Raw genomic sequence first — 41705 nt, forward strand, 5'->3', positions numbered from 1 at the left:
CCGCTTGAACTCGTCCGTGAACCGACGCTTCGTCGTACTCGCCATCATACACCTCCTGACTCCGCAAAGCCTATCATCGGTGTCCGCCAAACCGAGGGAAGATCACATGATATGCGGGGGGTCGAACGACGGTCGGAAAATGCTGATCACCAAAATAGCGCCGCCTGCGCGTCTGTATAGTTTACTCAGGCTACCAAAGCTCAAAATGGATACCGAAAGGCGTTAATCTGGCAATTTATTCAGTTCAGGCAGAAAGGTCGGATGGTGCCGCCTTCCGTCCGACCTCGCGCGACAAGAAGATGATCGACAGGATCGCAGTGAACGACAATCCAGCCACCCCTAGAAAGGCAAGACTGTAAGGGGCAAGGGGCGATGCCGCTGTGCCAACGACTGGCCCAGCCACGCGCAGGAGAACGGCGGCGAGGCATATGCCAACTGACAGGCTGAGCTGCTGAAACGTGGCGTAGAAGCTGGTGGCGGCATTCATCCGAGATCGCTTGATGTCGATGAAAGCGAGCGCGTTGTAGCCGGTGAACAGCAGCGACATGAACAGCCCGGACACCATCAAGATCGCAAACATTGTCGGCACTGTCCAATCGGGGCGGAACGCCGCGCATGAGGCATAGCCAAGGCTGGCGATCGCCACGGCGACCAGCATAGGGTCGCGATAGCCGAAGCGGCGGATCAAACCCGGCGCAATCGGCTTGACCAGCAGCGCGCCAAGCGCGCTGGCCAGCGTAATCGTGCCGGTCTTCGCCGCCGACATGCCGAAGCCGAGCTGAAACATCAACGGCAACAGGAACGGTTGCGCGCCCTGCGTGATCCGGGTGAGTGACCCGGCGACGACAGAGATGCGAAAGCTGGGAACCGCTAACAGCCGCAAGTCGAGGATCGCATCGGGCCTACGCCGCGCGTGGCGGAGGTAGAGGAGTGCCAGAACCGTGCCCGTCCCGAGCAGTACCGCCGTCACCGCCTCTGCGCCCGGCCGCGTGGTAAGCTCAAACCCGAACACCAACGCCGCCAGAGCAATCCCGGCAAGCGCAAAGCCGCACCAGTCGAACGCCGCACGGGCGCCGCCCTCCCGCACGTCGGGGATCAGGATCAGAGCCAGCACCACGCCGGCGATGCCGATCGGCACATTAAGATAGAAGATCCATTGCCAGCTTGAATAGGTGACGATCAGCCCGCCGATCGGCGGTCCTAGAATTGGGCCGATCAGCGCTGGCATGACTAGCCATGACAGCGCTGCGACCAGATCGTCGCGGGACACGCTGAGCAGAAGAACAAGTCGCCCGACCGGCATCATCATCGCGCCGCCCGTCCCCTGCAAGAAGCGTGCGCCGACAAGCGAGGTGACGCTCCACGCCTGTGCGCAGGCGATCGACCCCAGTACGAAGGTTGCGATTGCGGTGCAGAAGACCGTGCGCGGACCCCACCGGTCGGCAAGATAGCCGCTCGCCGGGATGAACATCGCCAAGGCGACGAGATACGAGGTCAGCGCCAGGCTAAGTTCGGCTGGAGCGACGCCCAGATCACGCGCCATTGCCGGCAGCGCGATCGTCAGCACCGTCGCATCAAGCTGTTGCATAAAGAGCGCGCATGCCACGACCAACGCGATCGTTCGATAACCGCGCGCCCTGATCGGGGGCGGTGCACCGGCCAGGCCGGTACCTACGGACAGTGCGTCGCCATCGTCGGCGCCGGCTTTGGCGAGCTGCTGGGGGGCAGTCGATGATGTCATGCCGGCCACCTAGCGTGAAGCCACGGATCAGTGAAACGAGAATGGTACCGTCGAATCAGTCACGATAGGTTTGGTCAGAAATGTGTCGGTCGCTCTCGGCTAGGCGCGTTAGCGCCTAACAGACGCTGTTCAAGCCGTTCGGCCACCGAGCGGCGGATCGCACTGCCGCTCTGCACCTTGCGCCAAGTGTTGTAGCTGATGCCGTAGCACGGCATCAGCGCCGCGGTCGTCTGCCCGGCCAGCCCGGCGCGCATTGCTTCGACAATATCCTGGGATACCACCTTCATTGGTTCAGAGTCAGGCTGTTTCATTGCGATCCTTCCTGAAGGGGGTCAGGGAGCGGGCCATCCGTCGCGCCCCCTGTGGTGATCAGAACGACATTCGCACGCCCGCGGTAACGTAACGGCCGATCGGGTCGTAAGCGCTGCTGGCCGCGGTGGTGAAGGTGGTCACGGGTGGTGGTGACAGTGGCGGTGCTCGGTTGAACAGGTTGGCGACCGAGACATAGATTTGCTGCTTCCCGCCGCCCAGCGCCAGGTTATAGGTCCCGGTCAGGTTGGTGTAGAACACCGCGGGGGTTGAATTGTCATTGATGTCGATTCCCTCGATCCTGGTCGCATCCAGCTTCGCCGCGCTAATGAAGCGTTCCTGCACGAACAGCGAAAACGCATCGACCGAATAGGTCGCCTGCAACACGCCGCTCCATTTTGGGGTGATCGTCTCTCCTAGCCCCTCGCGTACGGGCGATCCCGGCGTCTCGGAATCGTTGCGGGTGGCGTGGTTGCCGATCAGCCTCACATTGAAGTCACCACCTGCCAGTTGAGTCTTGTAGCTCAATTCGAAATCGATGCCCGCGACGGTTTGATTGGCGAGGTTTAGGTTGGGACGCAGGATGCTGAGCGCGCCCGATGTCAAAACGGTGATGTTCGCGCACTGTATCTGATTGCCCGCCGCGCATTCATCGACCACGCGCTGTTCGGCCAGCGTGGTGATCGCATCACGCAGCTTGATCCGGTAATAGTCTATGGAGGCTTGGAAACCCGGCATCCAGGACGGCTGATAGACCTCACCGAAGGTCAGCGTGTTTGCCTTTTCAGGTTGCAGATTCGGGTTGCCGGTTGCGAAGTTTACCTGCGGGGTAGTGACGCCGCGATACACGACGTTGCCGTTGAGCTGCGTTGCCGGATTGTAAAGTTCGAGCAGGTTGGGCGCGCGGATGTCGCGCGACACGGTGCCGCGCAGGCGCAACTCGTCGACCAGCTGCCAGCTTGCGCCCAGCTTCCATGTCACGACGCTGCCCGATGTGCTGTAATTGGCGTGGCGGACTGCGCCGTTCAGGTCGAGGTTCCGTGCGATCGCGCTATCTTTCAGCACTGGCACGGCGACTTCGAGATATTGCTCGAAGATATCATATTTGCCCGAAAATGGCAGCGGATTGAAGAAACGATAGGGTCCCTGTCGACCGTTGAGCGCGGACGGCCCGCCGCGGATGCCTGTGAAGTCGATGCGGGTCGGCGATAGCGCATCGGTCATCTGCCGCGCGCTTTCTTTGCGGAATTCCAGGCCTGCAGCGACCGCGATCGGGCCTGCGAGTTGAATTGCATCACCCAAGTCGCCACGAATATTGGCGGCGGCGACTTGCTGACGCAGACGCAGGTTCAAGACGTTGTCGCCGGTGACGTAATCGGTGATGGCTTGGTTGGCGGCTTGTGGCCCGAACAGGTTGCGCGGAGTGCAGCCCGGATCGAGTCCAGCAAGCGTTGAGCGGCAGACGATCTGGCCGGTCGCGGGATTTACTACGGCATCTGCCGCGGCATACAGGTTGCGCGCGATGGTCAGGTTGTTGGAGCGTAGTTCCTGATCTGATTGGCCGTAATTGTACGACGCGTCGTATTTCCACGTACCCCCCAGATCGCCGCGCAGGCCAAGTGAGGCATGGTACACGTCTATCGTCGATTCGTTTTCCGCCAGCGGTAATTCGCCTTCGAACCGGCCAAGTTGGGACGACTGGATACCAGCCTGGATCATCCGGTTGCGGACGTCAGTGGGTAGATAGGCGTTATCACGGTAGATGGTGTAGGCTGCTGCGCTACCGACATTTTGGCTGGCAAACGCACCCTGATTTGTATGGCTGCGTGCGTAAAGCCCCTCGACGAAGACAGTTGCGGCGGGAGAAGCCTCAAACTCGCTGCGGACAAAGCCGTTATAGCGCTCTTGCGTCGGCTGCAGGCCGATATTGGCCCGCGCACCATCGCCACCGCTCTGAAAAGCGGTGCCAGTAATCGTGCCATAGTTGAAGGCGCTCGTCGCGCCACCCGTCAGAAACTGCGTACCGCGCAAGGGGCCCGCACTGATGAGCCCGCCATAGGTGCCGAGCGAGCTGCGGATCGACGGGATGATGAGGTTGCGCGGCAGTGCACCACTGACCGGATTGACGATCTGGCCGGCATTATCGTCGAACCAGTCGCGCCCTGTGCGCTCGTCGGCACGGAGCCCCTTCTGATAGAAATAGTCCGCGCCGGCGACGATCCGGAGTCGGTCGTCCATCGCCGAGGTGCCATAGGCGAGCGAGCCGCCCGCTGACGGCAGATCGCCATGAGTGGAGATGCCACCCAGCGCCTCGGCCTTGAAACCCTTTAGCTTGGTGTCGAGCACGAAGTTGACGACTCCAGCGACCGCGTCAGACCCATAGGCAGCGGAGGCACCGCCTGTGACCACGTCGACGCGGCTGACGAGGCCCTGCGGCAGGATATTGATGTCGACCGATCCGCCGCTGTTCGTGGCGGGCAAACGACGACCGTCGAGCAATACTAGCGTGCGCTGCGCGCCCAGGCCACGCAGGTTGAGCAGGTTCTGGCCACTGCTGCCGCCGCGGCTGTTGGTGGTCGACGGGCTCGACGTCTTGGTGCTGCCGCTGAAGACGGGCAGCTGGTTCAGCCCGTCGGCTAGGTTGGTCGGCGCCGTCTCACGCAACTGTTCCGAACTTGCCATCGTCACCGGCGTCGGCGTGCGGAAACCGTTGGCGACGCGGCTGCCTGTGACGACGATATCGCCGCCGCCATCGGCCTGATCCGCCGGCGCGTTGCTCTCGGCGGACTTCAGCGCGTCGGTTGGCGCGTCTGGATCTGCAGGCACTTTGGTCGACGGTGCATTAGGCATTCCCGACGCGTCCTGTGCGCCGGGGGTTGGAGCGTCGTTCTGCGCGGCAGTGGCGGTTGCCTGCGTCTCGGCGTTGATCGCGGGGCTTTGCTGCGCCGTGGCAGCGGTGGTCAGCGCGAGCGACAGCGCCGTGATGGCACCCCCGCATGCAAGCGTCGTCTTCAGGCTGATGCGAGCCATGTTCCCTCTCCTGTTTTATTGTTATTTTATGGTGATCGTCAATCTATCGGGCCGTGCCCGGGTGGTCCGTCAGGCTACAGTCGCCCGCCGCTTCTGCGCCCGAGTGCCGATCAGCAGCGCCAGCAACGATAGCAAGGCGGCGGCGGCGCACCACGCGCCAGGAATAGCCTTATCGCCGGTAGCGCCGATCAGTGCAGTGGCGATCGCCGGCGTAAATCCGCCGAAAACTGCGGTCGCGGTGCTGTAGGCCAGGCTGAAGCCTACCGTGCGGACATGCGCCGGAATGATCTCGGTCAAATAGACAATGAAGGCACCATTGTAGGTCGCGTAGATTGCAGCGAGCAGCAGCTCGACGGTTAGCAATTTGCCGAAGCTTGGCGCGGCGACCAGCCAGCTCATCAGCGGATAGGCAAGCGTCGCGCCGAGGACGGTGGCGGTGATGAGCAAGGGGCGGCGGCCGATGCGGTCCGACAAGGCACCCATTACCGGCAGCAGCACAAAGTTGGTGACGCCCACACAGGCGGTCACGAACAGGCTCTCGCCCGCGCCGAGGTTCAGCACCTTGCTGCCGAAGGTCGGGGTATAGGCGGTGATCATGTAGAAAAAGACGGTCGTCATGACGGCCATTAGCGTACCCTGGAGCACGAGCCCCCAATTTGCGCCAATGATCCGCATGATTTGCCCGACCTTGGGATGCTCCTTGCGATTGAGGAACGCCTCGGTTTCTTCGACATGGCTGCGGATGATGAACAGGAATGGGATCATGATGCAGCCGATGATGAACGGCACACGCCAGCCCCAGGACTGCATCGTGTCGGGATCAAGGTTCGTCGAAACGATGAGGCCGATCAGCGCGGCGAAGACGACCGCGGCTTGTTGGCTCGCCGACTGCCACGAGGTGAAAAAGCCCTTGCGGTGCGGCGGTGCGATCTCGTTCAGATAGACCGACACACCGCCGACCTCGACCCCTGCCGACAGGCCCTGCACCAACCGACCGGCCAAAATGATGAGTGGCGCAGCTATGCCGATCTGCTCATAGGTTGGGGTGATCGCGATCGCGAGGGTGCCGACCGCCATCAGTCCCAGCACCAGCAACAGTCCCTTGCGACGGCCATGCCGATCAACATAGGCTCCCAGTACCAGCGCGCCGAGCGGCCGCATCAGGAAACCGGCGCCGAAGGTCATCAGCGTCAGGAGCAGTGACCCGAATTCGCTGCCGGTGGGAAAAAAGGCTTTGGCGATGTAGGTCGCGTAATAGCCAAACACCATGAAATCGAACATTTCGAGGAAATTGCCGCTCGCGACGATGAAGATCGACTTGAAGGCGGAGGATTTCCGGGCAGCGATGGTGTCGGCGGTGCCGTGGGCCGGGATGGCCGTGTCTGCGATCATCGGGATGCCTTTCGAGGTGCCGGCTCGAGCCCGCTTGCACGGATCGCGGCATCGGCCTTTGGTGAAGAAAGATAGGTGAGAAGTGCGCGCGCTTCCGCCTGATGCGGTGAATATGCAACGATGCCGCCTGAGAAAGCGGTGACCTTCTGCAGCGAATCGGGGAGCAACCCGACGATGCGGATTCCCTTAACTGGCTTCAGTTCGCTTAGCTGCTGAAACCCGATATCCGCCTCGCCGCGGGCGACAATCTCGCCGACTGGGGTCGCTGGAATCATGCGGCCCTTGGGTCGGACCCGGTCGGCGATGCCAAGCCGGTCGAGCATCGTCGACTGGATGTAGACGCCGCTGGCGCTGTCTGACCAAGCAATCGATTTAGCGTTCAGCAGCGTGGCGCGAAGCGCATCAGGGGTTGCGATGTTTGGTATGGGCGCGCCCGCCCGCACCGCGACGGCGATCCGAGACAAGCCGAGATCGATCGCGGTATTGGGGGTCACCGTGCCGTTGGCGATTAGCCGGTCTAAGCCGGAGCGCGCGAGGATCACGATGTCGGCGGCCTCGCGCCGAGCCAGCCGGGCCGGGATGGCGTTCGGCGTCTCACCCATCGAGGGCCCGTGCGCGACGATGATTGGCGTGCCGGTGGTGCGACGGTACGATGCCGCCAAGCTATCAAACGCCGCGTTGAACCCACCCGACGTGAAGACCGTCAGGGCCGGGCGGGCCGACGGTGGCGTTAATGACGGCGGGGCGATCGTCTGGCAGCCGACCAGTAACGGGGCAAGCATTATGCCGATCGCGCCCATCAGGCGACGGCGTGGCAAGCCGTGTGAACCGTCACGTCTGAATGGAATCGCCTGCGTCATCATCGTCCTGCTCCGTGCCGCCCCAGGGGCGATCCTGCGGCGTGGCAATCTCTCGGTGGATGCCTTGGCCGTGACGCGTATAAGAAGCGCTGCAACAGGTTGCATCAAATGCAATGATCGGTGAGAACGATGCGTGCGACGCATTAGGGGTTGGATGAGGCGGATCTCCCGCCAGCTTTACGCGCAGATGATCGTCGGCATCCTTGTCGGCGCACTGATCGGCCATATCTGGCCCGCTTTCGGGGTCAGTCTTGCGCCGCTTGGTATTGCTTTCGTGAAGGCGATGCGGATGATGGTGCCGCCAATCCTGTTCTGTACTATCGTCGACGGCATCGTCGCACAGGGCGGCGCCCGCCAGACTGGATCGACGGTGGCGCGCGCATTGATCGTCTTTCTGGCGATTACGATCCTCGCTCTTATGTCAGGGCTACTGATCGCAACACTATTGCGGCCAGGGGCAGGTTTGGACGTGCCGACGATGGTACCGACGATTGATATCGGCCGTGAACTGGGTGCGCGCCATATCAATGGCCCGGGCGATTTCCTGTTAAGAATGGTACCCGATACTTTCTTCTCCGCCTTCACCGCGGGCGACGTGCTGCCGGTCCTGTTCATCGCTGCGCTTGTCGGATTCGGCTTATTGCGCATTGGCCCGGCAGGAGAGCCGATCGCACGCGCCATCCGGGGCCTGACCCAGCTGCAATTCGCGATCTTCGCATTTTTGATCCGAGCCGCGCCGGTCGGCGCGTTTGGAGCGATCGCATTCACAGTCGGCACCTATGGCATTGCCTTCATCGGGTCGCTTGGCCTGTTGGTGGGAACGTTGCTGACGGCCTGTGTCCTCTTGGTGACAATTCTGCTGGCCGCGCTTCGACTGTGGGCCGGCGTTTCGCCGGTCGCACTGCTGCGCCACTTCCGCGAGGAACTGCTGATCGTCCTCGGCACCTCATCGTCGGAGGTCGTGCTGCCGCGAATCATGAATAAGCTGGAGACGTTGGGCGCTCCGCCCGCGATCATCGGCATCGTCGTGCCGCTCGGTTATACGCTGAACCTGGCCGGGACTGCGGTCTATCTGATCGTCGGGACGTTGTTCCTGGCCGAGACGCTTCACCTGAGTCTCTCACCCACGCAGATCGTGACCTATCTCTTGGTGATGCTGGCCACGTCAAAAACTGCGGCGGGGGTGACCGGCAGCGGTTTTTCCGCGCTGCTGCTGACGTTGTCGCTCCTGCCGCATGTGCCGGTGAGTGCCGCAGCGATGTTGATCGCGGTTGATCGGCTGCTCTCCACTATCCGTGCGCTGACCAGCGGGCTTGCCAACATCAGCGCCACATTGCTGATCGCGCGCTGGACCGGTGCGACGATTACGCCGGGGCGGCCGCCGCCTCCCGCCATGCCTGAGTGAGCAACGCCACCAGCCGCGCGGCCGCGGGAGAGATCGGCGCGGCGGGACGCCTCAATAGTCCGATGGTGCGGACGATGGTCGGATCTTGCAGTGGTTTCCAGATCAGATCGCGTGCATCCGGTCCTTCGCAGGCGAGGCGTGGCAGTACTGATGGCCCCAATCCCCCATCGACCAGTGCCAACGCCGAAGTTAGTCGTGTGACTTCATAAAACCATTGTAAATGGATGCCCTCTGCCGCCAGCCCCGCTTCTAGCGTGGTTCGGTTGCCGCTGGCGCGGTGGACCGTGACCAGCCGATGCCCCTCCAGATCAGCCCAGCCGAGCCCCTCTCGGTCTGCAAGCGGATGGTCGCGCCGGCAGATCAGGCCATACGGATCATCAATCAGCGGCTCGAACGACAAGTCGGCATCGGACGCGACCGGCAACGACAGGCCAAATTCCGCGTCCCCCGTCCGGACCGCCTCTGCGCATTCATTGGCCGACAGGTCGAGAATGCGCACGCGTACTTTACGATATTCCTCGCCGAACCGCTTCAGCACCTGGGGCATAAAGCGGACCGCTGCGCTCGGGACGCTGGCGACGGTGATCCGCCCGGCCCCCTGTTCGCCCGAAGCCATGCTACCGATTAAAGAGCCGTCGATCTCCTCGACCATGCGGCGGAGCAATGGCAGGACCTGTTGGCCCGCAGGGGTAAGTCGGACATTGCGGCTGCTTCGCTCAAACAGAACCGCACCAACTGCTTGCTCCAGCTTCTGGATGCGGCGGCTTAGCGCGGGCTGCGATAGCGCGAGTTGTTCAGCCGCACGGTAGAAGCTGCGCATGTCCGAAACTGCGATCAAAGCCCGTAGGTCCAAAAGCTCGAAATTGATCGCTGCCATGTCGCGACGTTAGCCGACCATTATCGCAAACCGAAATGCGATCGATCGACAACTCTCTCGGATACGAAACACGACCCACAAGTGGCCGTTCAGGCCGCCCTGTTCGCTTCCCAGCTTCGGTCGTTCATTCATGTAGACTGTTCCGCTCGCCGTAAGCGACGTGTCGAGGACGCGGAACGGCGAAAAGTGGGACGAAGCGGCCGTAGCCGCGACGAGCGCCGTACGGCAGATCTGAACGGAAGCAGACGTTCAGCAGCTGGGACCATTTCCGCCTTCTACGCCCGGGTCTCGTGTGAAGCTGCCGTTGACGTCGCGCACGTGCTTATGTTTATCTTCGGGCCCGGGCTTATGCGGACGCCCGTTTAGACGGGTTTCGTCCAAGTCCGCTCCACTCGCTGCGCGTGCGGCCTTGGAGCGTGTTATGGATGATGCAAGCAGCGCAAGCCTACCTCCGACGATCAGTTTGACGTCGTTGTTCCTAAAGTTCCTTCGGTTCGGTTTTCTGGCATTCGGCGGGCCGGTCGCACAGATCGCGATGCTGCGTCAGGCGCTGGTCGAGGAAGAACGTTGGATTGACCGCGGACGCTTCGATAGACTGCTTGCCGTCTTGCAGGTGCTGCCTGGCCCCGAGGCGCACGAATTGTGTGTTCACTTCGGCATCATCGCCCGGGGTCGCATCGGTGGCCTGCTGGCAGGGCTAGGCTTCATGCTTCCGGGTCTGGTGCTGATGCTTTGCGCTGCGTGGCTCTATGTTTTCGTGATTGCCGGGCATGGCTTCTGGCTGGGTCCCCTCCTCGGCATCCAGATCGTCGTGCTCGCCGTGATCTTCCGAGCTGTCGTTCGGATTGCAAAACATATCCTGGAAGACCGCTGGTTGTGGTGCATCGCTATGGGCAGCCTCTCTGCGACGCTTGTCGGCGTGCCGTTGTGGCTACCCCTGATTGCCGGTGGTGTGTTGTATGCTCTTGTAGTCGATCGTCGCGCTTTAGCTTTTGCCTCTCTTGCTGTTGCGATCGGGCTTGCGCTTTTCATTGGCAGCCAGTCGTTTCTCACCGCTCCAGCGGTGGCCAAGGCTACGGTGCCGGCGACAATACTGGCGCTGTTCTTGGCCGGCCTGAAAGGCGGGCTGCTGACATTCGGCGGTGCATACACCGCTATTCCCTATGTGCGGACGGACACCGTTGGTCGCGGGTGGCTCAGTGACGCGACATTCCTCGACGGCATTGCCTTTGCCGGGGTGCTGCCCGCGCCGCTCGTGATCTTTGCTACCTTTGTCGGCTTTGTTGCAGGTGGGCTACCTGGAGCGCTGGCGATCACGGCGGGCATTTTTTTGCCGGCGTTCGCTTTTTCGCTGATCTTGTTTGAGCGACTTGAAGCCATTGTCGAAAACCCGTCCTTGCATCGCATGCTTGCCGGCGTCGCTGCCACGGTGGTTGGGATCATCGCCGCCACCTTTTTCCAACTGGCGGGTGCGGCCGGAGCGAGAGCGTCTGCGCCCGGCATTGCCGTTATCGTGTTCATTGTGGCGCTTGCGGCTGTGTGGCGGCTCAAAGGAGCTTGGGTTACACCGGTAATCCTGGCGTTTGGTGGTCTGATCGGTGCGGTTGTGACACTTTAAATGCCAAAGGCGCATGTCCGCTATTGGGCGACTGCCGTCCGGCCGCTCCTCCGTCCAAGGACGTCACGACGTGGTGGAAACGGACTGACTGCTTCTAGCGTCGCGTCACGGAACGCTGCCATCGAGGCAAGGCGATATGGACCTGACGACAAACCCTTAAAACGAGGTTGTCGTATAGTCTCACAAGGCGACAGGGTTTGTCGTACAGTAACGGCCAGGCCTCCGCCTAAGTGGCCGATGTTGGGGCCATCTACCGAGGGGAGTCGACGGCAAACATGTGGTTTCGGACAGGATGGCACGTGATAGATTGGGCCGTTCAATGGGGTAGGGGGCAGAACAGTCAACGGATCTAGTCGACGCTGCCGGGACTGATACGATGATCAAATACGAACTTCGGTTCCAACAACAACCAGTTGTTGAGATGGAATACAAAAAGAGTTTCCAGTCGGCGCTGTATTCCGCTGCATTGAGACAAATATTTCTTCGCGCCATGGCGCCATGCCTGAAATGTCTGCATCCGCGATGATTGTCTCTTTGCCAATATAATAACTGACCTCCGTAAACTCACCCGAGTCAAATAAACCGGATGCCGCCAAACCGTCAGGGATATTTATGTCTTCCATAAAGCCAAAGCTCAAAATCACGCGATCCATATTGTCGCAGACCCTAGATGTTTCAGCGCGCGTTTCCGTTGTGACATAAGGTGTCTCGACCACAACAACCGAAACAAGAACAACGCGTTTCTGGAGCGATCGTCCGTGCCTGATATGCTGCGTCAGTGCAAGTGGTATGCCAGTTGTTGCCGCGCTCAGAAACGCACCAATACCGTTCGTCCGGCAATCCACAGATCCATCGAGACGTTGAACAAAGTGTTCTTCATCCTCACGCTGATGTGCTCGTGACATCTCAACTAGCCGTACACCCGACCGCCACGTCAGCATCAGGAACGCAACGACGATTGCAATCACTAGCGGAAACCAGCCCCCTTCGACGAGTTTGACCCCGTTCGCTGCAAAAAACACCATATCAAGCAGAAAGAAGGCGCCATTGACGAGTACGACGAGCAAGGGGTTGTATCCCCACCGGAGCGCAACCAGCGCTGCCAAGAAGGTCGATATTGCCATGAGGCCAGAGACCGCAATACCGTATGCGCCAGCGAGCCCTTCGGATGATCGGAAGATAAGGACGGCTGCTAGCGTACCTGCTGCCAAAAGCCAGTTTGCAAGAGGGAGGTAGACCTGCCCTTCCTGATCGGCCGCTGTGTGGCGAACGTCCAGCCTTGGCAAAAAGCCAAGCTGGATCGCTTGTTGGGTAAGCGAAAACACTCCTGAGATAATGGCCTGACTGGCGATTACCGTCGCGGCAGTTGCGAAAGCGATGAGGGGATAATGCGCCCAGCCAGGGGCAAGGCCGTAAAACGGATTGGCGACGGCCGACGGATCCATCTCGATGAGCGCGGCCTGTCCTAGATAGTTCAGCACCAGCGCGGGCAAGGCGACCGTGAACCACGCCAACCTGATGGGGAACCGGCCAAAGTGGCCCATGTCAGCGTACATTGCCTCCCCGCCAGTAACAGCTAGGAACACAGCGCCTAGGACAGCAAAGCTCACGCCCAGTGGCGAGTGAAGCAGGAAGCCGATGGCATTCGTTGGATTGAGTGCGTGGAGGGCTGCTGGGTGGCGGGCCACCGCTGCGATACCCAGCAACGCGATCGCCAAGAACCAGACGAGCATCACCGGACCGAAAATACGCCCTATAAAGCCGGTGCCACGGGCCTGTACGACGAAGAGACCGATCAAAATAACGATGGTGATTGGGACGATTGCGGGTGCCAGCATCGGTGCGTCGACCTGCAATCCCTCGACTGCACTAAGCACTGATATGGCCGGTGTTATCACGCCGTCGCCATAAAGAAGTGCTGCGCCTACCAGGCCCAGAATCAAAAGAGCGGCCTGCCGCGTTCGGGGTTCCGCATGGCGAGCGCCGAGGAGCGCGAGCATGGCTACTACCCCACCTTCGCCATCGTTGTCCGCACGCAAGATAAGGATGGCGTATTTTATCGAAACGACGACAACAAGCGACCAGATGATAAGCGAAGCGACACCGATCGCAGCAGCGCCCGGAGCGCCGCCCGCAGCCGTGACGGCAACCTTAAAAGCGTAAAGAGGGCTGGTGCCGATATCTCCGTAAACGACACCGAGCGCCGTTAATCCCGCAGCGATACCAGTTCGCTTTTTTATCTCATGCGGATCCTGTCGCTGAACGTCCATGCTTTCCCCGTCGCTCCGATGCTATGTCAGCATTGCCACGAGAACGTTGGCCAGCCCGGTTCGCTCCGAATTGACCTTGAGGGCGCCGAACATGCTTACGCGCCGGCCAAAGGCTGGCGTTTTTCGCTGCACAGTAGCTTTTCAATCGGCAAGGTCCGCTCAACCACACCGTCGATGTTGGGGCAGGTTACGCTGCCAACTCCGCCGGGAGGATCCGATCGCCCACCACTGTAAAATCGGTACCATCGACCAGCACCTGAGGGCTTAGCGGGCGGCAGTTATAGCTCGATGCCATTGCGGCACCGTAAGCGCCAGTGGCATGGAATACCGCGAGGTCACCGCGTCCGACTTTATCAATCGTTTGCGCCATACCGAAGGTATCACCCGTCTCGCAAACCGGACCTGCAATATTGCCAACCATCGTTTCTCCGCTCGGCCTGACTGCTGCAAAACGATGATACGCGCCGTAGAGCGCAGGCCGTGCGAGATCGTTCATGGCCGCATCGACGATCACGAACGGGTGCGTTACGCCAGGCTTCACCCATATCACGCGGGTCAGCAAAACTCCGGCCAGCCCAGCAATGACCCGACCAGGCTCGAACGTAAGGCCGGTGTTCCACTGCTCCGTCACGCGGGAAACCATCGCCGCATAGTCTCCAAAAGACGGCATCGTATCGTCGGCACGGTAGGGAATGCCTAGCCCACCGCCCAGATCGACACGTGTTATCGTGTGACCGCGCGCGCGCAGCTCGAACACGAGTTCACCGACACGCCGGTAGGCAGCTTCAAGCGGGCCCAGGTCGCCGAGCTGGCTACCGATGTGAAGCGCTATTCCGTGGAGGTCCAACCCGTCCAGGCTCGCAAGACGGTCGAACATGTCGGGTGCCTCGGCGATGGCGACGCCGAACTTGTTCTCACGTTTGCCTGTCGAAATCTTGGCGTGGGTGCCCCCGTCGATATCTGGATTGACCCTCAGAACCGCAGACGCCCGAACCCCGCGGCTTTGAGCGAGACGTGCCAGAACACGTCCTTCCTCTTCCAGTTCGAGGTTGAACTGGCCGATCCCGGCATCCAGCGCATCGACAAGCTCGCGGTCGGTCTTGCCGACACCGGAGAACACAATCCCGGACGGCGCCATCCCCGCATCGAGGGCGCGACGCAATTCGCCTCCCGACACGATGTCCGCGCCATAGCCGCATTCAGCGAGCAGCCGGAGCACTGCTGTGTTGGGGTTGGCCTTGACCGCAAAGGCGAACCGGGCGGACTGAAGGTGACGGAGAGCCGCTGTGAAACCGTTGGCAGTGTGACGCAGGGCACCAGCGGAATAGACGTGGACAGGCGTGCCCACGGCGTCAGCGATCTCCGGTAGTGGTACCTGCTCGGCATGGAGGATGCCGTCATGATAGTCGAAGAAGCTCATCTTCGGTCCTCGAATGGTCATTGCCCGAAGCCGTCGACACCTTGGCCCCGTCGGCGAACACGCGCGGTATGAACCACGTCGATGGTGTGGCTGTGCCCCCGTCGTTCTGCGCGGAACATCTGCCCAACCCGTTTGCCGTGGATCATCAGCGGCAGGCCGAGCAGCGCCAGCGGAAAGAAGACGATCATCAATGGCGAACCATCGACGGCCGTACACAAGGCGCAGGAGATGGCCGTCAGCGCAAAGCCGCCAGCTTTCCATTGCAGGTCGCGCCGGGTCATGCTGCCTGCCCGCGGGTAACGGCCGATACCGGGTCGCCGATCACAAGGTCCCCGGCAGCAGCCAGTAGCCCCCCGATACCGGGCTGATCGCCCTCGCCGTGACGGTCGTGACATAGCACGATGTCGGCCGGGAAATCGGCTTCCCGTGCCAACGCCTGCGCCATATCGGCAAGCTCGAAGGTGAGGCCGATCGCGGGCTCGTGCAACCGCGTCGCGGCTGCACGAGAGCGTCCGATCATCGTCGGTGCTCCATCAATGCCGTGGCCCTCGATTGCGGTAAACCCGAGCACGCGAGCGTACCTTGCCGCTTCGATCAGCAGCGTTCCGCAAGCACAGTCGGCGTCGACGATACGAACGGAGTGCCGATGCCTTTCTCGGAGATCGGCAAGTGCAGACGCGATACGCGGCCAACGCGGATCGCTCTGCGCGACGCGGCTGCCAGCAGTCACGGACGATGCCGGTCGCGTGTGGTTGGCTGACCCCGATGGTGCGCCAACCCATTTCATTCTGGCTGTCATGTCAGTGCCCTCTCAGGCTGCGCGCGGCAGCTGGAAATCAACTGCGGTCACCGGACCGAACGGGATCAACGGAACCAGTGGGATGCCCGCCATTTCCAGGCTTGCATGGTAGATCTGGCATTCGCCTTTGGCGAAGCTCAGCGCTGCGCTACGCGACACGAAACGGCCTTCCAATTTCTTGCCGTTATCCTGCACGAGCCAGTGGCCCGCCTTGTCTTGCCCGACGTAGATGACGAGCCCGCGTTCATCGGGCTCCGGATTGGGTTCAGACGACATGTTCGCCTTCTTGCCTTTATGATCGAGCGTCCAGGCGCCCGCGCAGCCCAATTACGACCCCCGGCATAGTGATTCGAGATCGATTTCTGGAAACCCCATAGTGCGGCCGTAGCATTGGCAACGGCTCGTCGCATTTACCGCCTTGGCGCTACAGCCAGCGCGTCCGGCGGAAGCGCCAGTACAGGCCAGAACAGATGGTCAGAATGACGCCGAGCGTGATCGGGTAGCCGTAAGGGCTGCGCAGTTCGGGCATATGCTCGAAATTCATGCCGTAGATGCCGGCGATCGCGGTCGGGACAGCGAGGATCGCGGCCCAGGCAGCCAACTGACGCGTGATGACGCCGGTGCGCTGCTGCTCGATCAGATTGCTGAATTCGAATACCGATGTGAGGACCTCACGAAGTCCACTCGCCATCGCCTCGATGCGGCGAATATGATCGAGAACGTCGCTGAAGTAATGCCGTGCTTCGGCATCAACGCACGGCAGATCGTTGCGTGCGAGCTTACGGGCGACCTCTTCCATCGGTACCAGAATGCGATCGAACCGCATCAGGTCGCGTCGCAACGCGAAGATGCGCGCAATCTCCGCCCGGCCAAGGAACGTGTCGAGCATGTGCTCTTCCATCGCCGCGACTTCCTCCTCGAGCGCCGTCATCAACGGCAGATACCCATCGACGATGAAGTCGAGCACGGCATGGAGGACATAATCGCCCCCCTGCCCCAGAAGGTCGGGAGCGGCCTCAAGATGCTCGCGCAGTGTCTTGTGCGAGCGGGTGGACCCCTGACGTACGGTTATGATGTGGCTATGACCCAGGAAGGTCGCAGTCTGGCCATAGACGATATGGCCGTCAGTCAGATGCGCTGTACGCCCGATCACGAACAACTGGTCGCCGTAAACATCGACCTTGGGTAACTGCCCGTCCTTCAGGGCGTCCTCGACCGCTAAAGGATGCAGACCATATAGCTCACGCAGCGTATCGAACTCGTCTTCGCACGGGTCGGACAAACCGATCCAGACGAACTCCGACCGGTCGCTCGGGCAATCGACACGTTCGTCGATCGAGACCTCACGGACACGGCGACCGTGCCGGTAAAGGTAGGCGGCAATGACAGGCACAACGAAGCTCGATCAGCGCCAGATCGACAGGATCGAACGCCTGCTCCCGAGCAGAGGCTTACCGTGCGACGTGTTGTGCGACATCAAGCGACGCGAGGTCCGGATAGCGTGACGTGCCTGCATCAAGGATGCCCCGCGTCGAGTATCGTAAATGCGTCCATGGACCTTGATCGGTTCCATCAGCCTTGCAGCGATGTCCGCCGGCTGTGTCTCAGGCGTCACGCTATAAGCGTTGTCCCGCTCAAGGAGCTTGCCGCCATGCACCAGCAGGAGGATACCAGCGCTTGCGAGCATGAAGGTCAACAATCCAAGCGCGAATTCCGCAGTCTGCGCCGGTCCTTGGTAAGCCGCTTGGTAGACCGAGCGGTGCACAAGGGTCGATGCCCCCGATGCCGCGATCAGCATCACGCCGACGAGACGGGGCGGTAATCTATGCATCAGCGGTTTCCGGGGATCTGACACCGCCGTTACGAAGGCTCAAGCGGCCAGCGATCCGTGGCTGAAACCCTGCGGACGTCGCGATTGCAATGGCGGTGCGGCCACGCCGTTCGCCTTGGGCAAAGCGTTCCGCCGCTTGGGCAGAGGGGAAACGTCCCAGCATCGCCCCTGCACTCTCGCGTACGGTCCAGCTGCCATCGGTATCGCGTCCGACCACGAGCAATGCAGGTTCCGTCGTATTCATGACTTTCGAGTTCTCCGGAGGCAGGAAGGTGTCACGAGACCGGGGCTGCCAGCGCTCGCTGACCTCGATTTCGTCGAACAGATGGTGGCCGAGCATCACCAGCGCGCTGCCGGCGCTCGCTCCCAGGAAGCAGATTGCTGCAAAAGCGTAAGCAAATGCGCCAGCATTCTGAGATGAAATATGCATCGCACTCAGGCGCAAAACAGCGGTGTACGCTATTGCGCAAAGGAGAAGTCCAGAGGCGCGCAAACCGAGGTCCGCACGCCGCGACCGATGCCACGCCGTCATGCCACAATCCTTGTTGTGGCAATCCAGTTATCGACCTCGGCATAGCAATTCGAGATCGATTCCAGTTATTTGCGTAGCGCCCGCATAGTGCAGGACGATTTTGCCTGGTCTTACGAGATAGTCACGCGTCGGAGCGCAGGCGATATCCAACACCCAGTTCGTTGGCGATCACGCTGCCGACCGGCCCTGGATGCTCCAGCTTCTGCCGAAGATTGCGGATGACGATGCGGAGATACTCGACGCGTGGTTCCTCCTCACCTCCCCAGGCAGCGGCAAGTACGCGCTCGTGTGTCACGACCCGACCGATATGTCGGGTGAGCACGGCAAGCACGTCATGTTCCTTGCGCGTGAGGTGAAGTTCCTCTGTTCCTCGGAACACGATCCGTCGATCCAGATCGATGCTGATATCGCCGCGTTGCACGATCTTCTGTGTGGTTTCCGACAATCCGTGGTGGCGCAACGCCACGCGAAGCCGCGCCAGTAACTCATCGGTGTCGAATGGCTTGCTGACGAAATCGTGCGCGCCGAGATCGAGCGCAGTCACTTTTTCATCGACCGCATCTCGTGCCGATACCACTAATATGACGGCATCGCCGTGGACGAGCAGCAGCGGTATAAGGGTCAGACCATCGCGGTCAGGCAGACCGAGATCGAGCAGCACAGCGCTTGGATGCTCGGTTGCTGCCTGGTGCAACGCCTGCCGTCCGTCCTCGGCCTCGACAACCGTGTAGCCAGCCCGGACGAGCGTGTTGCGAAGAAGGCGACGGATGGCGGGTTCATCGTCCACCACGAGTACTTTGGCAGGCATTCAGGTTAGACCTTCTGGTGCGGGATCACGGACGATCAGGGTCGAGGGGAAGACGAGCGTGAAGGCTGCACCGGTGGCATCGTCGCGGTTCGCAGCCTCGACGGCCATGCCCATTGCTTCAGCGAATGCCTTGACGATCGCAAGGCCAAGGCCGGTCCCGCCAATGGCACGATCGGAGCCCTCAAGGCGGCGGAACGTCTCGAACACTTCCGTTTCCCGGCCAGGCGGCAAGCCTGGTCCATTGTCTAAGACAACGAGACGAAGTTCTCCGAAGCGATGGCGGCCTTCAATAACGATTTCGGTTCCCGGATCTCCATAGCGACCGGCATTGTCGAGGAGATTGAGCAGGCAATGGTGCAGGAGCTGCGGATCGGCGCGGACAAGGGGAAGGCCCGGCGGGACGTCGAGCCGTACGCCATGACCTTCGAGAGCGCGCCGGGCATCGTGCGCTGCACCGGTCACCGCTTCTTCAAGGTCGGTCGCTTCGATATTGAGCTTCAACGCGCCCGCCTCCACGCGAGCCATGTCGAGCAGGTTGGCGACGAAGCGATTGAGGCGGGCAGCTTCGCCCTTGATCGTCCCGATCAGTTCGGGCGTCGCCCCGTGCTCGAGTTGGTCTGCCGCTGCAATAACCGCGGTGAGCGGCGTGCGAAAGTCGTGGCTGACCGAAGACAGGAGGGCCGCGCGTAGCCGGTCCCTGGTCCGTACCGTCTCCACATCGCGCATCTCGACTTCAAGCCGCAGCCGCTCAAGGACAAGCGCGGACTGATCGATAAGGCTGCTGAGCAACGGGAGCTGATCGGCACGCACGGGGTTAGCTGTCGTATCCTTCGCCACGCCAAGAACGCCTAGAACACGACCTCCTGCCTTCAGGGGCTGGAAGAGCCATTCCGAGGCCGCGAGCGTGCCCGAGCCCTTGCCTGCCGCCATGCCGGTGTCCAACGCCCAGGTGGCTGCGGCAGTGTCCATGGTGGTCAGGTGATAGGCTGGATCGCTCGCGGCGAGAATTTCGAGGCTTTTGCCGACCCCGGGTACGAGCAGAACCACTTGCACTTCGAGAAGGCCGCGAACGTCATCGCAGATCATCTGCGCGGCCACGTCGATGTCATTGACGCTTGTGATCTGGCGCAGGAAACCTGCGAGCGTCGCGTTGGTGCGGGCGCTTGCCGCAGCAAGATCGGCCTGAGCCCGGACGCGAGACGTTAGCTGACTGGTTGCGACCGCAACGCCGAGCAGCACGACCACCGAGATAACATTCTCGGGGTTGCTGATAGTGAGTGTGCCGACTGGCGGGAGAAAAAAGAAGTTGTAGGCAAGGCTGGAAGCGATGCCAGCAAATAGGCCGGTACGCAGGCCGTAGAGGCTTGCGGCTGCCATGACGGGCAAGAGGTACAGAAGCCCAACATTGCCAAGATTAAGCACGTGGAACAGCGCACTGGCGACGGCGGTGACCCCCGCCACGAGGGCCGCGGTGATCGCGTAGCCGGCTGGCGTGCCCCAGTGTGCCGGTCGGCGCCGCCTACGCTCTTGGTTCGCCTGCTCTGCAAAGATCGGCAGCACGTGAACAGTTACACCAGGGGTGTCACGGATCAATCGGTCAACAACGGAGCCGTGGAGGAGTTCGAACCACCGCGACCGGCGTGATTTACCCATGACCAACTGGGTTGCTCGGGCGTCAACCAGAAAGCTCTGAATGCCCTCTACCACATTGGTAGCTGGCACAGTCGCGACAGCAGCGCCAAGTTGGGTAGCCAGTGTCATTGCTGCAGCGACACGCTGGTGCTGGACGTCCGAAAAATGGGCGGCGCGCGGGGTTTCGATAAAGACTGCCGTCCAAGGTCCTCGTAGCCCATCCGCGACACGCTTTGCGGCGCGGACCAGTGCGTCCGCGCCCGGCAGTTCGTTGATAGCAACAACGATCCGGTCACTGCCCGCCCACGTGCCACCAAGGCCCAGAGCACGTACGTCGTCGAGCATACGCGCGTCGACGGCTTGGGCCGCACGACGCAGCGCCAGTTCGCGCAAAGCAGACAGATTGGATTTGGAAAAGAAGTGCGACAGCGCTCGCGTTGCTTCGTGCGGCAGATAGACTTTGCCTGCACGTAGTCGTTCGATCAGCTCATCCGGCGGGATGTCGACGACCTCAATCTCGGCCATCTCCAGTACGCTGTCCGGCACTGTCTCGCGCACGCGGACACGCGTGAAGCTGGCGACGATGTCATTCAGACTTTCAACGTGCTGGATGTTGACGGTCGAGTAGACGTCGATCCCTGCGACAAGCAGTTCCTCGACATCTTGATAGCGTTTGGGATGACGGCTGCCGGGTGCGTTCGTATGCGCGAGTTCGTCGACCAGAACGAGACGCGGCGCGCGGGTTAGGATCGCATCCAGATCCATCTCTTGGAGCGTCCGGCCTTCATATGAAATTGCCCGACGTGGTGTGATCTCATGACCTCGGGTGAGCGCTTCTGTTTCCGCGCGTCCATGGGTTTCAACCACACCGACGACGACATCGACGCCGTCCCGTTTACGCGCCGCACCCTCGGACAACATCTCGAAGGTTTTGCCGACCCCCGGGGCCGCACCGAGGAAAACCTTGAAGCGCCCCCTGCCCTCCTGCGCCGCTGCGCGCAGAAGAGCGTCCGGGTCAGGTCTTCCATCGCCTGAGACAGGCATCAGCGCGGGCGTGTCCCGGAGGTGCTGATGCCTGACGGTGCGTCGAGTGCACGGTTGAGGGCCAGTACGTTGACGTGAGCTTCACCCAGGATGGACGCCTCAGTCGTGTCAGCGACTAGCTGGCGAACACGGTCGATTGGCACACCGCGGACCCGCGCCACGCGCGACGCTTGAGCCAATGCGGCAGCGGGCGACAGATCGGGATCAAGCCCCGAGCCACTGGCGGTGATCAGATCGGCGGGCATTGGTCCTGCGACGCCTTCGGCGCGACGCTTCGCTACGTCGGACTTCACGCGGTCGACCAGGGCTTGGCTCGCCGGACCTAGGTTTGAACCGGACGATGCAAGGCCATCATAGCCTTTTCCGGCAGCGGACGGCCGCGTCTGGAAGTAGCGGTCTGCAGTGAAGGCCTGTCCAACCACACTTGAACCTATGACTGTGCCACGAGCGTCCCGCACCAGGCTGCCATTCGCCTGGCTTGGGAAAATCGTTTGACCGATCCCGGTCATGGCAAGCGGATAGACGAGCCCGAGAAGGACTGCGAACAGGATCGTCATGACGATCGCAGGTCGCAGTGCGGAGGTGAAATCCTTGCCCATGTCTGTCTTTCCTTACGCGAGACCGAGGCCACCGACCACGAGGTCGATGATCTTGATGCCAATGAACGGTGCTACCAGGCCACCAAGGCCGTAGACCGCGAGGTTACGGGCAAGCAGTGGTCCAGCTGCCATCGGCTTGTAGGCTACGCCGCGCAGTGCCAGCGGCACCAGGCAGGGGATGATGACGGCGTTGAAGATGATCGCCGACAGGATCGCGCTTTCAGGACTGCCCAGGCGCATAACGTTCAGCACGCCAAGCCCCGGATAGAGTACGACGAACATTGCTGGGATGATGGCAAAATACTTTGCCACGTCGTTGGCGACCGAGAAGGTCGTCAGCGCACCGCGGGTCATCAGCAGCTGCTTGCCGAGACCTACGACCTCGATCAGCTTGGTCGGATCGCTGTCGAGATCAACCATGTTGCCCGCTTCACGTGCAGCCTGCGTGCCGGTGTTCATCGCAACGCCAACATCGGCCTGCGCGAGCGCTGGCGCGTCGTTGGTGCCGTCGCCGCACATCGCGACCAGTCGCCCACCGGTCTGTTCCTTGCGGATCAGCTCGAGCTTGTCCTCAGGCGTCGCCTGGGCAAGAAAATCGTCGACGCCGGCTTCGGCCGCGATCGCTGCGGCAGTAAGCGGATTGTCGCCGGTGATCATCACCGTGCGAATGCCCATGGCACGCAGCTCGCCAAAACGCTCGCGAATGCCGGCCTTGACCACGTCCTTGAGGAAAATGGCGCCAAGCAACCGTCCGTCCTGCGCAACTGCAAGCGGCGTACCGCCTGCGCGTGCGATCTCATCGGTAATCCGGCGCAACTCAGTAGCGGCTGCGGTTTCGCCCGAGCCTGCGTTGGCACGCAGGATCGAATCCACCGCACCCTTCTGGATCAATGATCCGCCGACCTTCACGCCCGAGATGCGCGTTTGTGCCGTGAACGGGATGATCTCGGCACCGGCAGGTAGCTCAGCCGTTGCCACGTGAAATTTTTCACGCGCGAGAAGCACGATCGAACGGCCTTCCGGCGTCTCGTCGGCAAGGCTCGCCACCAAAGCGGCCTCGGCCAGCTCCTGTGGGCTGGTCCCGGACACCGCCCGGAACTCGCTCGCCTGACGGTCACCGATCGTAATCGTGCCGGTCTTGTCGAGCAGCAGAACGTCGATGTCGCCCGCTGCTTCAACTGCGCGGCCCGACTTTGCGAGCACGTTGAACCGTACCAGGCGGTCCATGCCGGCGATGCCGATGGCCGACAACAGCGCAGCAATTGTCGTTGGGATCAGCGTGATGAGCAAGGCTGCCAGGATCGCGACCGGGATCGACCCGCCCGCATAAGTGGCGAAGCCCGGGATCGTCCCGACTGCGATCAGGAAGATGATCGTAAGGCCGACGAGTAGCAGGGTCAGAGCGATCTCGTTCGGCGTCTTCTGGCGCTCTGCACCTTCCACGAGTGCAATCATCCGATCGAGAAAGCCCTTGCCGGGCTCGACGGTGACCTTGACGCGGATCTCGTCGGAGATGACGCGGGTGCCAGCGGTAACCGCCGATCGGTCGCCGCCTGCTTCACGGATAACCGGCGCGCTCTCGCCGGTGATCGCTGCCTCGTTGACTGAGGCAACACCCGAGACGACATCGCCGTCCGAAGGGATCAGATCGTTGGTCTCGACCAGCACGATGTCACCGACCTTGAGCTGGCTGGCTGGGACATTTTCGAATTCACGGCCGGCGCCTTTCAGGCGCTTGGCGGTCAGTTCCGCCTTGGTCGCACGCAAGCTTGCTGCCTGCGCCTTGCCGCGCCCCTCAGCCAGCGCCTCGGCGAAGGTGCCGAACAGCACGGTCAGCCACAGCCAGATAACGAGCTGCAGTTTGAAACCGACGGACAGATTGTCCTGCCCGATCACGAGCAGGACGGTCATCAGCGCCGCGACCGCGGCGGTGACGAACATGACCGGGTTGCGAACGAGTTCCTTGGGGTTGAGCTTCAGGAACGACGCCTTGATCGCGGGCACGACAAGGTCGGCCGTGAACAGGCTCTTGGATTGGGTTTTTGCCATGTCAGGCGCCCCTTCAGGACAGTTTGCCGCTGATCATCGCGAGATGATCGGCGATTGGACCAAGCGCGAGGCTCGGCAGGAACGTCAGGCCGCCCAGGATCAACACGATACCGACCAGCAATCCGACCCACAGTCCCCCCGTCGTGGGGAAGGACCCGGAACTCTCCGGCGTATACTTCTTCGCTGCCAGGCCGCCGGCGATCGCCAGCATCGGCACGATGATGAAGAAGCGGCCGACCCACATCGCAACGCCGAGCAACCCGTTATAATAGGGCGTGTTGGCGGTGAGGCCTGCGAACGCAGAGCCGTTATTTCCGACCGCGCTGGTGAAGGCGTAGAGGATTTCGGAGAAGCCATGCGGCCCCTTGTTCAGCGGCCCCGCCAGTCCCTGCGCCAGCACGGACGACAGCGCCGTGAACCCCAGGATCATCAGCGGAAGCACAGCGATTGCAAGCACCGCGAGTTTCACCTCACGCGCCTCGATCTTCTTACCGACATATTCCGGCGTACGACCGACCATCAGACCGGCGACGAACACTGCGAGTATGGCAAAGAGCAAGAAACCGTAGATACCTGCGCCAACACCGCCGATGACGACCTCACCCAGCTGCATGTTGAATAGCGGTATCATGCCGCCAAGCGCGGTGAAGCTATCGTGCATGCTGTTGACGGCACCGCACGACGCAGCGGTAGTGACGACCGAGAACAATGCAGATGCTGCGATCCCGAAGCGGACCTCCTTGCCCTCCATGTTGCCGCCCGCGACGCCAAGATTGTGCAGTACCGGGTTGCCTGCGGCCTCCTGCCAATAGGTGACGGTCACACCAGCGAGGAACAGGATCACCATCGCCGACAGGATCGCCCAGCCTTGCTTGGTGTTGCCGACTGCCTTGCCGAACGTCCACGTCAGCCCGAAACCGATCAGGAAGATCGACAGCATTTGTATGAGGTTGGTCAGTGCGGTCGGATTCTCGAACGGGTGCGCGGAGTTCGCGTTGAAGAAGCCGCCACCGTTGGTGCCGAGCATCTTGATCGCCTCCTGGCTCGCAACCGGGCCGAGCAGCAGCGACTGTTTTACACCCTCGAGCGTTTGGACGTCGACCACACCGGCCATCGTCTGCGGCACGCCGCTGGCAATCAGGAAGAGCGCGTAAACGATTGAGATTGGCAGCAGGACGTAGAGTGTGACCCGCGTCACATCAGCCCAGAAATTGCCGATCGCCTTCGACTCCCGGCGCGCGAAGCCCCGGAACAGTGCGAAGGCGAGTGCGATGCCGGTTGCAGCGGACAGGAAGTTATGGATCGTCAGCCCCAGCATCTGGCTGAGGTTCGACATGGTGCTCTCACCGCCATAGCTCTGCCAGTTGGTGTTCGTGGTAAAGCTGATCGCGGTATTGAACGCTAGGTTCGGCGCCAGCCCTGCCAGCCCCTGCGGGTTACCTGGCAGTACGCCTTGCAGACGCAGCACCGCATAGGTGAATACCATCAACGCGACGTTGAACAGTAGCATGTGCAGCGCATAGCGGCGCCAGCCCTGTTCGACGTTTGGATCAATCCCGGCAAGCTTGTAAAAGCCGCGCTCGACCGGACCCAGTACGACGTGAAGCGGGGTACGCCGTCCTTCGTACAGCGTGAAAAGCCACGTGCCGACCGGTTTGGTCAGCGCCAGCAATATGGCAACGAAGCCCAGAATAAGGAACCAGCCCTGGAGTGTCATCGGTCCGCCTCCTTCAAAAGCGTTCGGGGCGGATGAGAACCGCCACAAGGTAGATTAGGAGGCCAAGCGCGGTGAGCGCCGCCAGCCAAAGGTCGAGGGTCATTGCCGTCTCCTCAGGCGTTGTCGCATAGGCGGGCATAGGCGAGCGTGAGCGCCACCAGTCCGACCATGATTGCGATCCAGAGCAAGTCCTGCATCAGGTGTCCTTTCAGAAGGTCAGAAGGCAGCCGTCAGCGAGACCACGACCTTGCCGCCAGCGATATTGCCGGTGCCGTCCTGACCCTTGCTGAAGCTGGGGCGGAGGTACGTCGCCTCCCGATTCGAGATGTCGGTGTCGATATAACTGACGTTAAATGTCAGGTTCTTGTAGGTGGCATCCGCACCCAGCGACCAATCCCAGTATTCGCCAGTAGGCGCTACAGCGGTCGCATTCGGACCTAAGCCATCCTGCCCCCAGCTGTGGCCGACATGCGCCTTTGCCGTGATCGGCGTACCGGCAAGCGCCAGCGCGCCGTCGCCCCACAGATAGAGGTTGTCGTCCTTGGCGCCGGGATTGTTATAGACGCCATTCACAGCATCGGCACCAGTGTTGTACCATTTGCCGATCGCCTGCTGCTTGGGCGCATAGGCCGCACCTGCGGTCAGCGTTGCCGTGCCGGCCGTGCCGGTCAGCTTCACATAGGGCTCCGCGAAATCGGTCTTATCGGCGCCGCCCGGATACATGTACCAGGTAAGACCGACGTCGAGCGTTGCATTGTCAGCGAGCTTCGCCTTGTAGCCCCCGATAAGATCGAGCTCCATGTTGGCGCCGCCAAACGTTCCCCACCCGGCGAGATTGGATCCCCAGACGCCAGCATACAGACCGCTTTCATGAGCAACTGTAATGCCGCCCTGAACAGCCATTTCCCGGTCGGACTGCGATACGCCGCGGAACCGGTAGTCGGAGGCGATCGCGGCCGAACCGCTGACCGTCAGCGTCGATGGCGGAGCCGTGGCTTCAGCAGCCTCGGCCTTGTCGTTCGGCGTCGACTGAGCCTGTACAGTGGCTGGAAAAGCTAGGATCGCAACGACCACGGCCGCATGACGGAACTTCATTATTACACCCCTTGAGCGGCGCTCGTCACGTGACGATGCCTTCAGGGATGTGCGATTAGGCGCATTCAGCGTAGCAATTCGAGATCGATTCCGGGAAAAGGCATATAGCGCGCATATAGCTGACGCTTTTTTTACGCTGCCAGTAGCTGGCTTGGCGCTGCTACTTTTTGAAAATCGACCCAACACTACGTCAGCACTATGGAGATCGATCAAACCGATCTTTTGTCTATATGCCGGACAAGCTATCTCGCGCCTTAGCATTGAGAAATGTAAGAAGGACGTCGGACAAAATGTCAGCTTCTGGCATGTTAATGCTAGCCGCTATTATTCTAGTAATAATAGCGTTCGACGTTATACTATGGATAAATATCCATAGCTATAGTCGCGCTTCTTCTGAGAGGGAGGGCGTTACAAACGCTGTCGTGAAAAAAGTAGATAAAAATTAGGATGGGGACGCTTCTCGTCTCAATCGTATATTTCGGATTGATGATTTTAGAGCTATTGGCTTTGCTTGTAATTTGGAACTGTTCGTTCCAGCGCAAACTCCTACAAGCAGTGTTTGGAGCCACCGGGCTAGCGCTCGTATTTGTCGTGGCGGGCATTACTTTTCGCGAGATGGTTCCCACTAAAGCTTATCTGGCGTTTGCCGGCATGTACATCTTCTCGGGATTGGTCTGGAGGTGGTGGAAAGACGGAATTGCCCCTGACCGCTGGCAAGCGAGCGAAGTCGTGCTTGCCATGCTGGCAACGGTTATGTTTTCGATGGCAAGCTCAGCGCTGGAACAAACGGCCTAGCGCTGTGTAGCCGTCTTGCTGTCAGCTACGAGCGCATATTCTCGATTCCTCATTCGCCAGTACCCTTCGCCACTGGCGTTTCAAAAAACTGTCATTTTCGAAAAAGGCGGTCGCCATGCGCAACATTGGCTATTGCTATCCCGGCGCCCTAAAGCAGATAGGCCACTGTCCTTCCCATAATGGCCGTTCGGCAAGCAATTGATCGGAAAACCCGGTCTGAAACACCACTGTGCGACAAGCAGGTGTTTTGCGGCACTCGAGCCTGCCTCCGACGCTATGCGTATATCTGGGGCCGTTCTATGTACGATCCCGTCTTACGATCGTGCGCCCGCGGCGCCGGTCAGTGTCACGTAATGCCGACCAACCATCACCGCCTGCGTTCAATCTCCGACAGCATGTCGAGAAACGCGGTGACGCGCGCCGGCCGGTAGGGGGTATCGGGCATGACCGCGTAGATCCCGCCGCTATCCAGATGCCAATCAGGCAGCAGCCGGACGAGCCGGCCGCTTGCCAGATCGTCGGCGACGGCGAAATCGGGAAGAACCGCGATACCGCCACCGTTCCTCACCGCCTGCAGCACGCCGAGCGTCGCGCTGATCGCGAGCGTCGCCGCAAACTGCAGCGATTGCTGACGCCCGTCCTGGGTGCGGAAAGTCCAGCCCAGCGGATCGCGCAAGTTGCTGTTAGCGACGAAGGCTAGCCCCGCGACCTGCTCAGGCGTGAGGTCGCGTGCGAGATGCCCGGCAAATTCAGGGCTCGCGACGAGCAACTGGTCGAAGGCCCCAATGCGCCTCGATCGTAGCGCGCTGTCGACCAGCCAGCCCACTCGAATTGCCAGTTCAATGTCGCTCCCGATCGGATCTAACGTTGCGTCACCGATGACAAAATCGACAGTACAGCCCGGATAGCGCTGCTGGAACGCGGCGATGACAGGAACGACCACGGCGATGCCGTAGTCAAACGGTGCGGTCAGCCGCAGTTTTCCCGTCGGCGCGCGGTCGCTGCTCTCGAGCCCATCGAACGCCGCCTGCGCCTCCGCCAGCACGCGCGCGCTCCGTTCATAGAAGGCGCGCCCTTCCTCAGTCGGGCGGACGCTGCGTGTCGTGCGTACAAGCAAAGTAGTTTCGAATGCGCGTTCAAGCGCGGCGACCTGCTGGCTAACGACAGCCTTAGTGATTCCCAGGCGCTCCGCCGCGGCGGTGAACGAGCCGGTTTCGACCACTTCCGCAAAATACGCGAGCCGCTTCAGATTGTTGATGCCGCGGTTTGATCCGGAGCGAACATTGTGTGGCAAAGACATACGATCTGATTAGATCTTCGTTCTACACATCGCAATCGACGGGGCGCATATTCCGGTCATCCTGGAGTCGATGACGATGACGACGCGCTTTCTCTACATCTACGATCCACTGTGCGGCTGGTGCTACGGTGCCTCCGCCGGAATCGCTACGCTCGCAGCCCAGGGCGACCTGACCGTCGAGCCGATGCCCCGCGGATTGTTCGCGGGCAAAGGCGCCCGCACTCTCGACGGCGCGATGAGCGATCACATCATGGCGAGCGACCAGCGGATCGCGACTGTCACTGGTGCGGTCTTTGGCGCGTCCTATCACGAACGGATCGCCGGCAGCGCCAGCCTGACGCTCGACAGTGGACCCGCAACGCTCGCGCTGAGCGCGGTCGCGCGAACCGCGCCGATGCGCGAACTCGAAGCACTCGGGATCATCCAGCGCGCCCGCTATGTCGACGGACGCGACATCACCGATGCGTTCGTGCTGATAGATCTGCTTGTCTCCGCCGGCCTCGATGCCGCAGCGGTCACGCTTGCCAATCCCGCGCCTGGCCTGCGCGAGGAGAACCGGTCCCGGCTGGAGCAGGCGCAGACAGTGATGCGGCGCTTCGGAGTGAGTGGCGTACCAGCGCTGTTCCGGATCGATGGCGACCGGATATCACCGATCGACGCGGCCATCTTATACCATAACCCGCTCTCGCTCGTTCGTTCACAGGGTGTCGCGTGACCGTGCGCAAATCCAACCAGCCAGTATTCACCATGCCTAACCGGAGACAGATGATGACGATGATCGCAGGCGGCGCAGCCGTATCGATATTGGGTCAAGGCGAAGCGCTCGCTGCCGGCAAGGCGCTTCAGTGGAAGGCATTCCCAGCCGGCGAGCCTGGATTCTTCCGTGCGCCGGTACTGGTCTGGGGCGCGACCGAGGCGGTCCTGATCGATGGCGGCTTCACGCTTCCCGACGGCCGGGCGCTGGTCGAGGCGATCAAGGCGACCGGTCGCACGCTTACCACCATCTATGTCAGCCAGAGCGATCCCGACTATTACTTCAGCCTGGGCCCGATCAAGGATGCCTTCCCCGACGTTCGTGTGCTGGCCGCGCCCGAGACGATCGCAGCGATCACGGCGAACGTCGACAAGAAGCTGGCGACCTGGAGTCCGCAGCTCGGCGACAATGGTCCCAAAACGCTGGCCGATATCGTCATGCCGAGCGCGTTCTCGGATACCCAGCTACTGGTCGACGGGCAGGCGATCGAGATCGTCGCTGCGAGCAGCCTTGCCAACCGTCGCTATCTCTGGGTGCCGTCGCTGTCGGCAATCTTCGGCGGGGTGCTGGTGTTCTCGGGCGTCCATGTCTGGACCGCGGACACCGCCGGTGCCGAGGCGCGGGCGGCATGGATCGCTCAGCTCGACGCGATGCTGGCGCGCAAGCCCGATGTGGTCGTGCCTGGCCACATGACCCCGTCGGCACCGCTTGGCCAAGTCGCAATCATCTATACCCGCGACTATCTGCGGGCGTTCGAGGAGGAGATCGCCAAGAAGCCGGACAGCGCTGCGCTCATCGCGGCGATGACCGCGCGCTATCCCGACGCGGGGATGGGCGTGGCGTTGCAGGTCGGCGCGAAGGTCGCGACCGGCGAAATGAAGTGGGGCTGAGCATGCAAAGCAACACCGACATCATTCGCGCCACCTATGAAGGCACGTCGGCGGAAACGGCGCGCATCTGAAGGCCGCGCTCGCGCCGGACGCGACATGGACCGAGGCAGCGGGATTCCCCTATGCCGGCACCTATGTCGGCTATGACGCCATCGTCGAGAACGTCTTCCAGCGGCTCGGCACCGAATGGGAGGGGTATACGGCCAAGGTCCACACCTATCTCGCCGAGGGCGACCGCGTCGCCGCGTTCGGGATCTATTCAGGCACCTACCGTGCGACCGGCAAGGCGGTGTCCGCGACTTTCGCGCATCTCTATCGGTTGGAGGACGGCAAGATCGTCACGATGGAGCAATATGTCGACAGCGCGACGGTGATGGCTGCTCTGGACGGCGACAACAGCTGACATGCATCTTCGACGATGGCTTTGCCGCGGTATCTCGACGATAGACCGGGGCACCGAGGCAACGCCGACCGTTCGATTTTCTCGAACCTGATCGTCGAAACTATTCGGCTGTGTCCAAGCCGCAGTTGGGCCGATAGCGACTTCCAAGGCGGCGCTGCAATCGGGCGCTCCGGGAGTGCATCATGGCCTATCTCGATCTCGAACTGAACCTTCCCCGCGGCGCGCTCGAGCAGGCCCAGACGCGTGCCACGCCACGACACGATCCGGTTTCACGGCTGAGCATGCTGGAGCGTCAGGTTATCCAGCTTGCACGTACCGATGGCCGGTGGAGCCTGGCCGGTTCAGGTCGGTTTCAGTCGGTGCTGGCGACAGTGTTAGGGCTTGAGCGTCCGAACCCCCTCGCAGATCCACGGCTTGAGGCGTTGCGCCGCTATGCGGTCACGCTTCGTCTAAGCGCCGGCAGGCTGTCGCGCGCGGACGACGATCGACTGATCGCGTTCGGTTTCTCCTCGGCAGCGATCACTGATATTCGCCGATTGGTACTCGACACCGTGCAGTCGGTGGCGTGATGCGAACCGCCCTCACACGCGCCAAGCCGGACTTCGTCACTTTGACGGCGGTCGTTGTACAGCTTGCGGTCGTCATAGGTGCCGCCCTGCTGCTCTATACAGAACTGGTTCGTAAGCTCGACGATCCGATGATCTCTGTCGTCCTGACGCTAACGGCATTGCTCACGTTCGTAGCCCTCGTCACCTCGAATGTACGCAGGCGTCCCTGAACCGACCAATCACAGCTGCCCCCGCAAGCGCTCGATAAGCCAGGCAGCAGCGGGGCCTGGCGGCGTATCGCTCCGATGGATCGCGTGCATCTGATATTCCCCGCCCGGCGCATCCGGCATGTCGAGCAGAACGAGCCGCCCAGTGTCGAGATCATCCCGGATCATCGCTTCGGGCATGTAGCCCCAGCCGATCCCCGCCTTCATCAGCATGTGCTTCGATCCGAGATCGGCGAGTCGCCAGGTCTGGCTGCTCATTACCGCAAAATCGCGCCCCTGCGTTAGCGGCGAGCGATCGGTCAGCACCAGCTGGATATGCGCGCGCCCGGCGCCTGGTGCGTTGCGTCCCGCCAGCACCAGCGGATGCGTAGGGGCTGCGGCCGGCAACAGGCGGATGCTGCCGATCGCGATCCGCTCGATCCCGTCCACCGTGTCGAGCGGGCCATTGACGCCCAGCGTTGCCCGGCCGTCGCGCACCTGCTGCGTCACCGCGCCCAGCGTCTCAACCGACAGATGCAACGAAACCGTCGGAAAGGTCGCGAAGAACGCGGTCAGCGCATCGACGACCCGCGCCTCGGGCAGGAATGTGTCGAGCACCACGTGCAGTTCGGACTCGAGCCCCTGCAACACCCCCTTGGTCTTGGCCCGCAAGGAATCGATGCTGCTGGCGACCAGCCGCGCTTCGCCCAGCACCATCCGGCCCGCTTCGGTCAGTTGCGGCTTGCGCGTCGTCTCCCGATCGAACAGCCGGACACCCAGTTGCGCCTCCAAATTGGCGATCGTGTAGCTGATCACAGAGGTCGCACGGTTCAGCGCGCGCGCGGCGCCTGCGAAACTGCCGGCTTCGACAACGGTCACGAGAACGCGGAGCTGGTCGAGTGTCGGCGTGCCGGGTTCCGAAATAATGATGCCTTTCCGTCTGCGGCGTGGATCGATGCATAGGATGATCACGCAGACGCGCCAACCGGCCTTGTCGAGATTATCGAACGTAGCGATCGAAACTTAGCCGGTTTCGCTAAAAGTTGCGTGTCCGTATCTGGGTCTCACGACGCAAACAGGCGTCTCGGACACGACCATGAAAAACCAGCGCTCCGATACCCACCCCCTGACGAACACCGAATGGTCGACCGTCGCCGAGGCGCTCTCGACGGTCGAGAACGACGGTGCCGAACTGGTATCGCGTTTGATGCGCCGGGTCCGCGTTGCGCTGACTGGCACCGCGCCGACACTGCCGCAGGTCGATCCGCGCACCGCCGCGATCCGCGCCTTTGTCAGCGACACTCGGCGCTTCGGTCGACCGGCAGACGCCGCGGGCTCGGCGCTGCTCGGTCACGGTTTCAATGCGAACCAGGTCGCGGCCCTCGCAGCGCTGTCGATCCACTGATCCCCCTTCTTCGGAGACCTGCCGTGACGCTTCAGTCCCATACCGGCCCGGTCGAACAGACCATCCTGCCCGCAACCCGCGATCTCGGCGATTTCTCGGTGCGCCGCGCACTGCCCTCGGCCAAGCGGCGGATGGTCGGGCCGTTCGTGTTTCTCGACAGCTTCGGTCCGGTCGTGCTCCGTCCCGGCCAGGGTGCCGACACCCGTCCGCACCCGCATATCGGGCTCAGCACGCTCACCTATCTGATCGAGGGCGAGAGCGAGCACCGCGACAGCGCGGGCTACGTCCAGACGATCCGGCCGGGCGAAGTGAACCTGATGACCGCCGGTCGCGGCATCGTCCATTCCGAACGCAGCGGTGTCGAGAGCCGTGCGCGCACCGAGACGATGTTCGGCTTCCAAGCGTGGCTCGGGCTGCCAAGCGCGTTGGAGGAAACCGATCCCGGCTTCCAGCATGTCGCGGCAGGCGACGTGCCGGTGATCGCCGATCACGGCATCGAAGTTCGCCTGCTCGCGGGCCGCTTCGGCGGACGGCAGTCGCCGACCAACATCTTCTCCGAGACGCTCTATGCCGATGTCGTGCTGGCGGACGGGATGTGCTTTCCGATCGAAAGCGCGCATATCGAGCGCGCGGTCTATGTCGTCGGCGGATTGATCGAGGTCGAGGGCCAGACCGGTCGTTTCGGCAAGGACGAACTGGTCGTGTTCCGTCCCGATACCGAGATCGTCGTCCGCGCGGTCGGCCCGACGCGGCTGATGGTGCTGGGCGGCGAACCGCTCGACGGCCCGCGCCACATCTTCTGGAATTTCGTGTCGAGCCGCCAGGAGCGCATCGACCAGGCCGCTGCCGACTGGCGCGAACGACGCTTTCCCGGCGTGCCCGGCGACGACGTCGAATTCATCCCGTTGCCCGAGACGCCCCCCCGTCTCGCAGCCTGATCACTTCCTTCCCCAACCAGAAAGACCCAGGACATGAAGCTTCTCCATATCGATTCTAGCATTCTTGGCGATCATTCCGTCAGCCGCATGCTGTCCGCCGAGGCGGTCGCGCGCCTCGTATCTGATAGCGACGACGTCGTCGTCACGTACCGCGATCTTGCCGCCGACCCGATTCAGCATCTGTCGGGCGCGTATCTCGGCGCGCTCCAGAATGCGGATGCGCAGCACAGCGAGGCAATGCGCGCCGATCTCGCGACCGGTGCCGCTGTGCTCGAGGAATTCCTCGCCGCCGACACGATCGTCATCGGCGTCGCCTTCTACAACTTCACCGTGCCATCGCAGCTCAAGGCGTGGATCGACCGGATTCTCGTTGCCGGTCAGACCTTCCGCTACACCTCGGAAGGCAAGCTCGAAGGGCTCGCAGGCGGCAAGCGCGTGATCCTGACGGTCGCTCGCGGCGGGTTCTATGGTCCCAACTCGCCACTCGCCGGTATAGAGCACGCGGAAACCTATATGCGCGCCGCGCTCGGTTTCGTTGGCATCCACGATCCCGAAGTCGTCATCGCCGAGGGCATCGCGACCGGTCCCGACGCGCGCACTACCGCGATCGAAACCGCAAAGACGCGCATCGCCACGTTGACGGCGTGATTCATAGTACCGGGCTGGCGATGCGCGTCGGCCCGGTTCACGATCGGTCCGGCAGGCGCGGATCCGCACAATACTCACGGAGAACACCCATGGAAATCGGCATCGACAGTTTTGCCGCCACGTCCGCGTTGCTCGGCGGGGAGAACCCGGCCAGCGATTCCGATCGGATGGCGTTCCTGCTCGACGAGATCGAGGCTGCCGATCGTGCCGGGCTCGACGTGTTCGGGATTGGCGAGCATCACCGCAGCGACTATCTCGACAGCGCGCCACCAGTGATCCTGGCGGCAGCGGCCGCACGCACCAAGACCATCCGACTCACCAGCGCCGTATCCGTTCTGAGCGCGGCCGACCCGGTGCGCGTCTTCCAGGAATTCGCGACGCTTGACCTGATCTCGCGCGGCCGGGCCGAGATTGTCGTCGGTCGCGGTTCGTCGGTGGAGGCGTATCCGCTGTTCGGCTTCGACCTCGTGGATTACGACGCACTGTTCGCCGAGAAGCTCGATCTGCTGCTCAAGGTTCGCGACAACGCGCATGTCGAATGGTCAGGCCGCTTCCGCGCGCCCTTGCGGGGCCAGGGCGTGTATCCGCGTCCGCAGCAGGCGTCGCTGCCGATCTGGCTCGGCGTTGGAGGCACCCCGCAGTCGTTCGTTCGCGCGGGAACGCTGGGCTTGCCGCTCATGGTCGCGATCATTGGTGGCGAAATCGCCCGGTTCCGCCCCCTGATCGACCTGTACCGCCAGGCGGGTGCGAAGGCCGGGCACGCGGCCGACACGCTGAAAGTCGGGATCCACGCGATGGGTTTCGTCGCCGATACGACGCGCGAGGCGCAGGACCGGTTCTTTCCCGGCTGGCAGCAGATGTTCACCAAGATCGGCCGCGAGCGTGGCTGGCCGCCTGCGACGCGTGCGCAGTTCGACCAGCTCGTCTCGCCGAGCGGTGCGTTTCTGGTCGGCGATCCGGAGACCGTCGCCGCCAAGATCCTGCGCGCCGACCGTGACATCGGCGGGATCGACCGCCTCACCTTCCAGATGAGTTCGGCCGCGCACGACCAGCCCGCCATGCTCCACTCGATCGAACTGCTCGGGCGAGAAGTGCGGTCGCGCGTCAACGCCGATCCAGCGTGAAGAGACAGCGAGGAGCCGACCGTCATTCCTGTGAACGGCGCCACGATCTGAAGAGACGTGGCGCCGTTGCTCAGCTTTGCGTTCAGGCAGCCCTGACAGCGTGATCCAAAAACGCAGCGGCGTTTTCGATCGCCTCGCGACCTTCCGCCAACTCGGCGTGGAACATATGCCAGACGTGGAACATACCCGGCCACACTTCGAGCGAAACACGAACCCGGTTCTCACCGAGATGTGCCGCGAGGCGGATGGCGTCGCTCAGCATCAGTTCGCCTTCGCCGATCTGCACCATGATCGGTGGCAGGCCACGAACATCCGCGAAGACCGGCGAGGCTTCGGGACTGTTCGGCAGCGCGTCGCCCAGGAAGGTCCGAGCCATGAGGTCGAGGCCCGCCTTGGTGTTCAGCTTGTCCAGTCCCTCACGATTGAACATCGAGGCACCGGTGTGTTCCAGGTTCGCCCAGGGCGAGAGCGCGGCCCCACCGGCCGGTAGTGGCACGCCGGCGTTACGCGCCATGACCATTACGGACACGACCATAGCACCGCCAGCAGAGTCCCCGGCGAACGTCACCGACTTCGGGTTCTGCCCCTGATCGATCAACCAGCGATATGCTGCAAACGTATCTTCGATCGGAACGGGAAATGCATGCTCAGGCGCCAGTCGGTAATCCGGCAGATAGACGCGCGCCTTCATCGCCTTTGCGAATGCCGCTGCCAGCCCGTGATAGCCGCCGGGTCCGCCGACGATGTACGCCCCACCATGGATGTAGAAGAGCACTCGGTCGCCCTCTACGTCTTCCGGGGTAACGAGCGTCCCAGGAACACCGCCCATGTCGATCTGCTCGATACGCACGTCGGCAGGCGTCGGGTGCTCGGCCATCTTGCGGACGTAGGATTGGCGAATTTCATCGATCGTCACATCGGTGTTCTCGCCCAGGATGACGGGGCCGAGGTGCTGCAGGCTTTCAGCCCATTGGTTCAGGCGATGCGTCACGATGTCGTTGAAGGCCATTTCATTTGCTCCTGATGTCGGTGAACTGCTCAGGTCATCAATATAGTCCGTGGATTGGCGATCGGACGTCTACACTGTGGAGGAGCGGAAGCGTCTCATGGCGCCAGGCAACATCAATGACATCGTCGCCTTTGTTGCGGCAGCCGAAGCGGGAAGCTTCGTAGGAGCAGCCCGCGTGCGTTCGATGACGCGGTCGGGTATCGCCAAGAGCGTTGCGCGCCTGGAGGATCGGTTGGGCGTGCGGCTGTTCCACCGGACGACGCGCAGCCTTGGGCTGACCGATGACGGTCGCATCTTCCTCGAACGCTGCACGCAGATCCTGACCGACCTCGAAGAAGCAGAATTGTCGATGTCCGATGGCGGCGGAGAGCCTCAGGGACTGTTTCGGCTGACTGCGCCGATGACGTTCGGACGCGTCATGGTCCTGCCGCTGCTCAATGATTTTCTCGCCTCATGGCCAAAGCTCAAGGCGGACGTGAGCTTTACGGACCGGGTCAGCGACATCGTCGAAGACGGTATCGATCTGGCGATCCGAATTGGCGAGACTCGCGAAAATAGCAGCCTCATCACCAGGACACTTACCCAGCAGCACGACCTGGTCGTCGCCAGCCCCGCCTATCTGCTGGTCAATCCAGCACCGAGCCATCCCGACGATCTGCTGGGCCATGCTTGCCTGAACTATGTAAGCGCCGGCCAGAAGCGCGCTTGGCGGTTCAAGCTCGAAAACAAGACCATCCTGGTCAATCCGCGAGCGCGTCTCTCGCTCGATAGCGGAGAAGCATTACGCGACGCCGCAATCGCGGGGGCGGGTTTGGCATTCCTTCCCAGCTACGTCGTCAACCAGGACCTTGCCGACGGCCGCCTCAACAGGCTGTTGATAGATTATGCCGCGCCCCCGGTCCCGATCAGCTTGATTTATCCAAGCCGCCGTCACCTGTCTCCGAAAGTCCGCCGATTCATTGATCTCTTGGTGCGCAACATTGCGCACCGTTCCAGCCATTGTGATTTAATAGCAGACATTATTTAGCTCTCCGAAAGCGAGCCAGACGTTCGCTAGGCACCATCAAATACGACAGCTGGTTAATCGCGGTCGTCTGGCTTGAATTAGTTCTCGAAATGCCATCCAGACTGTGCGGAAACCTACCATTATCGCCGTTCAAAGGTCAGGTGCACGAAAAACCCGATTACAAGCACGACTGTACGACAAACAGGTGTTTTCCGACATGGTAGGTCACTCGCCTCTCACTCAATAGAGGGATGGCGGGGATGGGTCACGAAGCCTCGCATCGTGTTGGCGTAGGATGAGTGGCGGGTTTTGAGAGAAGCTGCCGCTCACACCTTTGCTGAAGAACGGCGTGAGTTGGTCGGTATTCGACGGACAAACAGGACGTGCAGTCGATCGAGACGCAGCTGATGATGTGCCGGCGCGAGGTCATCCGCGCAGGCTGGCAGGAGGTGCTCTGCTTCACAGACGCAGCGGAGTCGGCGGCTACGATGCACCGCCCCGGTATGAAGGCGTTGCTTGCGGCCATTGCCGCAGGCCGCGTCGACATCGTCTACGCTGACGCCATGGACCGGCTGTCGCGCAGCCAGGCCGATATCGCGACGCTGTTCGACAGTCTTCGGTTTCGCGGCATCCTCCTGGCCACGCGCAAGGAAGGCATAGTCACGCCGCTGCACATCGGCATGATCGGTACGATCAACGCCGAGCAGTTGAGCGCCACCAGCGACAAGACGCGCGATGCGCTGGTGCGTCGTCACGCGATGGGAAAGAACCCCGGCGGTTCTGCGTACGGCTATGAAAAGCGCATCGAGCTCGACGGCAACGGCGAACGCATCCGCGGCCTGCAGCAGATCGTGCCGAACGAGGCCGCGGTGGTGGTCCGGATCTTCGAGGACTATGCGGCCGGCCTGTCGCCCATCGCCATCACGCGGCGCCTCAATGCCGACAGTGTGCCCTCGCCGCGCAGCGGCAAAGCCAGCAGACATCCTTTCGGCAAAGCTGCGGCCTGGACGCCGAACACGCTGACCGGCAATGCCGCACGCGGCACCGGTATCCTCAACAACCTGCTGTATGTAGGCCGACGGCCGTACGGCAAACAATCGTATCGCAAGAACCCGGAAACGGGAAAGCGCCACGCCTTCCTCAATCCGGAAGACAAACGATCCGATGACGTCGAGTCCCCGGCGCTCGGCATCGTGCCCGTCGAACTGTGGGACCGGGTCAAATCCCGCCAGGCTACGCTCGCGCGCTCAGCGAAACCGCGTACCGAGACGACCAGTCTGCCCTTCTTCGCACAGCAACGCCCGCGGTATCTGCTGACCGGCAAGATGACCTGCGGCAGCTGCGGCGCGAGCTATGCGAAATCGGGCAAGACCCGGTTCGGCTGCCAGGGCGCCGCCAAAAAGGGCCCGACCTGGTGCGACAACCGGCTAACGATCCGCCAGGACGAACTCGACACGCGCGTGCTGGCGGGCTTGTCGAGCGAGATGCTGCGTGACGATGTCGTCGGAGCGTTCCTTCTGGAATATGAGGCAGAGACCCGACGCCTGACAGCTGAAATTGTCAGCGCCTGCCCCGAGCGGGAAGCCGAACTGGCCAATCTCGATCACCAGCTAGGGTGCGCCAAGGCGGCTATCCTCAAAGGCGTGGACGCGATGGTGTTCGTCGACGAGATGAAGATCTGGACCGAGCGACGCAAGGCCCTGCTCGCCGAACTGGAGCTTACCGAACAGGAAACCACAGAGACGGTTTCCCCGGAGCCCGAGCTGCTTACCCCGGACCTGAGCCGCGTGTACCGTGAGAAGGTCGAACAGCTCACCGCGGCCTTCGAGGACGAAGCGCTGAAGGCGCAGGCGTTCGACCGGTTGCGCGCGCTCATCGAGGCGGTGGTGCTGACGCCAGAGGACGGCCATCTCACCATCGACCTGCGCGGGGAGCTGGCGTCAATGCTCGAGCTATGTGCTGGAGCGGAAACGCAAAAATCCTCCGCGGAGGTGACCGAGGAGGTGTTGCAAATCAAGATGGTTGCGGGGACAGGATTTGAACCTGTGACCTTCAGGTTATGAGTGCTGTTGCGGCTAGTACGCTGTGTTACGCTCTGCTTCCTTGTTCTTCGCGTTCTCAATGACTTAGTTGACTGATCTCCGGTCATCCGCATGACTGCTTCACGCAGCCTTTCGCTGCAACGCTCGCCCTCTTGCTTCCGCCACGCTGCCGGAAGTGCCGGACGGGTGATGGACGGTAGCAGGGAGGATCAAATGGCAGGATTATCGAAGCGCACAGTAGAAGGCGCCGAGGTACGCGCCACCGAATACATGATCTGGGATGGCAATATCGCGGGGTTCGGCGTGCGGATTCTGCCATCGGGGCGGCGCAGCTACCTCATCCAGTACCGGGTGGGCACACGCTCGCGGCGGCTGTCACTTGGCGCTCACGGCGTTCTGACGCATGAACAGGCACGGACTTTAGCCATCGAAGCTCTCGCAGCGGTACGGGCCGGTGGAGACCCAGCCGGTGACCGCAAAGAGCGCCGTGAGGCGGTAACGGTTCGTGAACTGGCAGAACGGTTTGACCGTGAGCACATTCAGGTTCGTGTAAAGGAAAGCACGGCCAAGGAATATCGGCGAAACCTTAGCCGGTTCATTCTGCCGGCTCTTGGGCGTTTGCGGGTGGCGGAGATCAGCCGCGCTGATGTCGCCAAGTTCCATCATGATCTGCGTCACATCCCTTATCAGGCGAACCGCAACATCGAGATCATCTCAAAAATGTTCAGCCTGGCCGAGATGTGGGGCCTTCGACCTGACGGGAGCAACCCGCGACGGCACCTTCGCAAATACCCGGAAGTAAAACGCGAAAGGTTCCTGAGCCCGGCCGAACTAAAGCGCCTGGGTGAGGTACTGAGCGAAATGGCGGCCGAACGGATCGAACACGCATCCGCTATAATCGCCGTCAGAATGCTGGTGCTGACAGGATGCCGGCTAAACGAAATAATGAAACTCCGGTGGGAGCATGTCGACCTGCAGGCCGGTGTGCTGCGCCTGCCAGATTCCAAAACGGGTGCAAAGATCGTACAGCTCGGACAGGCTGCACTTGATGTACTTGCAACGACTACGCCGCAACCTTTTAACCCTTACGTGTTGGCAGGCACCCTTCCGGGCAAGCCGCTATCCGACCTGCAGCCATTCTGGCGTCGCGTTCGCACTCGCGCGGGGCTGAATGACGTTCGCATTCATGATTTGCGACACACCTTTGCATCTGTGGCAGTTGCCGCTGGACAGGGGCTCCCCATGATCGGCAAGCTGCTCGGCCATTCGCAGGTGCAGACCACTGCCCGCTACGCCCACCTTGCCGGGCACCCTGTCCGCGCCGCCGCTAACGAAGTCGCTGGCGTAATCGCCGCCGAGATGGCGTGAATGGACTAGCGGCTATGCAAAAGCTTAGCCATTCAGCCGCCTAGTTGTGTTGTTAAGCCAGCCAGCAGGCCTCGTATTCCGCAGCCTTGGGAACGGCAGCTAACCACCTTCCTCAGCCCTACGTAAAGTCGCAACTTGGTAGTTTGATCTTTCCCTGACTCGGCGGACACGCTGGGTTAGCTGGTCATGCGCTGCTCGGCCTGTTCGGGCGTGAGATACCCGAGGGCCGAGTGCATGCGGT

The 41705-nt window shown here is 61.7% G+C and carries 39 protein-coding genes and 2 pseudogenes; 17 read left to right on the forward strand and 24 right to left on the reverse strand.

Going from position 1 to position 41705, the window contains the following annotated elements; genetic code table 11:
- Positions 1–244: 244 nt before the first annotated feature.
- The 5 genes from ASG67_RS05980 to ASG67_RS06000 all read right to left on the reverse strand — a co-directional run bounded on the left by ASG67_RS05980 (position 245) and on the right by ASG67_RS06000 (position 7134).
- Positions 245–1741 (reverse strand): MFS transporter, encoded by a 1497-nt coding sequence (locus ASG67_RS05980; RefSeq protein WP_082543344.1) that lies wholly within the window; start codon positions 1739–1741, stop codon positions 245–247.
- A 74-nt stretch (positions 1742–1815) separates the two neighbouring features.
- Positions 1816–2052, reverse strand: a complete 237-nt coding sequence (locus ASG67_RS05985) for a hypothetical protein (protein ID WP_235535070.1) — start codon at positions 2050–2052, stop codon at positions 1816–1818.
- A 58-nt stretch (positions 2053–2110) separates the two neighbouring features.
- Positions 2111–5080, reverse strand: coding sequence for a TonB-dependent receptor domain-containing protein (locus ASG67_RS05990; protein WP_056527010.1), 2970 nt, complete (start codon positions 5078–5080; stop codon positions 2111–2113).
- A 69-nt stretch (positions 5081–5149) separates the two neighbouring features.
- Complete coding sequence (locus tag ASG67_RS05995; RefSeq protein ID WP_056527013.1) at positions 5150–6472, reverse strand: MFS transporter; 1323 nt, start codon at positions 6470–6472, stop codon at positions 5150–5152.
- Positions 6469–7134, reverse strand: coding sequence for a substrate-binding domain-containing protein (locus ASG67_RS06000; RefSeq protein WP_235535072.1), 666 nt, complete (start codon positions 7132–7134; stop codon positions 6469–6471). Before ASG67_RS06000 ends, ASG67_RS05995 begins: the two co-directional genes overlap by 4 nt.
- Here ASG67_RS06000 and ASG67_RS19355 point away from each other — a divergent pair.
- Both ASG67_RS19355 and ASG67_RS06005 read left to right on the forward strand, forming a co-directional pair.
- A complete protein-coding gene (locus ASG67_RS19355; protein WP_235535073.1) occupies positions 7016–7456 on the forward strand; it encodes a hypothetical protein in 441 nt (146 codons plus the stop codon). The genes ASG67_RS06000 and ASG67_RS19355 overlap by 119 nt on opposite strands.
- A 30-nt stretch (positions 7457–7486) precedes the next feature.
- Complete coding sequence (locus tag ASG67_RS06005; RefSeq protein WP_056527015.1) at positions 7487–8737, forward strand: cation:dicarboxylate symporter family transporter; 1251 nt, start codon at positions 7487–7489, stop codon at positions 8735–8737.
- On the opposite strand, the gene ASG67_RS06010 is transcribed toward ASG67_RS06005, so the two are convergent.
- The gene (locus ASG67_RS06010) at positions 8697–9614 is read right to left on the reverse strand and encodes a LysR family transcriptional regulator (RefSeq protein ID WP_056527018.1); all 918 of its coding nucleotides are present in this window, start codon (positions 9612–9614) and stop codon (positions 8697–8699) included. The two genes, ASG67_RS06005 and ASG67_RS06010, sit on opposite strands and share 41 nt — an antisense overlap.
- Before the next feature lie 421 nt (positions 9615–10035).
- Here ASG67_RS06010 and chrA point away from each other — a divergent pair, with 421 nt between their 5' ends.
- Entirely contained in the window at positions 10036–11232 is a 1197-nt protein-coding gene (gene chrA / locus ASG67_RS06015) for a chromate efflux transporter (RefSeq protein WP_056527021.1), read from the forward strand.
- Positions 11233–11612: 380 nt separating this feature from the next.
- On the opposite strand, the gene ASG67_RS06020 is transcribed toward chrA, so the two are convergent.
- The 15 genes from ASG67_RS06020 to ASG67_RS06090 all read right to left on the reverse strand — a co-directional run bounded on the left by ASG67_RS06020 (position 11613) and on the right by ASG67_RS06090 (position 27028).
- A complete protein-coding gene (locus ASG67_RS06020; RefSeq protein WP_056527024.1) occupies positions 11613–13502 on the reverse strand; it encodes a potassium transporter Kup in 1890 nt (629 codons plus the stop codon).
- Positions 13503–13689: 187 nt separating this feature from the next.
- Positions 13690–14922, reverse strand: coding sequence for a diaminopimelate decarboxylase (gene lysA / locus ASG67_RS06025; protein WP_056527027.1), 1233 nt, complete (start codon positions 14920–14922; stop codon positions 13690–13692).
- 17 nt (positions 14923–14939) lie between these two features.
- A complete protein-coding gene (locus ASG67_RS06030; RefSeq protein WP_056527030.1) occupies positions 14940–15203 on the reverse strand; it encodes a hypothetical protein in 264 nt (87 codons plus the stop codon).
- On the reverse strand, positions 15200–15442 hold the full coding sequence (locus tag ASG67_RS19360; protein WP_235535071.1) for a hypothetical protein: 243 nt from the start codon (positions 15440–15442) through the stop codon (positions 15200–15202). The genes ASG67_RS06030 and ASG67_RS19360 overlap by 4 nt, the downstream gene beginning before the upstream one ends.
- A 291-nt stretch (positions 15443–15733) precedes the next feature.
- Positions 15734–15997 carry a hypothetical protein gene (locus ASG67_RS06040; protein ID WP_056527110.1) on the reverse strand — a complete coding sequence of 88 codons (264 nt, stop codon included), beginning with the start codon at positions 15995–15997 and terminating at the stop codon, positions 15734–15736.
- A gap of 148 nt (positions 15998–16145) precedes the next feature.
- Entirely contained in the window at positions 16146–17114 is a 969-nt protein-coding gene (locus ASG67_RS06045) for a magnesium and cobalt transport protein CorA (protein WP_056527036.1), read from the reverse strand.
- A 12-nt stretch (positions 17115–17126) separates the two neighbouring features.
- Positions 17127–17552 (reverse strand): hypothetical protein, encoded by a 426-nt coding sequence (locus ASG67_RS06050; protein ID WP_156460675.1) that lies wholly within the window; start codon positions 17550–17552, stop codon positions 17127–17129.
- The gene (locus ASG67_RS06055) at positions 17545–18084 is read right to left on the reverse strand and encodes a hypothetical protein (RefSeq protein WP_056527042.1); all 540 of its coding nucleotides are present in this window, start codon (positions 18082–18084) and stop codon (positions 17545–17547) included. Before ASG67_RS06055 ends, ASG67_RS06050 begins: the two co-directional genes overlap by 8 nt.
- A 121-nt stretch (positions 18085–18205) precedes the next feature.
- Positions 18206–18892 carry a response regulator transcription factor gene (locus tag ASG67_RS06060; protein ID WP_056527045.1) on the reverse strand — a complete coding sequence of 229 codons (687 nt, stop codon included), beginning with the start codon at positions 18890–18892 and terminating at the stop codon, positions 18206–18208.
- Positions 18893–21568, reverse strand: coding sequence for a sensor histidine kinase (locus tag ASG67_RS06065; protein ID WP_056527048.1), 2676 nt, complete (start codon positions 21566–21568; stop codon positions 18893–18895). It lies immediately after the preceding gene.
- Positions 21568–22167: a potassium-transporting ATPase subunit KdpC gene (gene kdpC / locus ASG67_RS06070; RefSeq protein ID WP_056527051.1), complete on the reverse strand. Its 600-nt coding sequence runs from the start codon at positions 22165–22167 to the stop codon at positions 21568–21570. Before kdpC ends, ASG67_RS06065 begins: the two co-directional genes overlap by 1 nt.
- Positions 22168–22179: 12 nt before the next feature.
- Positions 22180–24216 (reverse strand): potassium-transporting ATPase subunit KdpB, encoded by a 2037-nt coding sequence (gene kdpB / locus ASG67_RS06075; RefSeq protein WP_056527054.1) that lies wholly within the window; start codon positions 24214–24216, stop codon positions 22180–22182.
- Positions 24217–24229: 13 nt separating this feature from the next.
- Positions 24230–25933 (reverse strand): potassium-transporting ATPase subunit KdpA, encoded by a 1704-nt coding sequence (gene kdpA, locus ASG67_RS06080; RefSeq protein WP_056527056.1) that lies wholly within the window; start codon positions 25931–25933, stop codon positions 24230–24232.
- Between the two features lie 13 nt (positions 25934–25946).
- The gene (kdpF, locus tag ASG67_RS06085) at positions 25947–26036 is read right to left on the reverse strand and encodes a K(+)-transporting ATPase subunit F (protein ID WP_022685962.1); all 90 of its coding nucleotides are present in this window, start codon (positions 26034–26036) and stop codon (positions 25947–25949) included.
- 113 nt (positions 26037–26149) lie between these two features.
- On the reverse strand, positions 26150–27028 hold the full coding sequence (locus tag ASG67_RS06090; RefSeq protein WP_056527059.1) for a TorF family putative porin: 879 nt from the start codon (positions 27026–27028) through the stop codon (positions 26150–26152).
- Positions 27029–27475: 447 nt separating this feature from the next.
- On the opposite strand from ASG67_RS06090, the gene ASG67_RS06095 reads away from it, so the two are divergent.
- Positions 27476–27823, forward strand: coding sequence for a hypothetical protein (locus ASG67_RS06095; RefSeq protein WP_056527062.1), 348 nt, complete (start codon positions 27476–27478; stop codon positions 27821–27823).
- A gap of 367 nt (positions 27824–28190) precedes the next feature.
- On the opposite strand, the gene ASG67_RS06100 is transcribed toward ASG67_RS06095, so the two are convergent.
- Positions 28191–29123, reverse strand: a complete 933-nt coding sequence (locus ASG67_RS06100) for a LysR family transcriptional regulator (protein ID WP_056527065.1) — start codon at positions 29121–29123, stop codon at positions 28191–28193.
- A 76-nt stretch (positions 29124–29199) separates the two neighbouring features.
- Between ASG67_RS06100 and ASG67_RS06105 the strand changes: the two genes are divergently transcribed.
- The 5 genes and pseudogenes from ASG67_RS06105 (at position 29200) to ASG67_RS06125 (ending at position 31948) form a co-directional block, all read left to right on the forward strand.
- Complete coding sequence (locus ASG67_RS06105) at positions 29200–29838, forward strand: DsbA family protein (RefSeq protein WP_156460676.1); 639 nt, start codon at positions 29200–29202, stop codon at positions 29836–29838.
- 53 nt (positions 29839–29891) lie between these two features.
- Positions 29892–30767: an MBL fold metallo-hydrolase gene (locus tag ASG67_RS06110; RefSeq protein WP_200940734.1), complete on the forward strand. Its 876-nt coding sequence runs from the start codon at positions 29892–29894 to the stop codon at positions 30765–30767.
- Between the two features lie 64 nt (positions 30768–30831).
- Positions 30832–31170 (forward strand): annotated as a pseudogene (locus tag ASG67_RS06115) (nuclear transport factor 2 family protein); the annotation flags it as partial.
- Between the two features lie 182 nt (positions 31171–31352).
- On the forward strand, positions 31353–31739 hold the full coding sequence (locus tag ASG67_RS06120; protein WP_056527073.1) for a hypothetical protein: 387 nt from the start codon (positions 31353–31355) through the stop codon (positions 31737–31739).
- Positions 31739–31948: a hypothetical protein gene (locus tag ASG67_RS06125; RefSeq protein WP_056527076.1), complete on the forward strand. Its 210-nt coding sequence runs from the start codon at positions 31739–31741 to the stop codon at positions 31946–31948. Before ASG67_RS06120 ends, ASG67_RS06125 begins: the two co-directional genes overlap by 1 nt.
- Positions 31949–31957: 9 nt before the next feature.
- On the opposite strand, the gene ASG67_RS06130 is transcribed toward ASG67_RS06125, so the two are convergent.
- A complete protein-coding gene (locus ASG67_RS06130; protein ID WP_056527113.1) occupies positions 31958–32848 on the reverse strand; it encodes a LysR family transcriptional regulator in 891 nt (296 codons plus the stop codon).
- Between the two features lie 172 nt (positions 32849–33020).
- Between ASG67_RS06130 and ASG67_RS19110 the strand changes: the two genes are divergently transcribed.
- The 4 genes from ASG67_RS19110 (at position 33021) to ASG67_RS06150 (ending at position 36039) form a co-directional block, all read left to right on the forward strand.
- The gene (locus tag ASG67_RS19110) at positions 33021–33329 is read left to right on the forward strand and encodes a hypothetical protein (RefSeq protein WP_056527079.1); all 309 of its coding nucleotides are present in this window, start codon (positions 33021–33023) and stop codon (positions 33327–33329) included.
- A gap of 23 nt (positions 33330–33352) precedes the next feature.
- A complete protein-coding gene (locus tag ASG67_RS06140) occupies positions 33353–34267 on the forward strand; it encodes a pirin family protein (RefSeq protein WP_056527082.1) in 915 nt (304 codons plus the stop codon).
- 33 nt (positions 34268–34300) lie between these two features.
- Positions 34301–34915, forward strand: coding sequence for an FMN-dependent NADH-azoreductase (locus ASG67_RS06145; protein WP_056527090.1), 615 nt, complete (start codon positions 34301–34303; stop codon positions 34913–34915).
- Between the two features lie 89 nt (positions 34916–35004).
- Positions 35005–36039 carry an LLM class flavin-dependent oxidoreductase gene (locus ASG67_RS06150; protein ID WP_056527093.1) on the forward strand — a complete coding sequence of 345 codons (1035 nt, stop codon included), beginning with the start codon at positions 35005–35007 and terminating at the stop codon, positions 36037–36039.
- Between the two features lie 82 nt (positions 36040–36121).
- Here the strand turns inward: ASG67_RS06150 and ASG67_RS06155 are convergent, their stop codons facing one another.
- The gene (locus ASG67_RS06155; protein WP_056527096.1) at positions 36122–37048 is read right to left on the reverse strand and encodes an alpha/beta hydrolase; all 927 of its coding nucleotides are present in this window, start codon (positions 37046–37048) and stop codon (positions 36122–36124) included.
- Positions 37049–37145: 97 nt separating this feature from the next.
- Between ASG67_RS06155 and ASG67_RS06160 the strand changes: the two genes are divergently transcribed.
- From ASG67_RS06160 to ASG67_RS06170, 4 genes and pseudogenes are all read left to right on the forward strand, one after another.
- A complete protein-coding gene (locus ASG67_RS06160) occupies positions 37146–38075 on the forward strand; it encodes a LysR family transcriptional regulator (protein ID WP_056527099.1) in 930 nt (309 codons plus the stop codon).
- Positions 38076–38425: 350 nt separating this feature from the next.
- A pseudogene (locus tag ASG67_RS19665) lies at positions 38426–38809 on the forward strand (recombinase family protein); the annotation flags it as partial.
- A 3-nt stretch (positions 38810–38812) separates the two neighbouring features.
- Positions 38813–40117 carry a recombinase family protein gene (locus ASG67_RS06165; RefSeq protein ID WP_268796279.1) on the forward strand — a complete coding sequence of 435 codons (1305 nt, stop codon included), beginning with the start codon at positions 38813–38815 and terminating at the stop codon, positions 40115–40117.
- A gap of 192 nt (positions 40118–40309) precedes the next feature.
- A complete protein-coding gene (locus tag ASG67_RS06170; protein WP_056527106.1) occupies positions 40310–41464 on the forward strand; it encodes a tyrosine-type recombinase/integrase in 1155 nt (384 codons plus the stop codon).
- The last annotated feature ends 241 nt before the right edge of the window (positions 41465–41705 follow it).

Source organism: Sphingomonas sp. Leaf339, from assembly GCF_001426195.1.
Lineage (GTDB): Bacteria > Pseudomonadota > Alphaproteobacteria > Sphingomonadales > Sphingomonadaceae > Sphingomonas.

What these genes read in the sequence shown, in the direction of transcription:
- lysA (WP_056527027.1), bottom strand. Translation starts at nt 14,922, where the DNA reads ATGAGCTTCTTCGACTATCATGACGGCATCCTCCATGCCGAGCAGGTA.
- ASG67_RS06110 (WP_200940734.1), top strand. Translation starts at nt 29,892, where the DNA reads ATGACGATGATCGCAGGCGGCGCAGCCGTATCGATATTGGGTCAAGGC.
- ASG67_RS06050 (WP_156460675.1), bottom strand. Translation starts at nt 17,552, where the DNA reads ATGCATAGATTACCGCCCCGTCTCGTCGGCGTGATGCTGATCGCGGCA.
- kdpB (WP_056527054.1), bottom strand. Translation starts at nt 24,216, where the DNA reads ATGGCAAAAACCCAATCCAAGAGCCTGTTCACGGCCGACCTTGTCGTG.
- ASG67_RS19360 (WP_235535071.1), bottom strand. Translation starts at nt 15,442, where the DNA reads ATGATCGGACGCTCTCGTGCAGCCGCGACGCGGTTGCACGAGCCCGCG.
- ASG67_RS06105 (WP_156460676.1), top strand. Translation starts at nt 29,200, where the DNA reads ATGACGACGCGCTTTCTCTACATCTACGATCCACTGTGCGGCTGGTGC.
- ASG67_RS06120 (WP_056527073.1), top strand. Translation starts at nt 31,353, where the DNA reads ATGGCCTATCTCGATCTCGAACTGAACCTTCCCCGCGGCGCGCTCGAG.
- kdpA (WP_056527056.1), bottom strand. Translation starts at nt 25,933, where the DNA reads ATGACACTCCAGGGCTGGTTCCTTATTCTGGGCTTCGTTGCCATATTG.
- kdpC (WP_056527051.1), bottom strand. Translation starts at nt 22,167, where the DNA reads ATGGGCAAGGATTTCACCTCCGCACTGCGACCTGCGATCGTCATGACG.
- ASG67_RS06100 (WP_056527065.1), bottom strand. Translation starts at nt 29,123, where the DNA reads ATGTCTTTGCCACACAATGTTCGCTCCGGATCAAACCGCGGCATCAAC.
- ASG67_RS05985 (WP_235535070.1), bottom strand. Translation starts at nt 2,052, where the DNA reads ATGAAACAGCCTGACTCTGAACCAATGAAGGTGGTATCCCAGGATATT.
- ASG67_RS19355 (WP_235535073.1), top strand. Translation starts at nt 7,016, where the DNA reads ATGTCGGCGGCCTCGCGCCGAGCCAGCCGGGCCGGGATGGCGTTCGGC.
- ASG67_RS06145 (WP_056527090.1), top strand. Translation starts at nt 34,301, where the DNA reads ATGAAGCTTCTCCATATCGATTCTAGCATTCTTGGCGATCATTCCGTC.
- kdpF (WP_022685962.1), bottom strand. Translation starts at nt 26,036, where the DNA reads ATGACCCTCGACCTTTGGCTGGCGGCGCTCACCGCGCTTGGCCTCCTA.
- ASG67_RS06010 (WP_056527018.1), bottom strand. Translation starts at nt 9,614, where the DNA reads ATGGCAGCGATCAATTTCGAGCTTTTGGACCTACGGGCTTTGATCGCA.
- ASG67_RS06005 (WP_056527015.1), top strand. Translation starts at nt 7,487, where the DNA reads ATGAGGCGGATCTCCCGCCAGCTTTACGCGCAGATGATCGTCGGCATC.
- ASG67_RS06150 (WP_056527093.1), top strand. Translation starts at nt 35,005, where the DNA reads ATGGAAATCGGCATCGACAGTTTTGCCGCCACGTCCGCGTTGCTCGGC.
- ASG67_RS06155 (WP_056527096.1), bottom strand. Translation starts at nt 37,048, where the DNA reads ATGGCCTTCAACGACATCGTGACGCATCGCCTGAACCAATGGGCTGAA.
- ASG67_RS06125 (WP_056527076.1), top strand. Translation starts at nt 31,739, where the DNA reads ATGCGAACCGCCCTCACACGCGCCAAGCCGGACTTCGTCACTTTGACG.
- ASG67_RS06160 (WP_056527099.1), top strand. Translation starts at nt 37,146, where the DNA reads ATGGCGCCAGGCAACATCAATGACATCGTCGCCTTTGTTGCGGCAGCC.
- ASG67_RS06090 (WP_056527059.1), bottom strand. Translation starts at nt 27,028, where the DNA reads ATGAAGTTCCGTCATGCGGCCGTGGTCGTTGCGATCCTAGCTTTTCCA.
- ASG67_RS06170 (WP_056527106.1), top strand. Translation starts at nt 40,310, where the DNA reads ATGGCAGGATTATCGAAGCGCACAGTAGAAGGCGCCGAGGTACGCGCC.
- chrA (WP_056527021.1), top strand. Translation starts at nt 10,036, where the DNA reads ATGGATGATGCAAGCAGCGCAAGCCTACCTCCGACGATCAGTTTGACG.
- ASG67_RS06165 (WP_268796279.1), top strand. Translation starts at nt 38,813, where the DNA reads ATGGGAAAGAACCCCGGCGGTTCTGCGTACGGCTATGAAAAGCGCATC.
- ASG67_RS06020 (WP_056527024.1), bottom strand. Translation starts at nt 13,502, where the DNA reads ATGGACGTTCAGCGACAGGATCCGCATGAGATAAAAAAGCGAACTGGT.
- ASG67_RS05990 (WP_056527010.1), bottom strand. Translation starts at nt 5,080, where the DNA reads ATGGCTCGCATCAGCCTGAAGACGACGCTTGCATGCGGGGGTGCCATC.
- ASG67_RS05980 (WP_082543344.1), bottom strand. Translation starts at nt 1,741, where the DNA reads ATGACATCATCGACTGCCCCCCAGCAGCTCGCCAAAGCCGGCGCCGAC.
- ASG67_RS06040 (WP_056527110.1), bottom strand. Translation starts at nt 15,997, where the DNA reads ATGTCGTCTGAACCCAATCCGGAGCCCGATGAACGCGGGCTCGTCATC.
- ASG67_RS06095 (WP_056527062.1), top strand. Translation starts at nt 27,476, where the DNA reads ATGGGGACGCTTCTCGTCTCAATCGTATATTTCGGATTGATGATTTTA.
- ASG67_RS06055 (WP_056527042.1), bottom strand. Translation starts at nt 18,084, where the DNA reads ATGACGGCGTGGCATCGGTCGCGGCGTGCGGACCTCGGTTTGCGCGCC.
- ASG67_RS06030 (WP_056527030.1), bottom strand. Translation starts at nt 15,203, where the DNA reads ATGACCCGGCGCGACCTGCAATGGAAAGCTGGCGGCTTTGCGCTGACG.
- ASG67_RS19110 (WP_056527079.1), top strand. Translation starts at nt 33,021, where the DNA reads ATGAAAAACCAGCGCTCCGATACCCACCCCCTGACGAACACCGAATGG.
- ASG67_RS06065 (WP_056527048.1), bottom strand. Translation starts at nt 21,568, where the DNA reads ATGCCTGTCTCAGGCGATGGAAGACCTGACCCGGACGCTCTTCTGCGC.
- ASG67_RS05995 (WP_056527013.1), bottom strand. Translation starts at nt 6,472, where the DNA reads ATGATCGCAGACACGGCCATCCCGGCCCACGGCACCGCCGACACCATC.
- ASG67_RS06060 (WP_056527045.1), bottom strand. Translation starts at nt 18,892, where the DNA reads ATGCCTGCCAAAGTACTCGTGGTGGACGATGAACCCGCCATCCGTCGC.